This window comes from Elizabethkingia occulta, assembly GCF_002023715.1.
Taxonomy (GTDB): domain Bacteria; phylum Bacteroidota; class Bacteroidia; order Flavobacteriales; family Weeksellaceae; genus Elizabethkingia; species Elizabethkingia occulta.
Window position 1 is genome coordinate 1 of record NZ_MAHX01000021.1, and the last position, 57,671, is coordinate 57,671.

General features: G+C 35.5%; 51 protein-coding genes and 4 tRNA genes (1 of these 55 running past the window's edge). 43 read left to right on the top strand and 12 right to left on the bottom strand.

Features of this window, described 5'->3' with window-relative positions; all coding sequences use genetic code 11:
• Window positions 1-252: 252 nt before the first annotated feature.
• Together tnpA and BAZ10_RS17060 are read left to right on the top strand one after the other, a co-directional pair.
• Window positions 253-717, top strand: coding sequence for an IS200/IS605 family transposase (gene tnpA / locus BAZ10_RS17055; RefSeq protein WP_078773060.1), 465 nt, complete (start codon window positions 253-255; stop codon window positions 715-717).
• 92 nt (window positions 718-809) lie between these two features.
• Entirely contained in the window at window positions 810-1,685 is an 876-nt protein-coding gene (locus BAZ10_RS17060; RefSeq protein WP_078773061.1) for a glycosyltransferase, read from the top strand.
• Window positions 1,686-1,690: 5 nt separating this feature from the next.
• Here the strand turns inward: BAZ10_RS17060 and BAZ10_RS17065 are convergent, their stop codons facing one another.
• Window positions 1,691-3,868 (bottom strand): alpha-galactosidase, encoded by a 2,178-nt coding sequence (locus tag BAZ10_RS17065; RefSeq protein ID WP_245803853.1) that lies wholly within the window; start codon window positions 3,866-3,868, stop codon window positions 1,691-1,693.
• Between the two features lie 179 nt (window positions 3,869-4,047).
• Here BAZ10_RS17065 and BAZ10_RS17070 point away from each other — a divergent pair, with 179 nt between their 5' ends.
• From BAZ10_RS17070 to BAZ10_RS17090, 5 genes are all read left to right on the top strand, one after another.
• Window positions 4,048-5,088, top strand: coding sequence for a hypothetical protein (locus tag BAZ10_RS17070; protein ID WP_078773063.1), 1,041 nt, complete (start codon window positions 4,048-4,050; stop codon window positions 5,086-5,088).
• Between the two features lie 73 nt (window positions 5,089-5,161).
• The gene (locus BAZ10_RS17075; RefSeq protein WP_165689693.1) at window positions 5,162-5,953 is read left to right on the top strand and encodes an FkbM family methyltransferase; all 792 of its coding nucleotides are present in this window, start codon (window positions 5,162-5,164) and stop codon (window positions 5,951-5,953) included.
• Window positions 5,953-7,443: a lipopolysaccharide biosynthesis protein gene (locus BAZ10_RS17080; protein WP_078773065.1), complete on the top strand. Its 1,491-nt coding sequence runs from the start codon at window positions 5,953-5,955 to the stop codon at window positions 7,441-7,443. The genes BAZ10_RS17075 and BAZ10_RS17080 overlap by 1 nt, the downstream gene beginning before the upstream one ends.
• A 31-nt stretch (window positions 7,444-7,474) precedes the next feature.
• Entirely contained in the window at window positions 7,475-8,665 is a 1,191-nt protein-coding gene (locus tag BAZ10_RS17085) for a glycoside hydrolase family 88 protein (RefSeq protein WP_078404753.1), read from the top strand.
• An 18-nt stretch (window positions 8,666-8,683) separates the two neighbouring features.
• Entirely contained in the window at window positions 8,684-9,781 is a 1,098-nt protein-coding gene (locus tag BAZ10_RS17090; RefSeq protein ID WP_078773066.1) for a DUF4861 family protein, read from the top strand.
• A 118-nt stretch (window positions 9,782-9,899) separates the two neighbouring features.
• On the opposite strand, the gene metQ is transcribed toward BAZ10_RS17090, so the two are convergent.
• From metQ to BAZ10_RS17105, 3 genes are read right to left on the bottom strand one after another with little or no spacing between them, the layout of a single operon-like run.
• Window positions 9,900-10,709, bottom strand: a complete 810-nt coding sequence (gene metQ, locus BAZ10_RS17095; RefSeq protein WP_078773067.1) for a methionine ABC transporter substrate-binding lipoprotein MetQ — start codon at window positions 10,707-10,709, stop codon at window positions 9,900-9,902.
• Window positions 10,710-10,719: 10 nt separating this feature from the next.
• Window positions 10,720-11,376 carry a methionine ABC transporter permease MetI gene (metI, locus tag BAZ10_RS17100; RefSeq protein WP_078773068.1) on the bottom strand — a complete coding sequence of 219 codons (657 nt, stop codon included), beginning with the start codon at window positions 11,374-11,376 and terminating at the stop codon, window positions 10,720-10,722.
• Window positions 11,369-12,397: a methionine ABC transporter ATP-binding protein gene (locus BAZ10_RS17105; RefSeq protein ID WP_078773069.1), complete on the bottom strand. Its 1,029-nt coding sequence runs from the start codon at window positions 12,395-12,397 to the stop codon at window positions 11,369-11,371. The genes metI and BAZ10_RS17105 overlap by 8 nt, the downstream gene beginning before the upstream one ends.
• A 495-nt stretch (window positions 12,398-12,892) precedes the next feature.
• On the opposite strand from BAZ10_RS17105, the gene BAZ10_RS17110 reads away from it, so the two are divergent.
• From BAZ10_RS17110 to BAZ10_RS17130, 5 genes are all read left to right on the top strand, one after another.
• Window positions 12,893-13,285, top strand: a complete 393-nt coding sequence (locus BAZ10_RS17110; RefSeq protein ID WP_078773070.1) for a hypothetical protein — start codon at window positions 12,893-12,895, stop codon at window positions 13,283-13,285.
• A gap of 146 nt (window positions 13,286-13,431) precedes the next feature.
• Window positions 13,432-14,514, top strand: a complete 1,083-nt coding sequence (locus BAZ10_RS17115) for an efflux RND transporter periplasmic adaptor subunit (RefSeq protein WP_078773356.1) — start codon at window positions 13,432-13,434, stop codon at window positions 14,512-14,514.
• A gap of 20 nt (window positions 14,515-14,534) precedes the next feature.
• The gene (locus BAZ10_RS17120) at window positions 14,535-17,726 is read left to right on the top strand and encodes an efflux RND transporter permease subunit (RefSeq protein ID WP_078773071.1); all 3,192 of its coding nucleotides are present in this window, start codon (window positions 14,535-14,537) and stop codon (window positions 17,724-17,726) included.
• Window positions 17,707-19,155 (top strand): TolC family protein, encoded by a 1,449-nt coding sequence (locus tag BAZ10_RS17125; protein WP_165690104.1) that lies wholly within the window; start codon window positions 17,707-17,709, stop codon window positions 19,153-19,155. Before BAZ10_RS17120 ends, BAZ10_RS17125 begins: the two co-directional genes overlap by 20 nt.
• 279 nt (window positions 19,156-19,434) lie before the next feature.
• The gene (locus tag BAZ10_RS17130) at window positions 19,435-21,066 is read left to right on the top strand and encodes an FISUMP domain-containing protein (protein WP_078773073.1); all 1,632 of its coding nucleotides are present in this window, start codon (window positions 19,435-19,437) and stop codon (window positions 21,064-21,066) included.
• A 64-nt stretch (window positions 21,067-21,130) separates the two neighbouring features.
• Here BAZ10_RS17130 and BAZ10_RS17135 read toward each other — a convergent pair whose 3' ends face one another.
• On the bottom strand, window positions 21,131-22,078 hold the full coding sequence (locus BAZ10_RS17135) for a glycerophosphodiester phosphodiesterase family protein (protein WP_078773074.1): 948 nt from the start codon (window positions 22,076-22,078) through the stop codon (window positions 21,131-21,133).
• Between the two features lie 152 nt (window positions 22,079-22,230).
• Between BAZ10_RS17135 and hpt the strand changes: the two genes are divergently transcribed.
• The 4 genes from hpt to BAZ10_RS17155 all read left to right on the top strand — a co-directional run bounded on the left by hpt (window position 22,231) and on the right by BAZ10_RS17155 (window position 25,765).
• Complete coding sequence (hpt, locus tag BAZ10_RS17140) at window positions 22,231-22,788, top strand: hypoxanthine phosphoribosyltransferase (RefSeq protein WP_078773075.1); 558 nt, start codon at window positions 22,231-22,233, stop codon at window positions 22,786-22,788.
• A gap of 25 nt (window positions 22,789-22,813) precedes the next feature.
• Window positions 22,814-23,392, top strand: a complete 579-nt coding sequence (locus tag BAZ10_RS17145; RefSeq protein ID WP_009085069.1) for an adenylate kinase — start codon at window positions 22,814-22,816, stop codon at window positions 23,390-23,392.
• A gap of 70 nt (window positions 23,393-23,462) precedes the next feature.
• Window positions 23,463-24,446, top strand: coding sequence for a GTPase ObgE (obgE, locus tag BAZ10_RS17150; RefSeq protein WP_045180224.1), 984 nt, complete (start codon window positions 23,463-23,465; stop codon window positions 24,444-24,446).
• A 44-nt stretch (window positions 24,447-24,490) separates the two neighbouring features.
• On the top strand, window positions 24,491-25,765 hold the full coding sequence (locus BAZ10_RS17155; RefSeq protein ID WP_078773076.1) for a DEAD/DEAH box helicase: 1,275 nt from the start codon (window positions 24,491-24,493) through the stop codon (window positions 25,763-25,765).
• 77 nt (window positions 25,766-25,842) lie between these two features.
• On the opposite strand, the gene BAZ10_RS17160 is transcribed toward BAZ10_RS17155, so the two are convergent.
• The 7 genes from BAZ10_RS17160 to BAZ10_RS17190 form a co-directional block, all read right to left on the bottom strand.
• Complete coding sequence (locus tag BAZ10_RS17160) at window positions 25,843-26,610, bottom strand: TatD family hydrolase (protein WP_078773077.1); 768 nt, start codon at window positions 26,608-26,610, stop codon at window positions 25,843-25,845.
• Between the two features lie 64 nt (window positions 26,611-26,674).
• Window positions 26,675-27,640 carry a GSCFA domain-containing protein gene (locus BAZ10_RS17165; protein WP_078773078.1) on the bottom strand — a complete coding sequence of 322 codons (966 nt, stop codon included), beginning with the start codon at window positions 27,638-27,640 and terminating at the stop codon, window positions 26,675-26,677.
• Between the two features lie 5 nt (window positions 27,641-27,645).
• Entirely contained in the window at window positions 27,646-28,617 is a 972-nt protein-coding gene (locus BAZ10_RS17170; RefSeq protein WP_078773079.1) for a polyprenyl synthetase family protein, read from the bottom strand.
• A 93-nt stretch (window positions 28,618-28,710) separates the two neighbouring features.
• Window positions 28,711-29,847 carry an inorganic phosphate transporter gene (locus BAZ10_RS17175; RefSeq protein WP_059155430.1) on the bottom strand — a complete coding sequence of 379 codons (1,137 nt, stop codon included), beginning with the start codon at window positions 29,845-29,847 and terminating at the stop codon, window positions 28,711-28,713.
• A 20-nt stretch (window positions 29,848-29,867) separates the two neighbouring features.
• Window positions 29,868-30,506 carry a DUF47 domain-containing protein gene (locus BAZ10_RS17180; protein WP_009085057.1) on the bottom strand — a complete coding sequence of 213 codons (639 nt, stop codon included), beginning with the start codon at window positions 30,504-30,506 and terminating at the stop codon, window positions 29,868-29,870.
• Between the two features lie 138 nt (window positions 30,507-30,644).
• Window positions 30,645-32,321, bottom strand: coding sequence for a DEAD/DEAH box helicase (locus BAZ10_RS17185; RefSeq protein ID WP_078773080.1), 1,677 nt, complete (start codon window positions 32,319-32,321; stop codon window positions 30,645-30,647).
• Window positions 32,322-32,435: 114 nt separating this feature from the next.
• Window positions 32,436-32,954, bottom strand: a complete 519-nt coding sequence (locus tag BAZ10_RS17190; RefSeq protein ID WP_078773081.1) for a TlpA family protein disulfide reductase — start codon at window positions 32,952-32,954, stop codon at window positions 32,436-32,438.
• A 223-nt stretch (window positions 32,955-33,177) separates the two neighbouring features.
• Between BAZ10_RS17190 and BAZ10_RS17195 the strand changes: the two genes are divergently transcribed.
• From BAZ10_RS17195 to tssR, 27 genes are all read left to right on the top strand, one after another.
• Window positions 33,178-34,464, top strand: a complete 1,287-nt coding sequence (locus BAZ10_RS17195; protein WP_059324519.1) for an adenylosuccinate synthase — start codon at window positions 33,178-33,180, stop codon at window positions 34,462-34,464.
• A 254-nt stretch (window positions 34,465-34,718) separates the two neighbouring features.
• Complete coding sequence (locus BAZ10_RS17200; protein WP_078773082.1) at window positions 34,719-35,543, top strand: energy transducer TonB; 825 nt, start codon at window positions 34,719-34,721, stop codon at window positions 35,541-35,543.
• Between the two features lie 163 nt (window positions 35,544-35,706).
• Window positions 35,707-36,501: a ParA family protein gene (locus BAZ10_RS17205; RefSeq protein ID WP_034869047.1), complete on the top strand. Its 795-nt coding sequence runs from the start codon at window positions 35,707-35,709 to the stop codon at window positions 36,499-36,501.
• Window positions 36,491-37,381: a ParB/RepB/Spo0J family partition protein gene (locus tag BAZ10_RS17210; RefSeq protein ID WP_078404769.1), complete on the top strand. Its 891-nt coding sequence runs from the start codon at window positions 36,491-36,493 to the stop codon at window positions 37,379-37,381. Before BAZ10_RS17205 ends, BAZ10_RS17210 begins: the two co-directional genes overlap by 11 nt.
• Window positions 37,382-37,435: 54 nt before the next feature.
• Complete coding sequence (locus BAZ10_RS17215; protein WP_078773083.1) at window positions 37,436-38,059, top strand: DUF5683 domain-containing protein; 624 nt, start codon at window positions 37,436-37,438, stop codon at window positions 38,057-38,059.
• Window positions 38,060-38,158: 99 nt separating this feature from the next.
• Window positions 38,159-38,857 carry a 4-hydroxy-tetrahydrodipicolinate reductase gene (gene dapB, locus BAZ10_RS17220; RefSeq protein ID WP_078773084.1) on the top strand — a complete coding sequence of 233 codons (699 nt, stop codon included), beginning with the start codon at window positions 38,159-38,161 and terminating at the stop codon, window positions 38,855-38,857.
• 62 nt (window positions 38,858-38,919) lie between these two features.
• On the top strand, window positions 38,920-40,524 hold the full coding sequence (gene lepB / locus BAZ10_RS17225; RefSeq protein WP_078773085.1) for a signal peptidase I: 1,605 nt from the start codon (window positions 38,920-38,922) through the stop codon (window positions 40,522-40,524).
• Window positions 40,517-41,125, top strand: a complete 609-nt coding sequence (locus BAZ10_RS17230) for a WbqC family protein (RefSeq protein WP_078773086.1) — start codon at window positions 40,517-40,519, stop codon at window positions 41,123-41,125. The genes lepB and BAZ10_RS17230 overlap by 8 nt, the downstream gene beginning before the upstream one ends.
• A gap of 6 nt (window positions 41,126-41,131) precedes the next feature.
• Window positions 41,132-42,814 carry a S8 family serine peptidase gene (locus BAZ10_RS17235; protein WP_078773087.1) on the top strand — a complete coding sequence of 561 codons (1,683 nt, stop codon included), beginning with the start codon at window positions 41,132-41,134 and terminating at the stop codon, window positions 42,812-42,814.
• A 93-nt stretch (window positions 42,815-42,907) separates the two neighbouring features.
• The gene (locus BAZ10_RS17240; protein WP_024564999.1) at window positions 42,908-43,378 is read left to right on the top strand and encodes a lipocalin family protein; all 471 of its coding nucleotides are present in this window, start codon (window positions 42,908-42,910) and stop codon (window positions 43,376-43,378) included.
• Between the two features lie 21 nt (window positions 43,379-43,399).
• Complete coding sequence (locus BAZ10_RS17245) at window positions 43,400-44,092, top strand: OmpA family protein (protein WP_078773088.1); 693 nt, start codon at window positions 43,400-43,402, stop codon at window positions 44,090-44,092.
• Between the two features lie 95 nt (window positions 44,093-44,187).
• The gene (locus tag BAZ10_RS17250; RefSeq protein ID WP_078773089.1) at window positions 44,188-45,072 is read left to right on the top strand and encodes a decaprenyl-phosphate phosphoribosyltransferase; all 885 of its coding nucleotides are present in this window, start codon (window positions 44,188-44,190) and stop codon (window positions 45,070-45,072) included.
• 25 nt (window positions 45,073-45,097) lie between these two features.
• Entirely contained in the window at window positions 45,098-45,682 is a 585-nt protein-coding gene (locus BAZ10_RS17255; RefSeq protein ID WP_078773090.1) for an HAD-IB family hydrolase, read from the top strand.
• Between the two features lie 116 nt (window positions 45,683-45,798).
• Window positions 45,799-46,962 (top strand): cysteine desulfurase family protein, encoded by a 1,164-nt coding sequence (locus BAZ10_RS17260; RefSeq protein ID WP_078773091.1) that lies wholly within the window; start codon window positions 45,799-45,801, stop codon window positions 46,960-46,962.
• Window positions 46,963-47,030: 68 nt separating this feature from the next.
• Window positions 47,031-47,345 carry a thioredoxin gene (gene trxA / locus BAZ10_RS17265; protein WP_009085023.1) on the top strand — a complete coding sequence of 105 codons (315 nt, stop codon included), beginning with the start codon at window positions 47,031-47,033 and terminating at the stop codon, window positions 47,343-47,345.
• Between the two features lie 137 nt (window positions 47,346-47,482).
• Window positions 47,483-47,556, top strand: a tRNA-Asp gene (locus BAZ10_RS17270).
• Window positions 47,557-47,587: 31 nt separating this feature from the next.
• Window positions 47,588-47,661 (top strand) — tRNA-Asp (locus BAZ10_RS17275).
• A 32-nt stretch (window positions 47,662-47,693) separates the two neighbouring features.
• Window positions 47,694-47,767: transfer RNA gene (locus tag BAZ10_RS17280), tRNA-Asp, on the top strand.
• A gap of 31 nt (window positions 47,768-47,798) precedes the next feature.
• Window positions 47,799-47,872, top strand: a tRNA-Asp gene (locus BAZ10_RS17285).
• Between the two features lie 652 nt (window positions 47,873-48,524).
• Window positions 48,525-49,328, top strand: coding sequence for a helix-turn-helix domain-containing protein (locus tag BAZ10_RS17290; RefSeq protein WP_245803854.1), 804 nt, complete (start codon window positions 48,525-48,527; stop codon window positions 49,326-49,328).
• Between the two features lie 98 nt (window positions 49,329-49,426).
• Complete coding sequence (locus BAZ10_RS17295) at window positions 49,427-50,959, top strand: serine hydrolase (RefSeq protein ID WP_108721278.1); 1,533 nt, start codon at window positions 49,427-49,429, stop codon at window positions 50,957-50,959.
• A gap of 15 nt (window positions 50,960-50,974) precedes the next feature.
• On the top strand, window positions 50,975-52,402 hold the full coding sequence (locus BAZ10_RS17300) for a serine hydrolase domain-containing protein (protein WP_078773094.1): 1,428 nt from the start codon (window positions 50,975-50,977) through the stop codon (window positions 52,400-52,402).
• Between the two features lie 906 nt (window positions 52,403-53,308).
• On the top strand, window positions 53,309-53,980 hold the full coding sequence (locus tag BAZ10_RS17305) for a response regulator transcription factor (RefSeq protein ID WP_065083400.1): 672 nt from the start codon (window positions 53,309-53,311) through the stop codon (window positions 53,978-53,980).
• A gap of 19 nt (window positions 53,981-53,999) precedes the next feature.
• Window positions 54,000-54,542: a type VI secretion system TssO gene (tssO, locus tag BAZ10_RS17310; RefSeq protein ID WP_078773095.1), complete on the top strand. Its 543-nt coding sequence runs from the start codon at window positions 54,000-54,002 to the stop codon at window positions 54,540-54,542.
• Between the two features lie 10 nt (window positions 54,543-54,552).
• Window positions 54,553-55,080, top strand: coding sequence for a type VI secretion system TssO (tssO, locus tag BAZ10_RS17315; RefSeq protein ID WP_024566860.1), 528 nt, complete (start codon window positions 54,553-54,555; stop codon window positions 55,078-55,080).
• Window positions 55,081-55,096: 16 nt separating this feature from the next.
• Entirely contained in the window at window positions 55,097-56,011 is a 915-nt protein-coding gene (locus BAZ10_RS17320; RefSeq protein WP_078773096.1) for a PKD domain-containing protein, read from the top strand.
• Window positions 56,012-56,036: 25 nt separating this feature from the next.
• Window positions 56,037-57,671: the 5' portion of a type VI secretion system protein TssR domain-containing protein gene (tssR, locus tag BAZ10_RS17325; RefSeq protein ID WP_078773097.1), read on the top strand. Its footprint extends 732 nt past the window's final position; 1,635 of the gene's 2,367 nt are visible here — the first part of the coding sequence; it begins with the start codon at window positions 56,037-56,039; the stop codon falls past the right edge of the window.

Genomic DNA, 57,671 nt, shown 5'->3' on the forward strand with positions numbered 1-57,671 from the left:
GCTCCGGAGGAACATTATCTGCGTAAATAAGATATGAAATATGATTGGGTATTCCGGAGGAATACTATCTAAAAATATAGAATGGTTAAATTAATATCAAGTATCTTTTTAGTACAGAGAGAGTCAGAGCGAGATTAAAATTTAAAAATAAGCAGAAAGATAAATAGTAAGTTCCGGAGGAGCATTATCTGCGTAAATAAGATATGAAATATAACTGGGTATTCCGAAGGAATACTATCTAAAAATATAGAAATGGCTAATACATATTCACAAATATATATTCAGTTGGTCTTTGCAACAAAATTCAGAGAAAATCTTCTTTCTGAATCAATCAAAGATGAAGTTGAGAAGTACATCTGTGGGATTTTTAATAACAAAGGTCAAAAGGTAATTTCCATTTATGCAAACCCGGATCATATTCATATTTTATTTTCTTATAAAGATTTAAAAATATCAATTCCTAATTTGGTAAAAACTGTCAAAGTAGAAACAACTAATTTTATTAATGAAAATAGGCTTTGTCAGGGTAAATTCTTGTGGCAAGAAGGGTATGGAGCTTTTTCATATTCAAAAAGTCAGATAAAGAATGTTTCCGATTATATTTTGAATCAGAAAATACATCATCAGAAAAAAAGCTTTAAAGAAGAGTATACTGAGCTTTTAACAAAATTTGAAATTGATTATAAGGATGAATATTTATTTGATTTTTTCGATTGACTTTCTTTTGTAAATAACGTTCTAAATTTTACTAATCACAATCTAAAAAAGGTTTCAACTAATACCTCACTAAATAATAAACTATTTTTTACATGAAATTTCTTATTGTAATCCCAACACATAATGAAGAAGAGAACATTTTACGGTGCTTGGATTCACTTCGAAAACAATCTTTTCAGGACTTTTCGTGCATTGTTGTTAATGATGGTTCTACAGATAATACCAGAGCCCTTGTTGAAGATTTCATAGAAAATATAAGGCTTAGCGGAGTAGAGTCTTCTAGATTTACGCTTCGTAATCTGCCTAAATCTGAGCATCAGCCCGGAGCGAAAGTAGTAAGAACCTTTAATAAAGGGTTGGAAGGTATCTCTCTGGACAATTATGACATTGTTTGCAAGTTCGATGCTGATATTATATTTCCGGACAATTATCTTGAGCATGTACAACAAGCATTTCAAGATAATTCAAAATATGGCTTAGTAGGAGGACTATTGTATATCGAGCGGGATGGAGAATGGGTATATGAAGGGAACTCTAATAAAAATCATGTAAGAGGTCCAATGAAGGCTTATAGAAAAGAATGTTTTCTTGAAACCGGAGGATTAAGGGAAACTTTGGGCTGGGATAATATTGATTCTGTTTTATTAGAAAGTCTAGGTTGGAAAGAAGTGGTTTTACCAGAATTGCATGTGAAATTACTCAAAGTAAAAGGAAAAGATTATTCTGTAAAGCAATCCGATTATTATGGCAGATACTTCTATTTTTTAGGATTGAAAAGGGTATTGGCTTACATCGCAGCTTCTAAGGAAGCCATGAAAAATAAATCAGTTTCATTTTTTTTCCAGATTATCAAGTCTTACGAAGATTGCCGACATAAAAAATATGAATTAAAGATCTCCAAAGCCGAGCAAGAAATAATTAATGCTCAGCGTTGGAAAGCTTTTAAGAAAAAATGGTTTAAGATATAATTTGATTAATTTGTTGCAGTTAGTTCTATAACGCTGCTTTTCAGACTACCATTCAAAAACCAAGGAAGTCCAATTTTCATTAAATAATCTCCTGAGAAAGACTTTCCATTTTGTGGGATCTGTGGCTTGCTTTCATTTTCAAGATTTAATTCTTTTAATACATAATTTTTATTAGAATCGAGTCCCTGGAATTGTATTGGAGCAAAATAATCGCCTAATTGAGTATGCAGGTTGTATGTATAGAGCACAGCTTTATTTTTGGTTTTATCAGTAAGCATCCATGCTGCATAATGATTGTTATAAGGGGCTATTAATCGGTACATCTCACCGGTATTAATTATGTCCTGTATACTTTTATAATTTTTCAGAGCATTCTGAGACAGTTTTAATTCCTCTGCTTTCATTTCTTCGATTCTTATATCAAATCCCAATTTGCCACTCATAGCAACATCCAGTTTGAATTTTAAAGGCTGTTTTCCCCAGCTGGTTACATGGGCGCACTGTATTCCCATTGGAAAGAAATAAGAATACCCATACTGAATAAAGATTCGTTGTAAAGGATCGGTATTATCACTTGGCCAGAATTCATTCGTATATTTTAATCCACCATATTCTGCACGGCCACCGCCACCACTACACCACATTAGTTCTGTATCCGGGTATTTCTGACGGATACGTTCCAAAACTTTATAAAGCCCCAAGGTATAATCGATATATAGGTTATTTTGTTTATCCTTCAGATAATCTGAAAATGCATTGGTCATATAGCGGTTACAATCCCATTTGATGTAAGCGATATCAGGATTCTCCTGGAGAATATTATCTACTACTTTAAAGACATGTTCCTGTACCTTAGGATTGGATAAATCCAGTACTAGCTGTGTTCTTCTTAGATTTTCGTCTCTGTTTGGAAGTTTCAGAATCCAGTCGGGATGTTTTTCATAGAGCTCACTTTTGGGATTTACCATTTCCGGTTCTACCCATATCCCAAATTTCACATTGTGCTTTTTAGCCTCTTTCACAAGGAATGGAAGGCCATTCGGGAGCTTTTTCTTATTTACTTCCCAATCACCAAGTCCGGCGTCATCATTGTTTCTCGGGTATTTATTTCCAAACCAGCCATCATCCAGAAGAAATACATCTACTCCCAGATTTTGAGCATCTCCCAGAAGGTTGGTTAGTTTTTGTTCGTCGAATTTAAAATAAGTAGCTTCCCAGTTGTTCAGTAAGGTCGATTTATTCTCTTTACCTTTATAAATTCCGTAATTGGTTGCCCATTGGTGAAGGTTTCTGGAAGCCTGCCCTTTTCCGGAATAGGAATAAGTATAGATAAAAGATGGTGTTGTAAAAGTGGTATTTGGTATCAGGGTATAATCTGAAGCATAATTATTAATGCCGGGTAGAACCTGCAGCAGATTGCCAAAATCTTCGCTATACTTAATGTTTTCAAAACCTAGGCTGAAATTACCACTCCATGCAAGAGTCCCAGCCAGTACTTTTCCGTTCTCTTCACCAGCTGGCTGGTCTACAGAAAGCATAAAAGAAGGTAAATCGAAATTGGTTGCCCGTGTTCCCAGCTTAGATTCTATATGATGAATTCCTTCAGGTAAAAGATTCTCTTCCATGCGCATTTCATTGGCCCAGTCACCGAAGAAATGTGTCAGGTAATAATTTTTTGAAGAGAGTTGAAGAAAAGCTGAAGTAAAATGCTTTAGCGTAATGGCTTTTTTCTCCTGATGTTTAATTTCTGTCCATTGTTCAATAACATTTTCATTTTTATAAGCTTTAAAATATAGCGTAACATAAAACGGATACTGAGGATCTTTAAGCTGAATTTGAGTCGTCTGAATATTGCCTTCGGTTTTGGTATTGTGATTAATGTACTGAAGTTCCAGCGACGGATTATTATCTGAATGAACAACACCAAGTGAAGGTTCACGAACCGGCCCTGAACCCTGAGTAATAATAGCCGGTAGATTGTTTGGCTTTTTTAGAGTGTAATCGGAAGTATTGGTTAGTGACTGGCCGAAATATAACTGCGTAAGTTGCTTTTTTGCATTTGTTGTATAGACTAATGCTGTATTTTGTGTAGAGATTACGATTGTAGGGATTTTGTCCTGAGCCTGAAGCCATCCGAAGCAGAGGAACATGCAGCTAATAATGAATGAACAGAGTGTTCTCATGTGATTTTATATTTATGAAGTCTATGGTTATTTCGAATAAAGATAAATAAAAATATATCTACAGGCATTTAGATTTAAAAAAATAGATAAATATATCTCAGAAAATGATAAATATCCTAAAAAAAATAATACCATTAAATAAAGCAATTTCTTAATTTTGTCTATTAAACTAATACGTATTGAAGAACATTGCTTATATTGAATTGGATACTCACGCCGAACTCGCTACTAATTTTATAGAGCTTACAAGAGATTCCCAATATTTACATGTAGAATATTTCTTTTCCCAAAAAATATTGGACAGAATAAATGAAAAGGGAAGCCATGTGATCCATGCAGAAGCATCAACACTACTGAAAGAATTAGACGGGCGGAAATTTGATGCAGTAATTATAGGGACGGCACATCGTTATTTCAATGTTTTTGAAGAGGTTGCAAGAAATTATCCAACTTTTATTATAGCACATAACCTCAATTTTATCAAAGCTCCCAAATCCGATATTTTCAGAAGTATCTTCAAACAGGACCGCTCGTTCAGGATAAAGCTATGGCTGAAAGAGGGTTTGATGAAAAAGGATAAACTTTACAGCGAAGCGAAATCATTATTTATTCTGGATGAAAATATTGACGAGTTACAATACCCGTATGAATTAAAATGGTTGCCATTATTATATACAAAGCAGCTAGACCAGAAGAATGTGCTATCTAACAGGGTTGTTATTCCTGGAAATGTAGACCAACGGAGACGTAATTACAAAAGAATTTTTAATAAAATAAAATACTTCCGCGGAGAATTTACCTTTAGCTTCTTAGGGAAGGCAGAAGGAAAAGAACTGGATAAACTAAAAAGACTATCACAAAGTCTGCCCGGCCATGTTAATATTGAATATCACGATTCCAGAGTTTCTAATGAAGAATTCGAGCAGAAGATGCAGGCTGCAGAAGTATTGTGGTGCCCAATACAAAAAGAAACTAAATTCTTTAGCATTCCGGAAATCTATGGAAAGACAAAGATGTCCGGAAATATAGGTGATGCAATTAAGTATGCAAAACCTGCGATTTTCCCTAAAAGTTACTCTGCCAGCTATTCCTTTATTTTTAAAGAAAAAAGAGATATCGAAAAGCAAATCTCCGAAATTAAAAACAAACATTACGACTTCGATAGTTTTGAAATAAATCTTGTCCGCAGAAAGCTGGAATATTTGCTGAGCAATCTTTGATTTTTTCCAAAACTTTTATTAAGAATTTGAAAATAAAAACGAATTCTTTTATATTTGTTAAATATTTCTTAAAATGAGTTTGTACAGCCGACTAGCAGAAAATTTGATGTATCTCTCGCCTTCGTATTACAAACAAAGGTTTTTTAAGAAACTGAATAATATCAATTTCCAGAATGTTTTGGAAAGAGGTGTAGAGCCGGAGCTGATATGGATAAAAGAATTTCTTCCGAAAGATGCCGTTTTCTTTGATGTAGGAGCCAATGTAGGTACTTATATTTATACTCTGGAAGGACATTTAAAATCTGAGAATATTTTTGCTTTCGAACCCAATCCCTTACTTTTTAAACGTCTGAAAAGACTTTTTCCTAAAGTGAATATTTCATCACATGCGCTTTCTAATAAAAATACAAAAGCACAGTTCAAAATACCTGTAATAAAAGGGCACAGTAATGCTGCGCGTGGAACATTACAAACTGAATTGAAAGAAAATGGTGAGGAAAAAACGATTACCAGAACGGTTACGGTAAAAAGGCTGGATGACTGGGCTGAAAAAAATGTAATTGACCGTATAGATTTTATAAAAATAGATGTTGAAGGAAACGAAACCTATACTGTTGCCGGAATGATAGATACGATACTTCGTTTCAAACCGGTTTTGATGATAGAAATCGAACAAAGACATCATAAAAGACCAATCTGGGATTATATCCGTTATTTTGAACGTTATGGATACAATGCCCACTATCTTGATCGTACCAGTTTTGGACTGGTACCTTTAACCGAGAATGTATGTATGCAGCAAAGTGAATATAATGAAAAGGACAAGCAGCGATATATTAACAATATAATTTTCCTGCCTAAATAATGAGTGTTGTAGCAAGACAGAGTTTTAAGTACTCTATAGTTGGATATTTAGGTTTTCTGCTGGGAACCCTTTCTGCTGTATTCGTTTTTCCACTTGACATGGATTATTACGGAAAGCTTCGTTATATTTTATCGGCAGCAGAAATAGTACTTCCATTCATTGTATTCGGTTTGTCTTATGCCAATGTAAAATTCTTTTTGCATACCAAGAGGGAAGGAAAACAGCAAAACTTGCTGAGTCTGTCTCTTTTGATGGTACTTTTGAACTTTGTATTGTTTACTTTGTTTTTATTTCTCGTCAATTTAATCAGGCCGGACTTGAAAAACTGGGAACTGTTTGAAAACTTCTGGAGATATAAGGCTATAATTATTCCGATGATTCTGATTCTGGCGGTTAGTCAGATATATAATAAATATATATCGAATTATAAAAGAATTGTTGTACCCAATATTTTCGAGAATATTTTTCCTAAAATAGCCAACCTTGGGGCTTTTGTTTTGTTTTTCTTCATGGGAGTACCAGAGAAACCTTCAATGCTTTTCTTTTTAGGTATGTTTGTTTTAGCACTTTTTGGCTATCATATATACCTGAATAAACTGGAGAAATTCAAGCCGGACTTTTCTGTAGATTATATTAAAAAAGATAATTTCTGGAAGGAAGTACTCAACTATGGATTTTACGGATTCCTTGGTAATATAGGAAATTATCTTTCCCTCCGTATTTCCAGTGTTATGATATCCAGTTATATGGATTTTAAAGATAACGGAGTCTATGGGATCATTATAGCCGTTACTTCTGTTCTTACTATTCCTCAGATGGGGCTGTATAATATTTCAGCACCTATGATCAATAAACATTTGGAGAATAATGAAATGGAAGAGCTGAATATATTCCATCAGAAAACATCCCTGTCTTTATTGTTTTTGGGATTAGTATTATTTTCCTGTGTTTTGGTAGGCTATCCCTATCTGACGCATTTAATTAAAAATGGTTTTGAACTTCGGGCTGCAGAGCCTGTTTTATGGATTACCGGAATAGGATTGATGTTTGATCTTGCAACAGGTTTTAACGGACAGATTATATCTATGTCCAAATACTACCGTTACAATATTGTAGTAACATTATTTTTGGCGGTAATCAATATAGGTCTTAATTTTTATTTTCTTAAATACACCAATATGGGGCTTTCAGGAGTAGCATTGGCAACAACCATTTCTCTTGCCTTATATAATGTTGCTAAAATCGTTTTCAATTTCTGGAAGTTCAAAGTACATCCGTTTTCGATAGAAATGTTGTACGCTGTGGTGTTATGTTTCATGGTAGTTTCTATGGTTATCTTATTGCCTAATACAGGATCCAATCTGCTGAATCTTTTCTATAAACCTGCAGTAGTGCTTATATTAATCGCTATTGCCAACCACTATATGAAGATAGTTTCATTGGATAAATATTTAAACCGAGATTTCTTTAAGAGTATTTCAAAATTTTAAGTAAATTGCGTTAAACTAAAAACGATAACGCATGATTCTTAAAAAAACAACAATTATGGCTTTTGCCATAATGGCATTTGGCCTTGGCGCACAGTCACGAAAGGCCCAGATGGGTAAGTTGGTAACTGAAAATTTTAAATTTGCAGACCAACAGTTCAAATACCTTATGAAAGGTCTTCCCGACGACAAAGTTCCACAAACTTACGATGCTAAAAGTGGCAAAGTGGTGAATTATGAAAGAACCTGGTGGTGTACCGGGTTTTATCCGGGATCTTTACTTTATGTATACGAGGAGACTAAGGATCCTGTAATGCTGAAGGAAGCGGAAAGAGTTCTGAAAATTATTGAACCCAATCAGACTTTTACAGGAAATCACGATTTGGGCTTTATGATGTATTGCAGCTTTGGTAATGCATACAGAATTACTAAAAATCCTGAATACAAAAAAGTAATCTTTAATTCTGCAGAGGCACTATCTACCCGTTACAGACCTTCTATCCATGCAATCCAGTCCTGGAATAAAAATGCAAGATTCGACTGTCCTGTTATTATCGATAACATGATGAATCTTGAAATGCTGAACTGGGTAAGCCAAAACGGAGGTGATAAAAAATACCAAGAGATAGCTGTTACCCACTCCAATACGACAATGAAGAATCACTATCGTCCGGATTACAGCTCTTATCATGTACTGGATTATGATCTGAATACAGGTGAGGTTATAAAGAAAAAAACGTGGCAGGGATATTCTGATGAGTCAGCTTGGTCTCGTGGACAATCTTGGGGATTATATGGTTATACGATGATGTATCGTTTTACTAAAGATCCAAAATATCTGGATTTTGCCAACAAAATTGCTAATTTCATTCTGACAAATCCGAATTTACCAAAAGATAAAATTCCATATTGGGATTTTAATGCGCCGGATATCCCGAATGCACCACGCGATGCTTCTGCTGCTGCACTTATGGCATCTGCTTTTCTGGAATTAGGGCAGTATACAAAAGGAAAAGAGCGTCAAAAATATCTTGATAATGCTGAGCAGATATTAATTAACCTTTCCAGCCCGGCTTACAGAGCTAAACTTGGCGAAAACGGAGGTTTCCTGCTTATGCATAGCACTGGAGCATTACCATTGAAATCGGAGATAGATGTTCCTTTGGTATATGCAGATTATTATTTCCTTGAAGCCTTGAAGCGTTATAAAGACTGGTATTTGTAGAACTTTTCAGAATATAAAATGAAATCATTTACATTATTGACAATAGGTTTCGCAGGGGTAATGACTTTTGCACAGACCAAGCCACTGCTAAAGTTACAATTAGCCAACGGGCTTGCCGTTGAGAGAAAGCAGCAGTCGGTTGAAGTTTCTGCAGCTACAGTAGCGGGAATAAAAAATAAAATATTTGTTGTTAAAAACAATCAGACAGAGATTCCATATCAGTGGCTGTCAGACGGGAGGCTTTTATTACAGGCAGACTTTAAGCCTAATGAAAAAAAACAGATAACCTTCACAGAAGGAACTCCGTCTCAGAATGAAGCTAAAGTTTACGGGCGCTTTGTTCCGGAGAGATATGACGATTTTGCATGGGAAAACGATAAAATTGCTTTCCGTATGTATGGTAAATCTTTGGAAAAAGTCCCTAATCAGAATGCATGGGGGATGGATGCCTGGTCTAAACGTACCAATCGACTAATATTAGATGAATGGTATAAACTAAACAATTATCATAAAGATAATGGTGACGGGTTAGACTTTTTCCATGTTGGAAGTTCACTCGGAGCAGGAGATATATTACCATTTATCGGGGGTAAATTTACCTATTTAGGAAATTATCAGAGTTATAAGATAACGGAGAAAGGACCGCTTAGGTTTACTTTTCAGTTAGAATATCCGGAAGTAAATGTAGATGGATATAAAATTGCAGCAGTAAAAAAAGTAAGTCTTGATGCCGGATCTCAACTCAATAAAGTTGAGGTTACATACACATTTAATGGACAGTCCACACTTCCTGTGTTTGCAGGTCTTGTACACTGGGACGGGAAAGGTGAAAAGACGGTGGACGACACCAAACACATTGCAGCTTACTGGCCGGAAGATTCCAAAGATGGTATTGTAGGCACAGCAGTAATCTTCCCGGGATCTAAAGTGAAGATTCAGAATACCCTGAAGCATTTAGGAGAAAAGGCTATCCTAAAGAATAATCAGAAGTTCACATTTTATAGTGGCGCTGTATGGAGTAAGGCAGGGCTGATTACCAATAATGAAAGTTGGGTGAAATACTTAGAGCAGTTTGCTAATAAATCTATAAATCCTGTAAAGGTTACTAAAATGTAAAAATCGAAAGGTCAGAAGAATTCTTCTGACCTTTCTTTCACCAAATAAATAAAACATTATATTATAAACTAACTGATTTTGGTTTAACAAAAAAGCAGCTTATAGATATAGTATATTGTTACCAGCCTTTTATAGCACCGCCTTTAAATGCTTTTTCAGCGGCTTGTTCTACGGCTTTAGACTGATATGCTTTTACAAAGTTTTTTACTTTTTCAGAGTCTTTATTATCCTCTCTTGCAACGATTACGTTCATATAGGCAGATTCTTTATCTTCCTTTAGCAATCCGTTTTTATCCGGATCCAATCCTGCCTGCGCTGCAAAATTGTTATTGATTACAGCTATTGTGACATCCTTATCATCCAATACTCTTGGAAGCTGTGGTGCTTCTATCTCTACAATTTTCAACTGCTTCGGATTTTCAGTAATATCAGTTACTTTTGGTAATAATCCAACGTTATCCTTCAGTTTTAACAATCCATTTTTTTGCAGTAGTAACAACGAGCGTCCTCCGTTGGTTGGGTCATTTGGGATAACAACAGTACTGCCATTTTGCAGCTCAGCGATGTTTTTTATTTTCTTAGAATATGCTACAATAGGAAATACAAAGGTTTTCCCTACAACAGCCAGTTTATAACCTCGTTGTTTAGACTGCTCGGTTAGATATGGGACGTGCTGAAACGCATTTGCATCAAGATCACCATTGTTTAATGCTTCGTTCGGTAAGACATATTCCGTAAAAGCAACCAGTTCTACATCCAGATTGTATTTCTCTTTTGCTTCTTTCTTTGCAGCCTCACCCAGATCTCTTTCCGGACCGGAAGCAATCCCCACCTTAATATAATTAGGATTGTCTTTTTTAGCATTTGTGCAGGAATATAAAAATAATAAAGCTATAGTAATTAAACTTAGAAGTGTAAATCTTTTCATTCTCTTGATTTTATCTATGATTGAATTTTTTAGAAAGTCTGTCGCCTGTAAACTGGATAACGAATACCAGAGCGATGAGTAGTAATAATACAGTATTCATGATAACAGCGTTATAGCCTATGTAACCATATTGGTAACCAACCTGTCCAAGTCCCCCGGCACCTACGGCACCTCCCATTGCAGAGTAGCCTACTAATGTTATCAGCGTAATTGTAGCATTATTAATTAACGAAGGCAATGCCTCTGGAAGTAAAACTTTGCTGATAATTTGCTGAGGGCTTGCCCCAAGAGCTCTTGCCGTTTCTATCAATCCATTTGGAACCTCCAAAAGGCTGTTTTCTACCAGTCGTGCAATAAACGGAGCACAACCAATACTTAGAGGAACCAGAGCTGCCCAGATTCCAATGGAAGTCCCCACCAGTACTCTTGTAAAAGGAATCATCCAGACAATAAGTATAATAAAAGGAATAGACCGGAATACATTAACAAAAACAGAGAGAAAACGATTATAAAAATTATTTTCAAGTAATTGTCCTTTTCGGGTAAGGAATAATACTATGCCTAATGGTAGACCCAGCAGAAAACCGAAGAATCCTGAAACTATTGTCATGAAAATGGTTTCCCAAAGCCCTTTTAGGAGTAATGAGAGAGTAATCTGATCAAGCATATCCCTTTATAGTATTTTGAATATTATTCTGATTGAAATATTGGATAGCTTTTGTATTTTCCTCATTATTGCCCTGAAGGTGTAATAACATTTTTCCGAAATTTGCTTTGCCCATATATTCAACATCTGCGGTGATGAGTTTATACGGAATCTTGTAGTCGCTGTAAACGACTGACAATAATTCTTCGAACGGTATATTACCGTTCAGCTCAATTTCTATTAACGGGAACAATCCCGCTGCAGCTTCTTCCTGTAATCTTTTACTTATCGATTGCGGTATATTCATTGTTTTAAATGTTATAAATTGTTTTATGATAGGGTGTTCTTTATCTGATATTATTTCATCCAGAGTACCTTTGGTAACTAATTTTCCTTTGTCTATTACGGCAACATGATTGCATATTGATTTTATAACCTCCATTTCATGTGTAATCAGTAAAATAGTAATCCCCAGACGTTTATTGATATCCTGTAATAGTTGCAGAATAGACTGTGTAGTTGCAGGGTCAAGGGAACTTGTCGCTTCATCACATAACAGTAGAAAAGGATCATTTGCCAGTGCTCTTGCAATGGCTACACGCTGCTTTTGCCCGCCAGAAAGGCTTTTTGGATAATCATTTGCTTTGTCCTCTAGTCCTACTATTTTCAAGAGTTCATTCACTTTTCTGCTGATTTCTGCTTTGCTTGCATGATCCAGTCCAAGTGGTAGTGCAACGTTATCAAAAACTGTTCTGGAGGAGAGAAGATTGAAATGCTGAAAAATCATTCCTATCTTTTTTCTCTTTTCTGCCAGTTGTTTAGAGCTTAGCTTTAATAAATTGATTCCGTTTACAATAACTTCTCCTTCATCTGGCTTTTCCAGGAGATTTATACAGCGTATAAGTGTACTTTTTCCTGCTCCAGAAAAGCCTATAATTCCTGTTATATCTCCTTGTCCAACTTCCAGACTTATATTATCCAGGGCTTTAAACTGCTTTTTTTTCTGTACAAATGTTTTGGATATATTTTTAATTATGATCACTGATTTCAGTTTTAATTGCTTCTATTTAATAAAAAAATCCGCCGAAAGCATCGGTGGATTTCTTATATATCTGTTTTTCTGACATCTTTAATCACCCGATACGATAGAGAATGGCATAGCCATTTGGTAACACATTATTATGGTTACTTTTTTACTTTTACAATTGCTCTTTCTGATGATATTTCTGCCCATTTTTATATGCTTTGAATTTGTTGTCACAATTATTTCTGATGCAAATATAAATATTCTTTTTATATATCCTAGTAACTTGATAGAATTTATTATTTTAATTTTTATTCATGTTTCAGAAACTTACAGAACAAAATTATTTAATGATAGGGGTTAACAATATTTAGTTGCCGACTTAAATAATTAAGAAATGTTCTTTTGCTGTAAAAGAATTGATTAGAATTTGCATTTTTTTATCTTAAGAGTTAAACTTTGTTAATCTGTGTTGGTTATTTATAAATCTAGGTGTACATTTGCGGCTTTAAAATGAGAAACTTTTTAGTGTTTTTACTGACAGGGCTATTTTTACTCTTTGTAGTGGAGAGCAGGCTTCACGTAAGAACATTTCAAAATTGCAAACTTGCGCATTCTCATCACCATCTTCCTAAAAAGGCAAATCACCTGAATCAGACCTACGAAAAGTTTTCAATTCAGCAGTCTTCTGATGACACAGGAAATAACAGCCCTTTTGAACTTAGCGAAAACGATTTTCAGTTCTCAGCAGACTTCCAGACTATTATAGTACTGGCCAGTGTATTTAATTTTGTATACTTATTAGGGCTACTGCGTTATGAACGTCGAAATCTCACCGCGTACAACTTTGTTGTAAACTTTTCTACAATTAAAAAATTCATTCTGATTCGTTCTATCAGAATTTAAACATTCTTTTTCCGGTTTATTTCTGTTTTTTATTAAAATCAGGAAGCATTTTTGATGTGTTTTTGGTAATGAACACTTTATAACATTCGCTATTACCATTTTATTTCCGTTTAAAACATTAACGATTTATAAGCTCTGAAACTATGATGAAAAGAGTTACCTCAGGCATTGCACTAAGCATACTCCTGTTGGCCATTGGCTGTAATAAGAAAAAAGAAGAAAAAGAAGAAACTGTTATTTACCCTGTAACCTCTCCCATAGTGAAGGATACGGTAATTAACAAAGAATATGTTGCACAGATTCAGTCAGTGAAAAATATTGAAGTCCGGGCTCAGGAAAAAGGATTTCTTGAGAAGATTTATGTAGATGAAGGACAATATGTGCATGCAGGACAAACCTTGTTCAGAATTATGCCTCAGGTTTATCATGCCGAATTATTAAAAGCAAAAGCTGAAGCACAACAGGCAACGATTGAACTGCAAAATGCAAGTACGCTGGCTAATAATAATATTGTTTCCAAAAATGAAAGAGCAATGGCAAAAGCCAAGCTGGATGCGGCCAATGCTGAAGTGAAGCTTGCCCAGATCCACTTATCATTTACAGATATTAAAGCACCATTTTCTGGTATAATAAACAGACTTCCTCTGAAATTAGGAAGTCTTATCAATGAAGGAGATCTTTTGACTTCTTTATCCGACAATACCAGTATCTATACTTACTTTAATGTATCAGAACCCGAATATCTGAGCTATCAGACACATGCCAGTGACAGGGGAAGCCAGCTGGTAAATCTGATTATGGCAAATGGTGAGGTTTTCCCTGAAAAAGGTGAAATCCAGACCATAGAAGGGGAATTTAATAATGAAACCGGAAATATTGCTTTCCGTGCAAAATTCCTTAATCCAAATAAACTTCTGAGAAATGGTGAAACAGGAAAAGTCCAGATGACCATGCCCGTTCATAATGCTTTAATTATCCCTCAGAAATCTACTTATGAAATTCAGGATCAGAAATATGTTTTTGTGATTGATAAAAATGGTGTAGCCAAATCAAGAAATATTAAAGTATTGTATGAACTTCCTGACCTGTACATTGTGGGTTCCGGAATTTCTTCGGGAGATAAAATCTTGCTAGAAGGTGTTCAGAAAGTAAAAGACGATCAGAAACTGAAAGTGAAATTTCAGGATCCGGTGAAAGTAATCAAATCATTGAAATTAAAAGCAGAGTAGGAGCTCTAAAATGAAGAAGTATGTTTAAGAAATTCATTCGCAGACCCGTTCTGTCTATTGTAATCTCATTGATTATTGTATTTTTAGGAATACTGTCACTTGTGAAACTTCCGGTGACACAGTTCCCATCTATTTCTCCGCCCAAAGTAAATATTACTGCGGAATATCCGGGAGCAAACAACGAACTATTAATTAAATCTGTAATTATTCCGTTAGAAAGAGGTCTAAACGGAGTTCCGGGGATGAAGTATATGTCATCCAATGCCGGTAACGATGGTGAAGCTGCTATTCAGATCGTATTTGATTTGGGTACAGATCCCAATGTTGCGGCTGTAAATGTACAGAACCGTGTATCTTCCGTGGTGAACAAACTTCCGCCATTAGTAGTGCGTGAAGGGGTAAAGATTACCCGCGAGGAGCCTAACATGTTGATGTATATTAACCTGTACAGCGATGACCCGAAAGCAGATCAGAAATTCCTTTTCAACTACGCAGATATCAATGTAATGTCTGAACTAAGAAGGATTGGCGGAGTAGGATTTGCAGATATCTTGGGAACCCGTGAATACGCCATGCGTATTTGGTTAAAGCCAGATAGACTAACAGCTTACAATATTTCTGCCGACGAAGTAATGGAATCGTTAAATGAGCAGAGTTTGGAAGCTTCCCCAGGTAAAACAGGGGAGAGTTCCGGAAAACGCGCACAGTCATTTGAGTATGTACTGAAGTATCCGGGACGTTTTAACAACGAAAAAGATTATGGGAATATCATATTAAAAGCGAAACCAAACGGAGAATCTGTAAGATTAAAAGATGTTGCAGATATCGAGTTCGGAAGCTCCATGTATGATATTTATTCCACACTAAACGGGAAACCATCTGCCGCAATTACTGTTAAGCAGTCTTACGGTTCCAATGCAAGTGATGTTATTAAGAATGTAAAAGCCTTAATGGCAGATCTTGAGAAAAATACCTTCCCTAAGGGAATGCATTATGAGATCAGTTACGATGTTTCCAGATTTCTGGATGCTTCTATGGAAAAAGTTATACATACTTTATTTGAAGCATTTATACTGGTGGCTATTGTTGTATTCCTTTTCCTTGGAGACTGGCGTTCAACACTGATTCCGGCACTGGCCGTTCCGGTTTCGCTTATCGGAACATTTGCCGTAATGTCGGCCTTTGGTATTACACTAAATATGATTTCGCTTTTTGCTCTTGTAATGGCAATCGGGGTAGTAGTCGATGATGCTATTGTAGTTATAGAAGCCGTTCATGCCAAGATGGAAGAGAAGAACCTCTCCCCATTAAAAGCAACTGAAGAAGCGATGCACGAAATAAGTGGAGCTATTATAGCTATTACACTTGTTATGGCCTCGGTGTTTATTCCGATTGCATTTATGTCTGGACCTGTAGGTGTATTCTACCGTCAGTTCTCTATTACTATGGCATCTTCTATCATCCTTTCAGGGATTGTTGCTTTAACGCTTACTCCGGCATTATGTGCACTTATTCTGAAAAATAACCACGGAAAAGTAAAGAAGAAAACTCCTGTTACAATCTTTCTGGAAAAATTCAACAATATATTTACAAGGGGAGCAGGTAAATATGAAAAGACGCTTAATAAGACGGTTACTAAAAAAATGATTACCCTGCCGCTTTTATTGGCTTTCTGTGCATGTACTTATTTCTTAAGTAACTCACTTCCGTCTGGTTTCATTCCGAGCGAAGACCAGGGGATGATTTATGCTATTATACAAACACCACCGGGATCTACATTGGAGAGAACCAATCAGGTGGCAAGACAGCTTCTGAAAGAGTCGGAAGATATTGATGGTGTACAGTCTGTTTCTTCGCTTGCAGGTTATGAGATTTTGACAGAAGGAACGGGATCCAATTCAGGAACCTGTCTTATCAACCTGAAAAGTTGGGATGAACGTACAGAATCTGCCGCTGAGATTATTGAAAAGCTTGAAGAAAAGGCTAAAAATATTCCGGGTGCCAATATTGAGTTCTTCCAGCCACCTTCGGTGCCGGGATATGGTGCTGCCGGAGGTTTCGAACTTCGTTTACTGGATAAAGCAGGAAGTGGTGACTATCATAAAATGGAGCAGATAAGTAATGACTTTGTAAAGGAGTTGAAAAAACGTCCGGAACTGGGCTCCGCATTTACATTTTATTCAGCAAGTTTCCCGCAGTATATGTTAAGGGTAGATAATGATCTCGCTGAACAAAAAGGGGTAACCATTGAAAAAGCGATGGATAATCTGTCTACCTTAATTGGTTCTAATTACGAAACCAGCTTTATACGTTTCGACAGGCCTTATAAAGTAATTGTTCAGGCTGGACCGCAATATCGTGCATTGCCAAGTGATCTTTTAAAGTTATATGTGAAAAACGATAAAGATCAGATGGTTCCTTATTCAGATTTTATGAAACTGGAAAAGGTGTATGGGCTTTCTGAGATGACAAGACATAATATGTACAACTCAGCACAGGTCAGCGGAACACCGGCACCTGGATACAGTAGCGGACAGGCTATTAAAGCCATACAGGAAGTTGCTGATAAAACATTGCCAAGAGGTTTTGGTATCGACTGGGCAGGTATTTCCAAGGATGAGGTAAGCAGAGGAAATGAAGCTGTATTTGTATTCCTGGTATGTCTGGGCTTTGTATATCTTATCCTTTCTGCACAATATGAAAGCTTTATTCTTCCTTTACCGGTTATTCTTTCACTGCCTGTAGGTATTTTCGGAGCTTTTCTGTGTCTGAAACTTATGGGACTAGAGAACAATATATATGCGCAGGTAGCCATGGTAATGCTTATTGGTCTTTTAGGGAAGAATGCCGTACTGATTGTAGAATTTGCTGTACAAAAAAGAGCAGAGGAAGGGATTCCTGTGGCACAGGCGGCAATTCAGGGAGCAGCTATCCGTTTCCGTCCGATTCTGATGACTTCATTTGCATTTATTGCCGGATTAATTCCGTTGGTAATAGCAACAGGCCCAGGAGCGGTAGGAAACCGTACTATTGGTACAGCAGCAGCCGGAGGGATGTTAATAGGAACAATCTTCGGATTGATGATTATTCCTGGGTTGTACTATATCTTCGCTACGATTGCAGATAAATCGAAACTGGCAAAATATGAAGAAGAAAATCCATTAACCGAACAAACAGAACCTTATCAACACGATGGAAAATTTGAAGACTAAAAGTATTATTAGTGCCATTGCTGTATCGTTGGTTTTAGCAAGCTGTAAAGCACCAATGGTAACAGTAGTAAAAGATGAGGTAAAAAATAACCTACCTCAGAATTTCAATCAACAAGAAACAGAAGACTCTGGTAACAATAGCGGTACGACTCCATGGAGACAGTTTTTTACTGATCCTAATCTGGTGAACCTTATTGAGACCGCGTTAAAGAATAATCAGGATTTATTAATTACATTTCAGCAGATAGAAATTGCTAAAAGTGGTGTATTGGCTAAGAAAGGAATGCTAAACCCGACAGTTTCTGCGGGTGTAAATGCAGGACTGAAAAAAGCAGGACGTTATACGAGTGAAGGTGCAGGTGATGCTACAACAGAGATAGAACCGGGAAGAAAAATGCCGGATCCACTGGGGAGTTTTGCAGGTGGCATTACGGCAAGTTGGGAGGTTGATATCTGGAAGAAGCTGAGAACAGAAAAGGAATCTGCAATTGCACATTATCTTTCTACAGTGGAAGGGAAGAACTTTGTTCTTTCCAGCCTTATAGAAGAAGTAGCAGACAGCTATTACGAATTACTGGCGCTGGACAATCAATTAGATATTACCAGAGAATATATTAAGCTTCAGGAGCGGGCTCTGGAGATTTCAAAAATTCAGAAACAGGCATCCGCAACAACCGAACTGGCTGTAAAGAAGTTTGAAGCTGAGCTAGCAAAATCCAGAGCTTCGGAGTATACGATCCGTCAGGATATAACAGAGAAAGAAAATGAGATAAATGCACTTTTAGGAAGGTATCCGCAAACTATTGTGAGAACGAAAGAGAGCTTTATGTCAACTATTCCTCAGACTGTATATACCGGAATTCCTTCACAACTACTGGCAAACCGTCCGGACATTAAGCAGGCTGAATTAGAATTAAAGGCTGCAAAGCTAGATGTGCAGGCTGCCAGAAAAGAGTTTTATCCTTCACTGAATATTTCTGCAGCATTAGGTTTGGAAGCTTTTAAACCATCTTATTTAGTGAAAATGCCAGAGTCTATTGCCTATAATTTGGTAGGAGAACTGGTAGGACCGCTTATCAATAAAAGTGCTATTAAGGCAAATTTCCAGGCAGCAGACGCAAGACAAATTCAGGCATTGTACGAATATGATAAAACTATTCTAAATGCTTATTTGGACGTTGCTAATCTAATGTCTAAGGTTAAGAATATTGATGAGTTTTATAAGCTTAAATCTCAGGAAAATCATGCATTAGAAGAAGCTACGGGGATTGCAAATCAGTTATTTAAAAACTCACATGCAGATTATCTGGAGGTTTTACTCAACCAGAGAGATGCATTGGATGCCAAGCTGGAACTAATCGATGCAAAACAACAGCAATTAAGTACAGTTGTAGATATCTACAAAAGCTTGGGAGGAGGTTGGAAATAAATTAAAAAAAGAATCATAATTATTTATTTAGCCCTTATAGGTTTTAAAACCTATAAGGGCTATTATTTTATAGCTTATTTCTTTTTGAAATGAACTACCTGCATACTACAAACATGCTTTATCAAAATGTTATTGTAGGACATATATTTTCTCTCCTGCCTTTAATAGGTGAATTATCTGTATGTATTACTTATGTAGCCTGTGGTTAGCTAAGGATGATGGGTGTTTTTATTTAGTTTTGGACTAAGAATTTGACAAAAATTTATAAAACACAAATTGATGAATTTACAAAAGCAAACTATAGGGCTATTTTTGTTAGTAGCATCTTTGATAATTGTATCTTGTCGTAGCAATGATACAGGATCTGATCTTAATAAAGAGACAGTTAGTGTAAAAGTGAATATATCCGGTTCACAATATACAGATACAAGTATTAGGGAAGCTGAAGCCAGTACAGCAAATAATAGCATTCCCCGAAATACAATGCAGGTTCAGAGGAAAGAAATTGCTATTAATGATGATTTAACAATGGTTGCAGAGTTACAACCAATAGCAACTACATTAAACAAAGCTTTTCAGGCTGGTTTTATAAAAGATATAACTGCAGGTGCTTCTGACAGGAAGAATCTAGGTACAGGAATACGTTATAAATTAGTAGTATATAATGCTAATGGTAGTTATGTGGATGAAAGAAACTATATTCGAGGACAAGAAACTTCTACTCAGGATCTTAAGCTGAATGGTGGAAATAATTATACTTTTGTTGCTTATTCTGTTAATAGTAAAACTGAATTGCCTGAAGTTACTTATTCTGATATAGCAAACAGGACGTTAGCAACTGCTGCTTTGGTTGGTATAAAAGGTAATCTGGATTTGATGTATACAAGGAAGGATACTTTGATTTCAGGAAACGGAACTACTTACTTGGGGTTGGTTCTAAAGCATAAATTCAGTCAGATTATTCCTCAAATTGATGCTACAACAGCGGGGTACAATATAAAGGAGATTTCAGCTAATATTGACTCTCATTATCCTGCTGCAGATATGGAACTATCCGGGGGAGCAATTACAAAACGTTCAGGTACAACAGGAAATGTTAATATCAATTTTACAGGGACGGGTACAATGGTAGTAAACGGAGATCCTGTACTTATTAATGGAAATACTAAAAAAGCCTCCCTGAATATTTCCAGAATCACAATTAACAATGTTACCAAAACTAATTTTACTCCATTTAATGATTTGAATATTATTCCCGGTATCCAATATCGCCTGAATATAAAAATTAATCCGAAAGATGTCTATCTTACTTATATGGAGCAGCCGGCAGCAAGAATCAACGGTAAGATATGGATGCGACATAATTCAGGAGAGGATATAAAAGGAACAAATCCAGATCAAAATCCTTCTGTTCGTGAATTACATGGCTTTTATTACCAATGGGGACGTGCTTATTTGGTAGCAACCCAATATATGTATGATGGTCCTCTTGCAAACTGGAATAGCAGTAAGGCACCGAGTGGATCATGGGTTGATGGTACTAAAAAGAATGATCCGTGTCCAAATGGTTACAGAGTACCTACCCGCACAGAATTTGATGATCTGCTTGGTAATACGGATCAAAGCAATATAGGGACATGGAAGGATGATGTTAATAATTTCTCAGCGGCTAAGGTATTTAGAAGTAAAAGAAATGCTAACGTTCAGTTAACTTTTCCAATTGCCGGATATCGAAAAAATGATACACAGGGAGCAACTGTCTCCCGTGGTTGGGAAGGTGTTTATCAGACAACATCCGAATTAGGAGAATTCGTATATGATTTTAGAATTTATAATGATGGTTCCTCCAGAATATTTGGAGCTAATAATAGCTGGTCCGATGGTAAATCAATAAGGTGTATAGCGCAGTAGAATTATAAACAAAACTGGACGCCTTTATATAAAGGCGTCCAGTTTTGTTTACCATAGGATGATATTATTCAAAAATCCTTTGGTCATCACTAATAAGGCCGTCTATACCCATTTTTTGCAGTTCCTGTAATCTTTCTTTTGAATTTACAGTCCAGGGAATTACTTTCATTCCTAAAGCATGACATTCCTTTACAAGCTCTGGAGTTACAAGACTCTGATCCGGGCTATAAATAGTAGGAGTAAAACTTAGAAACTTCATATCTCCTTTTACACCATTCAGGTGGTTGGGATATTGCTTGAACTTTTCTACAGGAATATTCTGAAAGTTAGTTCTCTGCTGAGCAATTTTTTTATCATCTACTTTCTCTACAAGCAGAGCTGTCATTATTTTGGGATATTTCTTATGAATAATCTCTAAAGTTCTGGGATCGAAAGACTGAATGATAACCCTGTCCTGAATACCTTTTTCCAGAATAATTTTCATCATAAGATCTGTAAATTCTTTTGGCTCGGGATGAAATATATTATCGGAGAACGGGCGTGTTTTGGTTTCTATATTATAAAAGGGAAGTGGCCTTTTTAATTCACGGGCATAGCTTTCGCAAGAATCTATTACTGCCGAAAATAAAGGTTTCTGTACTTTCATTTTCTTCTGATCCGGATAGCGTTCCAGTTTTTTCATTCCTACATCATAAGTCTGTATCTTTGTATAAGGCATATCATATATTTTATAATAAAAACCGGAGTCTCTTGGGATATATCGGCCGTCAGGTTTTGTAACCAGTTCCGGAGATAGGAAAGAGTCATGAGAGAGGATAACCTTTCTGTCTTTAGTAATCGCTAAATCCATTTCCAGCGTTGTTATCCCCATTTTTAGGGCATTTTTCATGGCAGGTATCGTATTTTCAGGATATAACGATTTTCCGCCTCTGTGAGCCTGTTTATCAAAAGATTGCGCATAATTTAGCTGTGCAGCCATGCATAGGATTCCCGCAAAAAAAAAGCTTTTCATAAATTAAAATTAAATTTTTCGAAATTATGAAATCATTGACTATTACCTGATTACGGGTGTGTTAAGTTTTCAATATATTTATATGAAATGCTTTTCATGGTAAAAAAGGGAAGAAAAAAAATGAAAAAACGTATCTTTGCGTTTTGAAACTTATGGAAAAAATAAAGGTTCACGACAAAACATTCGTACCCTATCTGAAGGACGAAGAATTACAAGAAATTGTTAAAGATGTAGCTCTTAAAATTTACGAAGATTATAAAGACGAAATACCAGTCTTTGTTGGAGTACTTAATGGAGTATTCATGTTTTTCTCTGATTTAATGAAACATTATCCGGGAAATTGTGAGATTGCATTTCTTCAGGTAAGCTCTTATGCCGGGACACAGTCTACAGGTATTGTATATAAGAAAATGGATCTGACAAAAGATATTAAGGATCGTCATATTATTCTTGTTGAAGATATTGTAGATACAGGAAATACTATTGAAGCCCTGTTCGAGTACTTTAAAAATACACAAAGACCAAAATCTGTAAAACTGGCAAGCCTTCTTTTAAAGCCAGAAGTTTATACCAAACAATTTAAAATTGATTACATCGGGAAAGAGATTCCAAACAAGTTTGTATTAGGTTACGGACTGGATTACGATGAACTTGGAAGAAACCTGAAGGATCTTTACCATTTGGAGGATGGGAAAATTAATGATAAGTAATAAAGAATCTAAATAAAAAAGTAAAATGATTAATCTTGTATTATTTGGCCCTCCAGGGAGTGGAAAAGGTACACAAGCTCAGAACTTAATAAAAAAATACAACCTGAAACAGGTTTCCACAGGAGATTTATTCCGTTTCAATATGAAAAACGACACGGAACTTGGAAAACTGGCAAAGTCATATATTGACAAAGGCGAATTAGTGCCGGATCAGGTGACCATTGATATGCTTATAGACGAGCTAAAGAAGCCTACAGATGCTGCAGGATTTATCTTCGATGGTTTTCCAAGAACTGCTGCACAGACTGAGGCTCTGGAACAAATTGTAGAAGAAGAATTAAATCACCCTATCGACATTTGTCTTTCTTTAATAGTAGATGATGAGATTCTGGTAGAAAGATTACTAAAGAGAGGTGAAACAAGCGGAAGAACGGATGATAGCAATGAGGATATTATTCGCAACCGTATCAAAGAATATTATACCAAAACTGCTGAAGTTGCAGAATTGTATAAAAAGCAAGGTAAATATATCGAGGTAAATGGTGTAGGAGAAATTGAAGAAATTTCGAATAAGCTTTTTGCTGAGGTAGATAAAATAAAATAGCTATCAGTTGCAGGTTTACGGTTGATTTTATCAACTGTAAACTAATAACTGTAAACCAAGAACTAAATATATGTCCAATTTTGTAGATTACGTAAAAATTCATTGTCAATCAGGTCACGGAGGTGCAGGTTCTGCCCATCTTCGTAGAGAAAAATATATCCCGAAAGGAGGTCCTGATGGGGGAGACGGAGGACGTGGAGGACACGTAATTATGAAAGGAAATGCCAATGAATGGACATTATTACCCCTCCGTTATACACGACATGTAAAAGCACAGCGTGGTGAAAACGGTGGGAAAAGTCAGCTTACAGGTGCCGATGGAGAGGATATTTATATTGAAGTTCCTATTGGTACAATTGCAAAGAATGAAGAAGGCGAGGTGATTGGCGAAATCCTTGAAGACGGACAGGAAATTGTTCTGATGAAGGGTGGAAAAGGTGGATTAGGAAACGAGCATTTCAAATCTGCAACCAACCAAACACCAAGATATGCACAACCAGGACTTCCGGGAGAGGAAGGCTTTATCGTATTTGAACTAAAAGTATTGGCAGACGTAGGATTAGTAGGCTTTCCAAATGCCGGGAAATCTACTCTTTTATCTTCTGTATCTGCGGCAAAACCAAAGATTGCAAACTACGCCTTTACTACATTGACGCCCAATTTGGGGATTGTTAATTACCGAAATTATAAATCTTTTGTAATGGCAGATATCCCCGGTATTATAGAGGGAGCTGCAGAAGGAAAAGGTTTAGGACATCGTTTTTTAAGACACATAGAGAGAAACTCTATTCTTTTATTCCTTATCCCTGCTGATTCAGAAGATCATTTTCAGGAATTTAAGATCCTTGAAAATGAATTGAAAGAATACAATCCGGAGCTTTTGGATAAAGATTTCTTAATCTCTATTTCCAAATCAGACTTATTGGATGAAGAACTAAAAACAGAAATTGCAGCCGAATTTCCAGAAAATCGTCAACCATTATTCTTTTCAGGAGTTACCGGAGAAGGATTAATGGAACTGAAGGATGCCATTTGGAAAATGCTGCACGGATAATCGTTGTCTATTTCCGTTTACATTAAAGATTTAAAATTATATATTTGACTTTCGACGATTTAAAATTAATAGAACCTATTTCCAAAGCATTGCAGGAAGAAGGTTACAAGACTCCGACCTCTATTCAGGAGCAGGCAATACCGAAAATTCTTGCCGGGAAAGATCTATTAGGATGTGCACAAACAGGTACCGGAAAAACGGCCGCTTTTGCTATTCCTATCTTACAGCTTCTTACAGAAAGAAGCGACAATAAACACCGTAAAGGTGTTATAAAAGCATTGATATTAACGCCTACAAGAGAGTTGGCAATACAGATAGAAGAAAACTTCGAAGCCTACGGAAGACACTTGCCATTGAAAACAATGGTAATCTTCGGTGGAGTAAAACAAGGCGCTCAGGAAGAAAAGCTAAAAAGAGGAGTAGATATACTTGTAGCAACTCCGGGGCGTTTGTTAGACTTTATAAGCCAGGGAATTATTACGCTGAAGAATCTGGATATTTTTGTTCTGGATGAAGCGGACAGAATGCTCGATATGGGATTTGTTCACGATGTAAAACGTATCTTAAAGCATTTGCCGGAGAAAAGACAAAATCTTTTCCTTTCAGCAACAATGCCTAAAGAAATACAAAAACTAGCTTCCGATATACTGGTGAATCCTGCAAAAGTAGAAGTAGCACCTGTTTCTTCTACAGCAGATACTATTGACCAATCCGTTTTTTTTGTAGATAAAGACGATAAGATTAATCTTCTTATTCATCTTCTGCAGGATCAAAGTTTATCGCCTGTTATTGTCTTCTCCCGTACAAAGCACGGAGCCGATAAAATCGCGAAGAAACTTAATCAATCTAAAATTTCTGCTGAAGCCATCCACGGTAACAAATCTCAGAATGCAAGACAAAATGCACTGAATAATTTCAAGAGCGGAAAAACCAGAATTCTGGTAGCTACTGATATTGCAGCAAGAGGAATTGATATTGATAACCTGAAATATGTTGTAAACTTCGAACTTTCGGATGTAGCGGAAACTTATGTTCACCGTATCGGCAGAACAGGTAGAGCAGGAGCTTCCGGAACATCATTCTCATTTGTTGACGGATTAGATTTAGTGAATCTGAGAAATACAGAAAAGCTGATCGGAAAGAAAATTTTTGTAAACAAAGAACATCCTTTCCATACCGATAATCTGGTAGAACAAAAAAGAGACTCCAATAATAAGCCGGTTTCTGCAAGACCTTCAAATGCTGGAAATAACAATAACAGCAGTAAAAGAAATGTAAAGACTTCTAAGAAGCCTTTCTTTAGAGGGAAAAAGAAATAGTTTTGCATAGTAAAACTTTAGTGAAATAAAAATGGCCGGAAATCTTTTCCGGCCATTTTATTATTTCATATCAAAACTTATTTCATCCCGAAAATGGCCAATGCATTCTGATTGGTTATAGCCTCAATCTCCTTATAATCCTTCTTATAAAGATCTACAAGTTTTCCAAGAACCAAAGCTGTATATGCACTTTCATTTCTCTTGCCACGATGGGGAACAGGTGCCAGATATGGAGAGTCGGTTTCCAGAACAATTTTGTCCAGTGGAATTTCATTTAAGAACTGATCTATTTTTCCGTTTTTAAAAGTAACAACACCACCTATTCCTAATACAAATCCTAAGTCTATAGCATGTTGCGCCTGATCCAGATTTCCGGAAAAACAATGGAATATACCTCTTAATTTCGGATGCTTCTTTCTTTCTAAAACTTCAAAAGTTTCGTTGAAGCTTTCTCTTGTATGGATTACGATTGGTAAATCCATTTCAATAGCCCAATCAATTTGCTGCTCAAATGCTTTTACCTGAATATCCAATGTAGATTTGTCCCAATAAAGATCTATTCCAATTTCTCCTATAGCGCAGAAAGGTCTTTTATCCAGATATTCTTTTACCAGATCAAGCTCTTTCTCCCAGGTTTCAGGTTGTACACTGCAAGGATGTAGCCCCATCATTGCAAAAATTTCATCTGGATATTGGGCTTCCAGTTCCAGCATTTTTTCATGAGTTTCTGAATCTATTGCAGGAAGATAAAACTTTTCAACACCAGCTTCTTTAGCCCGTTTAATAGCCTCATCTCTGTCTTCATCAAATTGTTCGGAGTATAGGTGGGTGTGAGTATCAATCATTTTATTGTTATAAATTGTTTGTTGTAAAAGGTTTTTTTTGTGTCTGAATATTCAGTGTAGAATCTTAAATTCTTACATCACGGAAAATATTGTGATGTACTTTCTGCTGTTGCTGGGCAATCCGTTCCTTCAGTTTTTCCTTAAAAATAATATATTCTTCAGAATTATGCTGAATAGGGCGGTGTAGAAGCGCCTGATTTATTTTCAGATTCTCTTTCATAAAGTCAAGAGTTTCCGGTGTAATATAGGCTTTCGAAAACTTTTCCCAGATATATTGTATAGCCTGATTATTTGGGTGAATCAAGTCTTCCTTATAAAATCTGTAATCTCTGAGGTCATCCATCAGAATTTCATAAATTGGCAAATATTCGCAATATTCAGTTACTTCTACCAATTCATGAACGGCATTAATCAGTAAAGATTTGCTTCGCTGATTTTCTACAATACCATCTTTAATATGTCTTACAGGGCTAATGGTAAATAGTACCTGTAATTTTTCAGAAGAAATATCCTTCAGCATATTTACCGTTTCCGCAATAGCATCAGTAATTTCCAAATGAGACAAAAGTCTTTTTGTAAAATGTTTCTGAGATATTTTATGGCAATTGGCTACAATTCTGTTTTGCTCTGTGAATTCATATACCCAGGATGTTCCATAGGTAATGATAATCCATTTGGCTTCTCTTAAGAATTCAACCGATTCATTTAATGATTGGTTAATTCTGTCAAGACTTTTATGAAGATACTGATCATCAAAACTTGTATGATGATCCAGACTGATGTATTTTCCCTGATGATAGATGAAATCCTCTTCGGTATATTCCCGGCCTTCATATATCCTTTTTAAAGCATTATTTACGGCTACGGGATGAAATATTGTTCCGAAAGGATTATTGACGGTTTGTAACTGTCCGGAAGCAAAAATGGAAGCCATTTCTGTAGCGAAACAACTTCCAATGCTGAAAATACGATCTTCAGCCTGAATTTTCTGCTTGCTTTCGGCAAGTTGTATTTCAGTTCTGAAAAGCATTTATATTATGAATCTCTTTTTAACAGATAATTTGCAAGTTCTATAAATGGTTGCTTCTTATCGTTTGGAAGATTAATTTTATTTAAATAATGCTGACCTTTTTCGTTATGTCTTTGGATCAGACGCTGTACTTTCTCATCAACTTTAGTTCTGCGGAATATTTTTTCTACACCGTAAACTTTGTCAATATTATCAGTTTTTTTAGAATACCAGAAGTTTAGCTCTCTACGTTCCTCCTCATTCGCAAATTTTAGGGCGATAAGGTACAGGATCGTTTTTTTATTTTCGAAAATATCTCCGGCATGTTTTTTACCAAACTGTTCCTGCTTTCCGAATACATCCAGATAATCATCCATAATCTGGAATGCAATACCAATATGCAACCCAAAGTTGTAAAGGTATTCGGCTTGCTCATCGCTCGCCCCACCAATAAGCGCTCCTATTTTCAGAGATGCAGCACTTAGTACCCCTGTTTTATTGGAGATCATCAGCATATAGTCACGGTAGGTAACATTCGGCATATTCTCAAAGTTAATGTCTAACTGCTGACCTTCGCATAGTACAGCTCCAGTTTCAGAGAATATTTTCACACATTTTTTGAATAATTCCGGCTCAAGATCTTCGAAGAACTGATAGGCTTTAATCATTAAAGCATCACCTGACAGAATTCCGGTATTAATACCATGCAATGTATGGATTGTAGGCTTATTACGACGTAATGGAGCTTCATCCATAATATCATCATGAATCAGTGTGAAATTATGGAAGAATTCAATTGCCAGTGCCGGCTTTATTGCTGTCTCCATATCACCGCCAAACAGATCACATGCCATCATTACCATCATCGGACGCAATCTCTTCCCCCCGTGTGAGATAATATAGTTAATAGGATCATATAGCTCAGACGGCTTCTGCGTAAATTTGTATTTCTCTATTCCTTCGGAAACAAGGTCCTGATATTGATCAAAAAACTTCATACTACAAAAATAATATTTTTACTTTCATTTCAGACTTTATAGGCATAAAAAAACTACCCGGAGAGGGTAGTTTTATTTCTTTATTGTTTTGTTCTAGAATAATATTACAATAAGATAAGCAATAGCTGCTACAATAGCACTAATTGGAATTGTAAGTATCCATGCCCAAAGCAGGCTTACTGTAATCCCCCAGCGGACTGCAGAAACACGCTTTGTAAGTCCTACACCAATGATAGAACCAGTAATCGTGTGTGTTGTAGAAACCGGAATAGCTAAATATTCAGTGATGAATAATGTTAAAGCTCCTGCTGTTTCAGCACTTACACCTTCTAATGGAGTTACTTTTGTAATTTTAGTTCCCATGGTCTTGATAATCTTCCATCCGCCACTCATTGTTCCCAATGCAATAGCAAGGAAAGATACTAATGGTACCCAAAGGTAATGCTGTGCAAAGTAGTTGAATCTATCAGCTGAAGGCATTGCAGCATATCCGTCCTGTAAAATGTTTACATGATAAAAGATTACTGCAGCTCCGATAATACCCATTACTTTTTGTGCATCATTCAGACCGTGTGTCAAACTAAACAGAGCTGAAGAAGCTAACTGTAGTTTTTTGAACGCCTGATCTGCCTTATGAGGATTACTTCTTTTATAAAGATGTACAATAATCAGGGTAATGATAATTGAGATAACCATCCCGATAAAAGGTGCCAGGAAAATAAATAAGAAAATAGGGATTACTACATTGAATTTAACAACCCCCTGAGTCGTCAGTTGCTTGAATGCTAAAGAGAACGTATCAAAAAAGCCAAGCCCAGGTTGTGCTGCAGCTATTTGATTGTAATCTGTAACGAAAGCGTGCATAAGAGCAGCGCCTAAGAAACCTCCGATAAGAGTATGTGATGAAGAGGAAGGAATTCCAAACCACCATGTAAGCAGGTTCCATGCTATAGCAGCAATAAGTCCTGAGAAAATTACTTCAAGAGTAATGAAATTTTCGTTAACCGTTTTAGCAATGGTGTTTCCGATTTTAAATTCTCCTATTACATATGCTGCAAGGAAGAAAGCGGCAAAATTCCATAATGCTGCCCACAGTACAGCCTGAAAGGGTGTAAGTACTTTTGTCGATACGATTGTGGCAATAGAATTGGCTGCATCATGGAAACCATTGATATAATCAAAGATTAGTGCTAAAGCAATAATAACTATTAGTAAAATAGGAAAATCCATTCTGTGTGTTATATATTAGTTTAGGCGTATTTAATCATGATGTTTTCAATAGTATTGGCTACATCTTCAGCCTTATCTGTAACGATTTCAAGATAATTTAATACAGATGAAACTTTAATAACGTTTATAGCATCATTGGTTTCAAACAATTCTACCATTGAGTTGGATAATAAATCATCCGCAATGTTTTCAATAGAGTTTACTTTAATACATGCTTCTTTTACCTGCTCCATGTTTTTGAAACCTTTCAGGTTCTTCATAGCATTCTGTATTTCAATACAAGCCTTATGGATTAATAAAGAGAAGTCTGTGTATGATTTTTGTTGTGGAGATTTGTATAAATAGATATACTTTGCTGAAGCATAAATATAATCGGCAATATCATCAAGACCTGTAGCCAGTTCATGGATGTCTTCACGGTCAAAAGGTGTGATAAAGTTTTTTCCTAGTTCCACAAAAATCTCGTGAGTAAGATCATCATTTTTGTGTTCATAGTCGCTCATTTTTTTAAGCATTGAATCGTCGTTCAGATCAAAATCCTTTAAACCGTTGTTAAACTCATTTGACATCTCGACAAGATTGTCTGTTACTTTCTCAAAAAGGACAAAGAAAATCTTATCCTTTGGTTGAAATGCGTGGAAAATATTACCAATTCCCATTATGATATAATCTTTAAAAGTTTGTGCAAATATCGGGAAAACGAATTTGTGTTTTCAGGGGTAAATATTAATTTTTGTTAACATAAAAAACACTGCCGGTTGGCAGTGTTTTAAATATTTAGAATAAAGTAAGTTAGCTTAGTTAGCAACCTCCAAACGCATCTCTCTGCCTTTGAATTTTTTGTTGTTAATGTTACCCATTACTTCATTTTTGAAGCTTTTTTCTACTTCGAAGAAAGTGAATTTCTCTAAGATCTCAATATCTCCGATGTCAGCCTTTTTACCTGATTTTTTAGTAGACTGGTTAATGATATCCAATACATCTACTTTTTTCAGTTCATCTCTCTTTCCTAGGTTAAAGAAGAAACGCACCATGTTTTCGCTTTTCTTTCTGGATTTACGATCTCCACGGTCTCTGCTGTTTCTGTCTCCTCTGTCCCTGTCTCGGCTACGCTCACGTCTGCTTCCTCTTTCAGAATCATCTCTACCGTTAAACTTCTGCTCAGCAATATCATTACGGTTTTCGTAGTATAATGCCATGTCACGAAGTTGGAACTGTAATAGCTGACCAACAAGTTCTTCTTTAGTGAAGTTAGAAAGATCAGGAATTAAAGAAGCATCAAATTCAAAATAATTTTCGTGTTCAGAGAATAATTTTTCAAAAACACCTTCTACCTGAGCTTTGATAATTTCTTGTCCTGTAGGAATTATTTTCTCAGTAATTTCAATTTTACTCTGGCTCTTAATCTGCTTCAGCTTGCGGCTTTCTTCAGGTTTGATTAGGGCAATTGAAATACCATCTTTTCCAGCTCTACCAGTTCTACCACTTCTGTGTACGAATACTTCAGGGTCATCTGGTAAAGAGAAATGGATAACGTGAGTTAAAGAATCTACATCTAGTCCTCTTGCAGCAACATCGGTAGCAACTAAGATGTCAATATTCTTTAAACGGAACTTCTTCATTACAGTATCACGCTGTGCCTGAGAAAGATCTCCGTGAAGTGCATCTGCTGCATAACCATTTTGCATTAGGAAATCAGCAACTTCCTGAGTTTCCATACGGGTACGGCAGAAGATAATAGAATATTGATTCGGGTTATTGTCAATAAGCCTTTTCAAAGCTTCTTTTTTCTGACGATATCCTACTACGTAATATTCATGCTTAATGTTCTTCTTAACCTCGTTAATAGAACCTACAGAAATTCTGTGCGGTTTAGTCAAATAATTCTTAGAAATACGTTCTACTTCCTTGCTCATTGTAGCTGAGAAAAGGAAAGTCTGTTTGGTTTCCGGCGTTTCGCTGATGATTGTTTCCAAATCATCTTTGAAGCCCATTGAAAGCATTTCATCTGCTTCATCTAATACCAACCAGTGAATATTGGAAAAATCCAAAGATTTACGATTTATCAAATCGATAACACGTCCCGGTGTACCTACAATAATTTGTGGTTTCTCACGAAGAGATCTGATTTGATCATTAATGCTGCTACCACCATATACAGCAACAGTCTTAATGTTAGGAAGGTATTTTGAGTAGTTTTTTATGTCTTTTGTAATCTGAAGACATAATTCGCGCGTTGGACACAACACCAAAAATTGGATTTTGCGGCTTGTGTCATCTACCATATCCAAAATTGGAAGGGAAAAAGCTGCAGTTTTTCCGGTACCCGTCTGCGCCAGAGCGATAAGGTCTCTGATGTCCGATGATATAAAGGGTATTGTTTGTTTCTGGATTTCAGTAGGGCTCTCGTAGCCTAGTTCACCAATAGCCTTCAGAATTTCAGGACTTAAATTGGTTTCAGTAAATAAATTCATTAATATCTTAAATATTTTGCAAAGATACGATTTTTAACTTAAACATTTTTTTATAAATACAAAAAGCACATCATTTAACTAAGATGTGCTGAGCGAATTACCCTATTTCTAAGATTATTTTTTTAGGAGTTTATTGATGGTTGTTTGTATTTCCGGATCATCCGGAGTGATAGCATAATATTTAGCAATCTTAGTTTTCTGATCGATAACCAGATAACGCGGAATCCAATTAAGATCAATATAATTATTAAAATTGTTTTTCCATCCCTCAGAAAACCAATAATTTTCTTTTCCTTTCATGTTGAACTTTTCAAGGCTTTTGTCAAATCCTTCTCTGTTGCGATCCAATGAAAAGAATACAAAATGAACCTCAGGATTATTTTTTTCCAGTTCCTCTGCCTTTGGCAATGCAAGGACACAATCACGGCACCATCCGGCCCAAAGATCGAGTACAATAACTTTTCCTTTATGTTTGCTGAACACATCTTTAATAGACATGACATCTCCGTTTTCAGCAGTAATTTTTTGTGCTAATGCTTCTTTTGTGAATAAAGTCTTTAATACTTTAGGGGTTTGCTGAGCAAAGGTTAAACCGGATAGAATTATTCCAAAAAATAGGAGGGCTCTTTTCATGTCTCTTTAAATTGTTATAACAAAGCTATATAAAATATAGGAATTACAGAACAACTATTTTTATTATATAATAAGGTTGTGGTTTTAGAGAATCTGATATTTAGTTACTTCCAATAGCTTTTTCTGCAGGGTTTGTAAAGATTTCTTCTTAAAAATCAGATTTTAATTTGTCTTAAAAATGAATTAGAGCTAACTTTGCATGAATCTAAATTTATAGTAAAATATGTCAACTTACGTTGTAGTAGGCCTTCAGTATGGAGATGAAGGTAAAGGTAAAATTACGGATGTTCTTTCCGCTAAATCAGATTACGTAGTACGTTTTCAAGGTGGAGATAATGCAGGACATACTGTATATGTAGGAGATAACAAATTTGTCCTGCAACTTTTACCATCAGGTGTTTTACAATGCCGTGGAAAATGTTTCCTTGCTAATGGGGTAGTAGTAAATCCTAAATCTTTCCTGAAAGAAATTCAGCAGATTGAAGATAAAGGAATGAAAACAGATCACGTGTTTATTAGCCGCAGAGCACATGTGATTATGCCTTATCATATTCTCTTGGATACTTATAGAGAAGAAGAGCAGGGAGGTACACAGATCGGAACAACCAAAAAAGGTATCGGTCCATGTTACGAAGACAAAATTTCCAGAGTAGGTATCCGTATGGTAGACTTACTAAATCCTGAAATACTAAGAGAAAAGATTGAAAAAAATCTAAAGCTTAAAAATGCTTTGTTCTCCAAATATTTTGATAAGCCGGAAATGGATGTTGAGGAGATTTACAATGAATTTTTAGAATTAGGAGAAAAACTAAAAGACAGAATTGTAGATACTGAGCTTGAAATAAACGAGGCGATTAAAGAAGGTAAAAATATCCTTTTTGAAGGAGCTCAGGCTTTAATGCTTGATATCGACTTCGGAACTTATCCATACGTTACATCATCTTCTCCTTCTACAGGTGGGGTTTGTACAGGCGCTGGTGTTCCGCCAACATCTCTTCAGAACCTTATTGGTGTAGCAAAAGCTTACTGTACAAGAGTAGGAAACGGACCTTTCCCTACAGAGTTAGATGATGAACTGGGAGAAAATATCCGTAAGATCGGAGGTGAATTTGGTGCTGTAACCGGAAGACCAAGAAGAACAGGTTGGTTAGATCTTGTTTCTTTAAAGCATGCTTGTATGATTAACGGTATCAATAACCTTGTAATTACTAAATTAGACGTAATGACAGGTCTTGGTAAATTGAAGATCGCTACGCACTATAAAACTGAAGATGGTAAAATCATTGATTACTTCACTTCTTCTACAACCAAGTTATATAACTATGAGCCTATCTATGAAGAATTAGAAGGTTGGGATGAAGATATTACTACGGTAAGAAGCTATGATGAGCTTCCTGCAACAGCTAAGAAATATATTGAGTTTATCGAAAAATACTTAGGTATTAATGTATACTTAGTTTCTGTAGGACCAGAGCGTTCTCAGAATATTATCAGAAAAGAGCTTTTCTAAGAAAAAAGAAATAGCAGAATTATATAAAAGTTCCGGAAAATATTTTCCGGAACTTTTTTTGTTAAAAAATAATATATATAAGTGTTTGGGAGGTTAATATTATTCTGAATTCAGGGTTGATGAATATGTGTTTTGAGAAAAAAGTTATTATTTGATAAATACTTATCTGATTTTAACAATTTTTTGGAATAAATTTTGATTTGAATGATGTATATGTGTTAATTTTTTTATTTAATCATCAAAACCACAAATCTATGAAGCCATTCCAACATCTGAACCACGAGTTCGCTTTGAATGAAATTGTTTTTGAAAACAGAAACAAATCTTACGGTGCCTACGACCTGAGAAATCGGGCAGGGCAGTATATGAATAGAGCCCTTTTTTCAGGGATTCTTTTCTTTGGTGTAATTACCGGAGGATCTATTCTCTATATGAATTTGAATAATAAAAATGTTATTACTGATATTGGGAAACCTGTTTACATGAAACCTATTGAGGTAGATTTAGATCCTGTAAAGCCAAAAGTTCCTGAACCAGTTCAGCCGCAACAGCATCAAGTAGTGAAGACGATCGATAATCAACTGCCGGAACCTGTGAATAATCCACCGATTGAGAAAATCACAACAAAAACACCTGATGATGCTGTACTTGGGACACATGATATAGAAGGGCCAGTTGCAGTAAATCCAAATATTCCGGCTCCGATTATTAAAACTCCTGGAGAGGGAATTGTACCTGCGCCACCACAACCAAAGATTTTATCAAATGATCCTGCTACTGTTGTTGATGTTGAAGCTGCTTATGTTGGTGGTTTAGATTCTTTCCGTAATAAGATTAAAGAGAACTTTGACGGAACAGTGATGGATGGAACAGAAGGTGTTATCAAGACTATGATAACCTTTATTGTAGAAAGAGATGGTACAATTACCAATATAAAAGCAGATGGTCCTAACAGAGATTTTAATGCAGAGGCTATCCGTACGATAAAATCAGTAAAAGGTAAATGGAACCCTGCTAAATTGGAAGGTCAGAATGTAAGATCTTACTTCAGAATTCCGGTGTCTATGAAATTTGAATAAATTTTACCAGATAAAATTACTATAATTATCCACAAAGAGTTTTTTTTGTGGATAATTTTTTTAAGGTATAAAGCCTTGTTTAACAAATATTTAACAAGATCACGTCTTTTGTGATAGGCGTTAGCATTAAAAAAATTGTATTTTTGAATCTTAAATCTTGAAAATGGGTAAAATAATAGGAGTGGCAAACCAAAAAGGAGGCGTAGGAAAGACAACTACATCCGTTAATTTAGCTTCTGCATTGGGTGTTTTAGAGAAAAAAGTTTTACTAATAGATGCTGATCCACAGGCTAATGCAACTTCGGGCTTAGGAGTTGAAGAAGTATATAATTCTACATATAATGTTTTAGAAAACAGTAAGAATGTACGCGAATGTATACAGAGGACCACTTCTCCTAATCTGGATATTATGCCGTCGCATATTGATTTAGTTGCGGCTGAAATTGAGCTGGTAGATAAAGAAAGACGTGAGTATATGCTGAAAGAAGCATTGAAGGAGATTAAAAATGATTATGATTACATTATTATCGACTGTGCTCCGAGTCTTGGACTTATTACGATCAACGCATTAACTGCTGCGGATTCAGTAATTATTCCTATCCAGTGCGAATATTTTGCTTTGGAAGGTTTAGGTAAATTACTTAATACCATTAAAAATGTTCAGAGAATCCACAATCCGGATCTGGATATTGAAGGTTTATTGCTTACAATGTATGATAGCCGTTTAAGATTGTCTAATCAGGTTGTTGAAGAAGTAAATTCCCATTTCCCGGACATGGTATTCAGTAGTATTATCAACCGGAATGTAAGATTAAGTGAAGCACCAAGTTTTGGTGAGTCTATCATCATGTACGATGCCGAGAGTAAAGGAGCTATACAATATATACAGCTTGCAGAAGAAGTTTTGTTGAAGAACGAGTCAAAAACCAAAAAGAAGAGAGAAACCATTGAAAGATAAGAAAAGAGCCATGGGGCGTGGTTTAGGTGCTATTCTCAGCGCTGAAACCAAAGGCACAGTAAACTCAGCAACGGATGCCGGTGCGGAGCAGTTAGTGGGCAATATAGTAGAGGTGTCTATCGATGATATATATCCCAATTCTAGTCAGCCACGTACTTATTTTGATGAGAAGGCACTTAATGACCTTGCTCAGTCTATTCTGGCTTTAGGTATAATTCAGCCAGTAACACTACGTAAGGACGGAGATAAATTTGAAATTATCTCTGGAGAGCGCCGTTTCCGTGCCAGTAAGATTGCCGGCCTGAAAACAATTCCGGCTTATATAAGATTGGTAAACGATCAGGAGTTATTAGAAATGGCTCTTGTAGAAAATATACAGCGTGAGGATTTAGATGCTATCGAAATTGCACTTACCTATCAAAGGTTAATCGATGAAATAGGTCTTACTCAGGAAAATCTTAGTTCCCGTGTCGGAAAAGAGAGAAGTACCATTACCAACTCATTACGTTTGCTAAAGCTTAGTCCTGAAATTCAGGGAGCTATAAGAAGTAATGAAATCTCAGCTGGTCATGGCCGTGCTTTACTAAGTCTTCAGGACGAAGCACAGCAGGAATTGCTTTATCAGAAAATTGTTAAGGAAAACCTGAATGTTCGCCAGGCAGAAGAGCTTGTAAACAAATTAAAGAACAGTAAACAAAAAACTGTTAAAGCCATAAAAGAATTACCTAACCACTTGAAGAAAGCACAAAAAAGTATTTCCGATGCATTAGACTTGAATGTGGAAATTAAATCTGTTGGAAAAGGTAAAAAAGGTAAAATTATTTTAGATTTTGCTTCAGAAGAAGATCTGGAGAGAATCCTGAAGCTTATAGGGGAATGAGACTTTCGTTCCGTAAATACCAGCCACTAAAAGTGGTTAACGAAAAATAGACGAATGAAAAAATTAATTGTTTTTTTTAGTACGCTTATCGTTGTATTTTGTTTTTCTCAGAAGAAAGTCAGTGATACAATAAAGAGCCCTTCGGTTACAGATACGCTTAGTGCTAAGGAAACACCTGATGATGTTCTGAAAGACATCAATATGGTAAATGCAGCTCCAAAAAAAATAATTGAAATAAGCCCGACAAAAGCAGGATTATATGCTGCAATATTACCGGGATTGGGGCAGGCTTATAATAAAAAATACTGGAAAATTCCTATTGTTTTAGGAGCTATTGGTACCGGAGTAGGAATTGCAATGTGGAATGATAAGCAGTACAGGCGTTATCGGGAAGCCTTTATTGCAGAACTGAACGGTCAGAAGCATGAATTTTCCGGAATTGCAGGAGTGACCAAAGATGTATTGGGGCGTACACAGGATAGAGCCAAGCGGCAGAGAGATTATGCAATTGCTATCACAGCCGGAGTTTATTTGTTGAGTATTATAGATGCGGTGGTAGATGCCCATTTGGCACCAATTAAAAATGATCCTGATTTGGCATTTGCGCCAGTAGTTATTATGGATCCTACAGGTTTTGAACCTTCTAAGCCTGGTATAGGAATACGATACAGATTTTAAAATATTCGAATAAATTATAATGAAACCTTACAGGTAATTTTATCTTAGGATAATTGCCCGTAAGGTTTCATCAGATCAATAAAAAATAAAAGTTATCTAATGAAAATAGCATTAGTAGGTTACGGTAAAATGGGTAAAATCATCGATGAAATAGCCCAGAAAAGAGGTCATGAAGTCGTAACCAGATTAAAAGAAACACCAACAGCTGATAATCTGAATAATCCGGATGTTGTTATTGAATTTTCTAATCCGGAAGCAGCTTATGAAAATATAAAAAACTGTTTGGAACTTGGAATTCCTGTAATATGTGGAACAACAGGTTGGCTTGAAAAAAAGCCTGAAATAGAAAGATTAGCAGTTGAAAAGAATACTGCATTTTTATACGGATCCAACTTTAGTTTAGGGGTGAACCTGTTTTTTGCACTTAATGAAAGGCTGGCAAAAATGATGAGTCCTTTTCCTGAATATGATGTTCAGTTGGAAGAGATTCACCATATTCATAAATTAGATGCTCCAAGTGGTACAGCAATTACACTGGCAGAAGGAGTTATTGGAAATTCAGGTTTTGAATCCTGGAAATTAGAAGAAACGAAAGGTAAAGAATTAGGTATATTTGCTATTCGTGAAAATGAAGTTCCGGGTACACATAGTGTATATTACCGTTCGGAAGTGGATGAAATTGAGATCAAGCATACAGCTTTCAACAGAAATGGCTTTGCTTTAGGTGCAGTAGTTGCTTCAGAATGGATCAAGGATAAAAAAGGTGTTTTCACCATGAATGATGTGTTGGGTTTGTAACATTTACCCCGAAATTATAACTAATCATTTGATAAAATAAAGATTAATCAAATCAGAAACTGATGAATTACGTTCTTACATATTGCTTTTATGTATTAATCCTAAGTGTATTGATGGGGATTTCTACATGGAAGTTGTTTAAAAAAATGGGATATAATCCTGTTTTTGCATTTATACCTTTTTACAACTATTCAATAATACTGAAGGAAACCGAGCATCCTAAATGGTGGGCGGTATTGTCGTATTTACCGATTGTAGGACCTATTATGATGTCCGTTTTTCATTTGTTTTTAATGAAAAAGTTTGGTAAGGTTTCTTTTGTACAAAGAGTTCTTACAGTTGCACTACCTTTTATCTATATGGCGGTAGTTAACTATTCAAAAGATACAGAAATCTATAAAGAATTTTTACTGCAGGGTGAAGAGGAAGCCAAAAAGAAAGATGGTTTCTGGGGATCTGTTGTGTATGCTGTTGTTTTTGCAACTGTTATTCACACGTTTATAACCCAGCCGTTTGGTGTACCTACCGGCTCTATGGAAAGAACAATTCTGGTTGGAGATTTCCTGTTTGTAAATAAACTGAACTATGGTTACCGTTTTCCGATGAGACCTGTAGCAATTCCTTTCTTACAGGGAACTATAGGAGGAAGTGATAATCCTAAAAAAGCAACAAAATCTTATGTAGATGGTGTAAAGCTTCCTTATTTCAGACTTCCGGGTTGGGAAAAGGTAGAAAGAAATGATATCGTTGTATTCAACTATCCTGGGGACTCCGCACACGTCGCAATAGACCGTAAAGACCCTTATGTAAAAAGGGTAGTAGGCGTTCCTGGAGATGTTATCGAGATGAGAAACGGAAGATTATTTGTGAACAATCAGCCTGAAAAAATAATGGGTGATGCTGAAGTACAGCATTCTTATTTAGTATATACATCTTCTGCATTGGATGTAAACCGTCTTTGGAAAGTATATGGCTATTTACCTTTACAGGAAGGAGAGATGCCGACAGGAGGATATGTTTATCAGTTCCAGGGGTTAACAGATAAAACTGCTGCTGAAATAAAGAGTCTTCCGGAAGTAACAAAGATGGAGGAGGTTATCAATCCGAAAGGAGAAGCTGCCATTAGCTATTACAATCAGCAAACCAAAGCTAAAATCGATACAGCTCAGTCTATATTCCCTATTAATAAGCCATGGAATGCAGACCAGTATGGCCCGCTTAAAATTCCTAAAAAAGGTGATGTTGTTGCTGTAAACAAAGATAATTTACCAGAATACCAGTGGATTATCCATAAGTATGAAGGTCATAAACTGGAAAATAAAAATGGTAAAATCTTTATCGATGGTAAAGAATCTAACCAGTATACTATAGAACAAGACTATTACTTTATGATGGGGGACAACAGAGATGCTTCTCTTGATGCCCGTTTCTTTGGATTCGTTCCGGAGCAATACATCGTAGGTAAGCCTATGTTTACATGGTTAAGTGTACAGGGTATTTTTGATGAAGGACCAAAGAAAGTTCGCTGGGATCGTATGTTCAAAGCATCTAATACAGGTGAAATGAACAAAACATCTTACTGGTGGATTGCTGTACTTATATTGGTATTGTTCTTTGGATGGGATTATTTTACTAAAATGTTTAAGAAAAAGAAAGAAGATGAATAATATACTTCTTCCTATATTCTACTTACCACCAGTACAGTGGTTCGCAGAGTATCTGGATGAGAATAATGATGTTGTATTCGAAGAGTGGGAAAACTTTCCTAAACAAACCTACCGGAACCGTACAGAAATTTATGGTGCCAATGGTAAGCTTGCGTTGATTATTCCGACCAGACATACCGGAAACAGATTGTATAAAGAAACGGAGATTTCTTATGCCGAGAGTTGGCAAAAGCTACACTGGAAGTCAATTAAAACGGCTTATCAGAGTTCTCCCTATTTCGAATTTTACGAGCATCAGCTGGAAGATATTTACTCCGTTCAGCCAGAAAGTTTAATGGAATTTAACCTTCGGGCTTTGAATATTATTTTAAAAATACTGAAGACTGATAAAAAGTCTGCATCTACTTCCACGTATGAAAGAGAACCTGAGGCAACTGACTTTAGAGATTCATTTTCAGCAAAGAAGAATACAGACTCAGCTTCGAAAGAATATTATCAGGTATTTTCGGATAAGTTAGGTTATATTCCAAATTTGTCTATTGTGGACTTATTATGCAATCTTGGCCCGGAATCTGCAACATACCTTAAAAATTTTAAATAAAAAGTTATGAGAAAATTCTTTATAAGTGCTGCTTTTCTTACAGCATTTACTTTTGGTTTTTCACAGGAAACCTCCGATAAGCAAAATAAGGATCTGGAAACCTGGTATCATAAAGATTTTGCAACAACCAAAGTTTACGGAGTTAATACTGAAAAAGCTTATAAGTTCTTAGAATCAAAAGGACTAAAACCACAAACTGTAATCGTTGGTGTTTTGGATAGCGGAGTAGAGGTAGACCATCCGGGACTTATAAAGAATATGTGGGTTAATACCAAAGAAATACCGGGTAACGGAATAGATGATGATGGTAACGGTTATGTAGATGATATCCACGGTTGGAACTTCCAGGGAGGTAAAAATGGTGATGTGGATGTGGACACTCAGGAAGTGACCAGAGTAATTCAGAAATACAAGCCTCTTTTTGAAGGAGCTAATTCGACTGCAAATAAAGCCAATCAGGCAAAAATGCCTGCAGAGTTTGATCTGTATATGAAATCGAAAGATATTTATACCGCAAAAAATGGTGAAGCACAGCAATATTATGTGTTTTATACAGAGCTTAAAAACAGAATTCCCGCAATTGTTGGATTATTGGGAGGCAAAGCTTTAACACCAGAAAATGTGAAAGCTATTGTGCCTAAAGATGGTCTTGAAGCTAATTATGTGGGTATTCTGGATAATATGACAAAAGATGGAGATCTGGCTGGTAAAAGTGGTAATGATCTTCAGAAAGTTTTTGCAGAGCAAATAGATGAAGGTATAAAGCATTATAAAACACAGGCAACTAAACAGTTTAATCTGGACTATGACCCGCGTTCTATTGTAGGAGATAACTATAATGATATCAATGAAACAAAATATGGTAATAACCATTACGAAGGACCAGATGCAGAACACGGTACTCACGTTTCAGGGATTATTGCAGGTTTACCAAACGGTAAAGAAGTTCAGTATGGGGTAGCTTCCAGAGTGGCTAAGATTATGACGGTAAGAGCTGTTCCGGATGGTGATGAGCGTGATAAAGATGTGGCAAATGCTATCCGTTATGCTGTAGATAATGGAGCAAAAGTACTAAATATGAGCTTTGGAAAGCCTGTTTCTCCGGGCAAAGACAAAGTTTGGGAAGCATTTAAATATGCACAGGATAAAGGTGTACTTTTAGTAAAAGCAGCGGGTAATGAAAATGAAGACATTAGTGAACATGTAGCTTTTCCTACCAATTTTAAAGATCCGGCAGATGAAAAGCCATTTGTTAATAATGTAATTGTTGTGGGAGCAAGTACAAACGATAGTAGTAAATTGAGAGCATCATTCTCCAATTACAATCAGAAAATGGTAGATATTTTTGCTCCGGGAGAGAAGATATATTCTACAGTACCGGACGGGAAGTATAAATACCTTCAGGGCACCTCTATGGCTTCACCAGTTGTTGCCGGAGCTGCTGCTGTATTATTAGCTTATATGCCAACGCTTACACCTGCCCAGATTATTGAGGCAATTGTAAAAACAGCGAATAAATCTACAGTAGATGCTGGTATTGAAGGTAGTAAGGTAAATAATACCTTCAATTACATGTCCCGATCCGGAGGTGTAATGGATCTTTATAAGGCAGCAGAATATGCCTATAATAACTTTTACACTTCAGGGAAAAAGCTTCCTGTAAAATCCAAAACAAAGGTTAAAAAATAACATGGAAAAAAACATCTTCACACGAAGATGTTTTTTTTTGATTTCGGAATTTTTGGCACAATTTTTTATTACCTTTATATAAATAAACAATTTATGAAAAATCTATTACTTACGGGATTGTTTGGTTCTATGGTAGCCGTTTCCTGTTCAACAGCAAATCAGGCACAGAGTGCACGTAATGACAATTATAGTTTAAAAGGTACCTGGCAGATTACTAATGTAGATTATGATAAAAATTATAAGATCAAACCTTTCGATGAGGGAGTTGATATTAATTGTTTCGTTGGTAGCCAGTGGAAATTGGTTCCGAACAATAATACAGGATCTTATTCTATTTCGGAAGCAGCTTGTCCAGGTGTAAATACTCAGTTTAAGTTTAATGTAACTACTGACAGACAGTTCTCTTTCAAGAAAATTCCAAACGGAACTAAAGCAAAAACTGTAACAGCTGGTTATTTCCTTCAGTTACAAAATCAGTCACCTAACTCATTTGAACTGGTACAGACTGTTGGAGATTCTTCCGCACCGGTAAACGTTGTATACCATTTCCAGAAAATTAACTAATCTACTTTAAAATTAAAAAAAATGAAATATTTAAATAAATCAAGCGTAGCAGCTTTATTCCTGTCAGGAAGTTTATTACTAACTAGCTGTGAGGCTGTACAAAATGCTAATAATACACAGAAAGGTGCAGCTATAGGTACTGCTGGTGGTGCTGTACTAGGAGGTATCTTAGGAAACAACATCGGTCGTGGTGGTAATGGTGCTATAGGTGCTGTGTTAGGTGGTATTCTTGGTGGTGTTGCTGGTGGTGTTATCGGTAACAAAATGGACAAGCAGGCTAGAGAAATCAACCAGGCTTTACCAGGTGCTGAAGTAGAGAGAGTAGGAGAAGGTATTAAAGTTATCCTTAACGAAAATACAATTAACTTCAACTTCGACTCTGCAACACTTACGCCAACAGCTAAAGCGAATTTAGATAAGTTAATTCCTGTCTTCAAAAACAACCCTGATACCAATATCAATGTTTACGGACATACAGATGCTAAAGGTACAGATTCTTATAACATCGGTTTATCTGAAAGAAGAGCAAACTCTGTAATAAGCTATTTCGTTGCAAATGGCCTTTCAAGAGGTCGTTTTGTAGCAAAAGGTATGGGTAAAGCAGAACCTATCGCTACTAATGATACCGATGCAGGAAGAGCTCAGAACAGAAGAGTAGAGTTTGCAATTACTGCAAATGAGAAAATGATTCAAGACGCTAAACAAGGTAGATAATTAATCTTTTTTAGCTTTGAGATAAAAAAACCACTGCCCAGGCAGTGGTTTTTCTTTATCATTATAATCGTTACTTTTGCATCAGTATAATATAAATGAAGAAGTATTTAAAACTTTTACGAGTTGAGCAGTGGGTGAAGAATTTATTTGTGTTCTTGCCTGTTTTTTTTTCCGGAAAAATAATGGACACGGATCTTTTTTTTAAGAGCTGTATTGCCTTTACTGTATTCTCTCTTACAGCAAGCTGTATCTATATTCTAAATGATTATATGGATATAGAACTCGATAAACAACATCCTGAAAAACGAAACAGACCATTGGCCAGCGGTGCTATAGGAAAGAAAACAGCTATTGGTATATTTGTTTTATTGATCGTACTGGCAATAGGTTTTACTTTCTGTTTGCAAAATCAGGGACTGGAAATACAGGACTTTGCTACAGTTATTATTTCTTATTTTGTTATTAATATTCTCTATACCTTTAAATTAAAGCATGTTGCTATTGTAGATATTTGTATTATTGCTACAGGTTTTGTACTCAGAGTTTTAGCAGGTGGTTATATTACCGGGATTGTGGTTTCACAGTGGGCAATACTACTTACTTTTATTCTGGCATTAGTATTGGCGATAGGAAAAAGAAGAGGCGAGCTTATCAATGCTCAGATTAATGGTAAAACCAGAAAAGCTCTGGATGGTTATAATGTTCAGTTTGCCGATATTGCTTTATCTATTAGTTGTGCATTGGCGATTGTATGTTATCTGATGTTTACACTCTCACCGGAGGTACAGCAGAAATTTCACCCAAGGGTTTTTTATACTGTAATTTTTGTAGTTTTTGCTTTTTTACGCTATTTGCAACAGACTTTGGTGTATAATAAAACAGAATCTCCAACAAAGATTATTTATAAAGACCATTATATACAGGCTACAATGATATTATGGCTTATAGCATTTTTATTACAGATTTATTTCAAAAAATAAAATACATCATTAAAACACCTCGCAAATGAAAAAATTGTACTGTTTTGATTTTGACGGAACGATAACGACTAAAGATACAATGTTTTTATTCCTTAGGTTTTATAACCCGGGACGTTATTATTTTCAGTTTATGAGACATGTTCCGTTGTTTGTAATGATGAAGCTGAAACTGGCGAATACAGAGAGGGTGAAAAAAAGCTTCATTACTTCTATATTAAAAGATGAGAAGCAAAAAAAGCTGGAGGAATTAGCTCAGAATTTTTTTAAAGAATATAAAAACAGCATTATGAGAGAAAATGCTTTAGACTTCTTTAAGAACATAGATAAGAATGCAACGGCCTATCTGGTAACGGCCTCTCTGGATATTTGGGTGAAACCATTTGCCGAACATTTTAATTTTGGATATATTTCTACAGAAGCTAAATTTGTAAATGGTAAATTTGCAAGAGAGTTTGCAACCAGAAATTGCAACGGACCGGAAAAAGTAATCCGGATTAAAAGAACAATAGATTTAACAAGGTTCGACAAGACCATTGCCTTCGGAGATACCTCCGGAGACAAGCCAATGCTGGAGTGGGCAGATGAAGGGTATTTCAAATTTTTTCACTAATTTTAATATTTGAATACAAGGCACTCGAAGGGGAATATTAATGAATGTTTTTATGTTTCTCCTTGCTATAGTATATAATGATAATGTAAAAACATAATAACAACGAGAGATCTAAAATGGATAGAGTTTATCTTGATAATGCAGCGACAACACCCCTTTTGGAAGAGGTAATTGATGCAATGGTGGATGTGATGAAAACACAGTATGGGAATCCATCTTCCACATATAGTATAGGGCAGGAAGCAAAAGCTTTAATTGAGGAGAACAGACGTAAAGTTGCGGCTTACCTTAATGTAACACCTGCTGAGATTATTTTTACTTCTTGTGGTACTGAGTCTAATAATATGATTATAAGATCAAGTGTGGATAATCTGGGAGTACAGCGCATTATTACTTCTCCTATGGAGCATAAATGTGTTGCGGAAGCATGCCTTGAAATGAAGAAAATGAGAGGGGTAGAGGTAGTTTATCTCCGCCCGGACAGTAAAGGTGACTTTGACCTTGCGAAGCTCGAAAGCCTTCTTCAGAATTCTGAAAAGAAAACATTGGTATCTCTGATGCATGCTAATAACGAAATCGGAAACTTGCTGGATATAGAGAAAGTTGCTGCACTATGCAAGCAATATGATGCTTTATACCATTCAGATACGGTACAGACTGTTGCACATATGCCTTTAGATTTCTCTAAAATTATGGTTGACTTTGCCTCATGCAGTGCTCATAAATTTCATGGTCCTAAAGGAGCCGGATTTGCTTTTGTAAGAAAATCATCCGGACTTAAAGGTATTATTGTAGGCGGATCTCAGGAAAGAAGTCTTCGTGCCGGTACAGAAAACGTAACGGGTATTGTAGGGCTTGGTAAAGCTTTGGATATTGCGGTAGAGCATATGGATGAATATGCTAGCCATATGGAGGATATTAAGGCTTATACAATAGAAAAATTAACAGAAAAAATACCAGGAGTATTATTCAACGGACATAGTGCAGAAAGAGGCACGAGTCTTTACACTCTATTAAGCGTGCTTTTACCATTTAAGAACCCGCTTATAGGCTTACAGTTGGATATGAAAGGAATTGCAGTATCTCAGGGTAGTGCATGCAGTTCCGGGGCAGCTAAGCCTTCTATGGTAATGATGTCGATACTTACAGACGAGCAGATGGATAACTGTACTCCGCTTCGTCTTTCCTTTAGTCATATGACCTCAAAAGCAGATATAGATGCTTTAGCTAAAGCGCTGGAAGAGATTAAGGAGGGTACTATCGAAAAAATGAATGTTTGATATAGACATTCAGGTATAATAAATTGTGTAAATTTGTAGACTTAAATTAAACTGAAATAATAAGAATTATGGCATTAGAAATCACTGATTCAACATTTAGCGAAATTATCAATTCGGATAAGCCAGTATTAGTTGACTTTTGGGCAACTTGGTGTGGTCCGTGCAGAATGTTGGGTCCAATTATTGAGGAAATTGCTACCGATTTTGAAGGAAAAGCGGTTGTAGGAAAGGTAGATGTAGATAACAATCAACAAATCTCTATGGAGTTTGGAATTAGAAATATTCCTACAGTTTTAATCTTCAAGAACGGAGAAGTAGTGGACAAATTGGTTGGTGTATCTCCAAAAGAGGTTATTGCGCAGAAGCTTTCTGCTCATTTATAGAAAAAAGTATAACTGATAATGAACGCTTTCCCTACTGGGAGAGCGTTTTTTTTGAAAAATATTTGTTAGTATCGATTATTGTTGTATTTTTGCAACCACAATAATCGAAGAGCATACGTTTTTAAATATTGTCGATTGATCCGGTAGTTCAGCTGGTTAGAATGCCGCCCTGTCACGGCGGAGGTCGCGGGTTCGAGTCCCGTCCGGATCGCAGAGGTTTTATCAATTTCCTTTAAAAAATTGATCCGGTAGTTCAGCTGGTTAGAATGCCGCCCTGTCACGGCGGAGGTCGCGGGTTCGAGTCCCGTCCGGATCGCAGAGGTTTTTATCAATTTCCTTTAAAAAATTGATCCGGTAGTTCAGCTGGTTAGAATGCCGCCCTGTCACGGCGGAGGTCGCGGGTTCGAGTCCCGTCCGGATCGCAAAGGTTTTATCAATTTCCTTTAAAAAATTGATCCGGTAGTTCAGCTGGTTAGAATGCCGCCCTGTCACGGCGGAGGTCGCGGGTTCGAGTCCCGTCCGGATCGCAAAAGGTTTACAGATATTCTGTAAACCTTTTTCTGTTATTTACAGTTTCAAAAGTAGCTAAATGTGGAATTTTAAAGTGAAAGCATACTGAAAAGTAATAGAAACCTATTTACAGGCTTGTTCAGAAATTGAATATCTTGTGGAATGATTTTATGTTTGTTGTTACATCAAAATAAGAATATTGTCCTCTTGATTTTATTTCTAATAATCAATACTGAATTCTACAAATATTTTTGCCTTAAATAAATATTCCATTTTGAATTTTTCATGAAAAATATCTTTGAAAAATAAGTACATTTGGCCTTGCTTTAATACGATATGGACAGGTACAATTTTTTGCAGCTCGTTTCCTCTATTGGGATTTTCATGGTGTTTTTACTCGCTCTATTTTTGATTACTGTAAAGACGAAGTACAAACTGTCAAACTGTTTGCTGGCGTTCTTTCTTTTTACAAACGCAGTGGATGCTATCAAGTTTTTGCAACACGGATTTCCGGTTAATTATATTAATCTCGAGGCTTTTCGTTGGAGTACTAATTATGTGGTTTCAGCATCATTTTACCTTTATGTATTGTCTGTTTGTTATACCAATTTTCGGTTAAAACCGAAACATTTAATACATGTAATCCCATTTTTGGCGTTCAATGCTTTTATGATGTGGGGAATTTATTTTAGTGATAGACCTTCTAAAATAAAATTCATCAACAGCATGAACGACATGCCACTCTTACAATTTTTCCTCTTTCTTTTCGAAGCGCTGTTTCAGGTTTATTTTATTGCCTCGTTTATGGCAATTAGAAAGGCTAAAAAAGTATATCTAGAGAATTACACAAACCCGAATATTTCGGCACTCAATGCCCTTTACAAAATAACAATTCTCTATTACGTTCTGCATTTTATTGTCCTGATAAGATGGTTGGTTACGTATATTTTTGGTGTCGGCGAGATTCGGGCGTGGATTGTAACTATTGATGGATTTGCATTTTTGTTTTGTACGTGTTGGTATCTTTTTGTTGCATTAAATAATCCAGAATTTTTTAGAGGTGTCAATTCTGATTTAAAACCTATAGAAGAAGTTGTTCCGAAACAAAAGGTTACACCTTTTCTCGTTGACAAAAAGAATAAGGAAGTAGAATTTTTAAAAAATTTCATGAAGGAAAAAGAGCCTTATTTAGATTCTTCATTAACGATTCAGGAGTTGGCGGAGCAAGTTGAAATTCCTGTGAAGGATTTATCGACTTTGATTAATTTGTATATGGATAAGCATTTTTTCGATTTCGTGAATGAATACAGAATTGAAAAAGCCATGCAAATCCTTAAAGATCCAACTAAAAAAGAACTGACTGTTTTGGAAATTTTGTATCATGTTGGTTTTAATTCCAAATCTTCGTTTAATACTTCCTTCAAAAAATATACAGGAAAAACACCAACCGATTTTCGAAAAGAACACTTGTAAAATAGTATTACCTTTCGAAAAATGAGTTCGATTTTTTTTAATCGGTCGCGTCTGGAGCCTTTTTGAGGCATATTTGCAATAAAATAATTAAATCTAAAATGAATTGCAATCCAACAGTTTCCAAAATCAAAAAGACAAGCCTTGTTTTTTTTCTGATTTTATCATTCAACGCTTTTTCACAAAATGTAAACGAAAAAATCAAATCACTCGAAAATAATCTAAATTCCTGGGACAAGACTAAAAATAAAAAATCAACTTTAAAAGAACGAATGGATTTTTACGAAGTAAATGCGGTAAGCATTGCTGTCGTTAAAGATTACAAAATAGAATGGGCAAAAGCATATGGTTTTGCCGATGTGTCAGAGAAGAGATTAGCAACTACAGAAACTCTTTTTCAAGCAGCTTCTGTTAGCAAATCTTTTAACAGTTTAGGAGTCTTGAAGTTGACAGAAGAGCAAAAATTAAATATAGATAATGATATTAACAATTATTTGAAAAAGTGGAAATTTCCTTATGATTCGATTTCAAAAGGAAAAAAAATAAGTACTGCACAATTGTTAAATCATACTGCTGGGCTTTCTGTCGGAGGTTTCGGAGGTTATGAGAAAGGACAAGATTTGCCCAGTATACCTCAAGTTCTTGATGGATTGAAGCCTGCTAATTCTAATGCGGTTCGTTCTGTTTTTGAACCAGGTTTAAAATTCCAGTACTCGGGTGGAGGAACAACAGTTTCTCAGTTGATTCTTGAAGATACAACAGGTGAAAAGTATGAGGATTATCTGCTAAAAAACGTACTAACTCCATTAGGAATGACTTATAGCTCTTTTAATCAACCTCCTTTTATGGTAAAGAAAAATTTATTAGCAACTGGCTATCATGGAAAGGTCGAGGTTGTAGGTAAATATCATATTTATCCAGAAAAAGCTGCTGCGGGTCTATGGACAAATCCGACAGATTTGGCAAAATATATCATCGAAACTCAATTGTCATTACAAGGGAAATCAAACAAAGTTCTTTCTAAAGAAATGTCAATAAGAAGACTTGAAAATAACCTTGGGGTATTTGTTCAGAACTATAAAGGGACAAAATATTTTGGACATAGTGGCGGAAATTATGGATTTGTCTGCCACTACATGGGAAGTATGGAAGATGGTAACGGTGTTGTTGTAATGACAAATGGTGTTAATATGCAACTAATAAATGAAATCATTTCGAAAATTGCAAGTTTAAATCATTGGGAAAATTTTCCATTAGAACCAATAAAAGAACCAATTTCTTTAACCATTAAAAAAATAGCTAATAAAGATATTGATAAGGGAATTGAACTTTATGAAAAATTAAAGACAACAAAACCAAACGATTATAATTTTTCGAATAAAAGCGAATTGAACTCTTTGGGCTATGAATTTTTAAGGAATAATAAAATTGATGACGCCATCAAAATTTTCACACTTAATATTAAGGAATTTCCAAATTTACCAAATGCTTATGACAGCCGTGGTGAAGCCTATTTTAATAAAAAGGATTATGTATCATCTAAAGCTGATTATCAAAAAGTATTAGAGTTAGAACCAAGTAATCAGAATGCAAAAGAAATGCTGCATAAAATTGAAAATATTTTAAAAAAATAAAGAAATTAAACATTTATGAAAATACTTAATATAGCAAGAGATATCAGCTGCTTTTTAGCTGTCTTAATCATATTTAGTTGCAGTGCAAGGAATGTTAAAACAGAAAAAGATGTTGCTTATGCCCAGAAAATTGATTCTCTAATGACCAAATCCTACGAAAGAGGTTTGTTTAACGGAAATGTTTTGGTCGCTAAAAAAGGAAAAGTCATCTATCAAAAATCATTTGGTTTTACCGATGAAACGAGAAAAACACCTTTAACGAAAAATGCCATTTTTAATTTTGGCTCTATTGTAAAACAGTTTAATGCAGTTGCTGTTATGATGTTGATGGAGCGTGGCCAGCTAAATCTTGATGATCCCATTTCGAAATATAATTTGGACTTGCCAAAATGGTCAGAAAAAGTGACGACCAGACATTTAATCAATTATGCCAGTGGAATTCCTCGAATTGAAAATAAAATGATCGTTCCAAAAAACGATGAAGAAGCCTGGAAGATTTTGAGGAAAACAGACACCCTGTTATTTGAGCCGGGAAAAGGCTATAGATACGATAATGGGAATGTGTTTTTGCAAAGAAGAATTATTGAAAAGGTAACAGGAATGACTTTCCAAGATTTTGTTACTAAGAATATTATCAAACCTTTGAAAATGACCAATTCCGTTTTCGATGCAAAACCAGGATACAAAAACCGAACATCTTGTTATGATATGGACAATGTGAGATGCCCGGAAATGGAATTTATCAGCGGTTGGCTTTGGCTGGACATTAATGATATGTACAAATGGATTGAGGCGATGAACCATAACCGTTTAATCTCCAGAAAATCCTTTGAAACATTATTGAATAATCCCTATGCAAAAGAAGAAGGCGGATCGCTTGGCAGATTTTATGAAGAAGATGAATTACAACGACACAACGGTATTTCGCATAAATTTGAATCCATTTTATTAAACGATATGAAAAATGATGTCATTGTAATTTTGACATCTAACAATCTCAATAAAGTTTGGGACTTAGGACATATTATTCATAATTTGATGTTAGGAAAAGCTTACGAAATTCCTAAAAGATCTATTTACCGAGCAATAAGAAAAGAATCTTTCACCGACATCAATAAAGCGAAAGAAACCTACTATTTACTCAAAAAAACTTCTGAAAAAGAATACAGCTTTGAGAACCCAAGCGAGCTGAATACTTTGGGCTATGAACTATTGAGAGCGGGTAAAATAAACGAGTCTATAGAAATATTCAAACTGGCAATAAGTGAGTTTCCCAAAAATGCAAATCTATTCGATAGTTTAGGAGAGGCCTATTTTACAAATAAGCAATACGATTTGGCATTAGATAGTTATAAAAAAGCAATAAGTCTTGGTGGAAGCAACGGTAATGCAGAAAAAATGATTGATAAAATAAGATCTTCTTTAAATTTCAATTCAAAATAATGTTAGACTGGGACAAGCTTAGTCTGATACTTCTAAAAAGAAAATATTTTTGATAAACATTGTCACTCTGAGCTAAGTCTGTAATGAGACTGACGAAATATCGAAGAGTATTTACTATAGAATAAAAGCTCTGTAGGATAGGTTTTTATTGAAAAAATAAAAAGTTCCATAAAGGTTGCAAAAGACTTACAGGTAACTGTAAGTCTTTTGTGTTTGTAATCAGGTACATATATTGTATTGATAAAAGTTGGAAACCCACTATTCGATATTAAAATCTTTTAGAAAATTTTGATGCTTTATAAAGCAATTTATAGTTAGTATAAACTAAAACCGCAAGCTTACTCATTTATATAACCAATGCTTATATTTTAAATAATTTAGATGTATTATATAAAATATACTTTAATATTTGTTGTGTATATGGTTGTATTTTTTATTTTATTTGGTTTATATATTTAAAAATATTCTTTTTTGATAATAATAAGTGGTTTTTACTATCAATTTCATTATTTTTTTTTCTTTTATGGTCAAAAATATGAGCTAAGTCACAAAAATGGGGAAAATAACTCCTTTTGAACAAAGTTTGGCGTTTTATTGCCATTTTTCTTAATTCTGCCTAATCATGGGAATTTACAGCTTATATCTTCTTTCAAATCCCAAATTGGAATTTTCAAACAATTTTAAATTGTTATTCGCCGAATAGTATTTTGAAGAAAAATAAATTAAAACTTTACATAACGTATATTTTATTGTAAATCAAGAATTAGTGAGTTTTAATATTAAAGGCTCACATTTAAAAACTTATGTTGGTTATTGGTTTAAACTATTGTTAACATAGGATTTTTAATTTTTATTTCCTGATTTATAAAAGTTTTTATACTTTAGTCGCTACACCAAACACGATACATGGAAAATAACTCTAACAGCGTTATTCGATTTTCTATTGCTGATAGTGACTTTTACTTCAAGCAGTTTTTATTAAAAATGCTCTTGGAGAACCCTTTTTATAGAGTGGTTAATGACTGTAATAACGGTCACGAACTTATCTCTAGACTCTATCGCAAGCAAGAAGATGTTTTTTTAATTAATTTATACATGCCCATTCTAAGTGGGCTGGAAGCTATAAAGTTTATTCGGCAAACGAATAAAACGACTCCTATTATTACCTACTCGGCAACTTATCAGAATGATATGGATGCTATAGTATCCGAAATACCCAATACCTATTACTGTCAGAAAAACAGCATAGTGATAAGAGATATCCTCAGGAATAGTATTTTATCTAAAAAAGTAGATTTTGAAGATTATCGCCAGGAATGGTCACAACAAATGCTGGAGGTACAGGATTATATGGAACGCCAAAAGAAAAGTCAGCAGGATTTGTCTCTGTCCGAAATACAGATGATTAAACTTTGTTATGAAGGCTATAGTAACAAGGATATTGGTGAGAGAATGAATCTTAGTACAAGAACAGTTGATACTTATATCAAACGATTGACTGAAAAGCTTGGGCTAAAAAGCAAGTTGGATCTTGTGCGTTTCTGTGTAGAGAGTGGCTATTATAACACCAGCATTTAATTAATTAAAAAATAAACAAATGATTTCTTCAGGCCAGGAAAAGCTAAACAGAAAGGATGTAAACAAGGGAATATGGAAGTTCATTTTCTCTTTTCTGTTCCTTTCGGGATTCTCATTCCTCTCTGTTTTTTTATTTTTTAAAAGCAGTGAGTACCAAAAAGAAAATATTCAGAAAGAAGTAGAGAACTACAAAAATATACTGAACAAAAACGAATTACTACAATCTAAAATGGAAGGCATTTATTCCAAAATGTCGATGATAGCTAATGACAAAGTTCAAAATGACGAATTCTTAAGAGACAACATTGTAGAGGATATCCATGACTGTAAAAATATCATGGGAAAAGACAGTGTAAAAGAGTTTAAGCAATATGCTTCTTTACTGAAAAACATCAATGAGATGGTCTCACTTAAAGACAAGCTTATTTCTGCTTCATTAGAAGAAAGAGCGGCGCTTAATAATCTGCAGGAATGTCAGGGACGATTAAATATTGTTACCAGTAAGATATTAAACGATGTGCCAAAAGTAGGGCCTAGAAGAAAACCAAGATCAATAAGATAAGATAGAAAAAATGCAGTTTCAGGTTACTTTATCCAAAAAAGAAAAGAGGTATTATTTCGTTTATCTCTTTGGTATGCTTTTATTAGCAGTTGTTTTTTTAGGTATTATTTTCTTAAATAAACTGGAATCCCCTTTCACTCATTCCGATGCTTTAGCTATAAAGACATTGCAGGAGAAATCTATTTTCAATAACCGCCAGCAGGCAATACAGCCTACAATAGACAGTACATTTATTAAGCTGAAAAAATTGTCAAGCGAAAATCAGCAGCCTGTTGAGGAAAATGAGCTGAAATATGATATTAATGATATCAAAAACGCATTTTCGGATATTACCTCTGTCGATGCCAGAAAAGATAACTATGCTCAGATTGCAAAATTTTATAAGATGTATTACGATGATAAAAAGATCATTGTAAAAAAGAATGAGAATGTGAAAACATTCACCAAGCAGTATGAAGAATGCACAATAGGGATGAAGGATATGCAGCAACAAATAAAGCAGAGAAAAAATGCCCAAATCATAAGTAACAGAAACTAGAAACAAATATTGAAAAATGAACTACTTTCAAAAAAATAAAAAGAATATAATTATTGCTGTTATTTCTACCTTACTGGTTGCTTCATTAATTGCAATCTGGTTACAAAGAAAATCGGTGAATAGTTCGGAAAATATTGTAGCTGCTGTATTTCCCGCAAATTTAAGTTTAGGTGACTCTCTTAGATTTGAAGATAAAACGCTGAATGCTAAAACCAAGCAATGGGATTTTGGTGATGGTAAAGTTTCCGAGAAAAACAAGGGAATTCATATGTATACCAAGCCTGGTTTTTATGAGGTAAAGCTTACAATAGATAACAAATATACAAAGACATTCCCAATCCTGGTTTCATCTGTTGTCCGTCCGGTTTTGGCTCCGGAGGAAAGTAGAATTGATGCACAAACTCAGGCTTTACAGTTAGAAAATGTAGTCTTTAGAGCAGTGGCACCAAATGCCAAAACATTTTCATGGAGATTTGGGGAATCAGGGAATATAGATTCCAAAGATAAAATGGCAATTTACTCTTATAAAAAGCCAGGTAACTATACAGTTACATTACTTACGGATGACAATCCACAGCCTATTGTTCATCAGATCAGAATATTACCTGCTTATAATCCCAATGAGCAGCTGGAACAGGATCTATCTTCAATCGATGATACATACAGCGACATTGATGATGATATCAAGAGAACACTACAACAAATAGCTGATGGCAATAATTTCAATAGCAATTATAATTATCTGCTAAAGACCTATTTCTGTAACAACGACAATACTGTAATGATTGTAAATAATGGAAAGCCTAAGAACTATTATTATTATACAACAGGGTTGCAGTTTGACAAAAATAATATTATCCAGGAGGTGAAATCAACGTTTGATAATAATCAGAAATGTATTATTAAACTGGAAGTGACACAGAGTAAATAGTTTGTGAAAAATTAAAAGACGAGTAATGAAAAACACCAAATCTACACTATACATTTTAGGATCTGCTTTACTGGTTACAGGATGTCAGGTCAGAGTACCTTCAGTAAAAACACCTGCACCGGATTATTATGGAGGTATTGAGCAGAATATGGTCATTAACGGATATCCTAAAGAACCTCTGCCATGGATAACTTTCTCCGACAGATCAAAGAATACTGCTTTTTTAAAGAAAGAAAAGAATGAATCTCCTAAGGAAATTAAATTTCTGGAGCCTCTTATGGTAGTAGACTACAATAAGTCTAGTAAACTAGTTAAAGTAGCAGAATATAATGCTGATGCTCTGATGAAGAAGCTTCCTGCAAAATCTGTAAAATCTTACGGATGGATATCAGAGGATAATCTATTATTGTGGAATAGCGCTTTAAGAGACCGTACATCCGGATTTATTATGAAAGCGGCTATTGTACCGGGGAATGCAGATGTGGTTAAAAATACAGGGACTTATATTAAAAATGACTCTGCTGTAGTTTATTCTTCTCCTAATCTTTCGGATCCTGTAAAGAAAAAGATTCCTATTGGAGAGCTTGTTTATGTATATAAAAAAGCAGCTGATAATAAAGGATATCTGGTAGGGAAATCTCCGAAAATTAACATGGATAGTATTGATAAAGATATCTATGGTTGGGTAAGTGCCAATATGATCTCTACATGGGGGGAGCGCTCGGCAATAAGACTGGACAGAAAAGCTGATTATAGCAAATTTCCGCTTTTTGGTATCTATAGTGCACTTCCGGAGTATACGGACGAGAAGCCTATAGTCCCTATTGCAGATGCTGCTAACAGAAGTGAAATAGAAAATATATTCCCAACTTCTACCACATTAAATAAAAATACAACCAAGTATTTTACCAATGCATTTGACTACAGTCAGAATTATATTTTCAATGTACTAGGTGAGAAACTCCCATTCAAAAGGTATAAAGAAATTACCAAAAGAAATAAAAATCTGAATATTGTATTTGCTATAGATATCAGTGCTGAGAACAGAGCTTATGCTCCAATTGCTAAGTCCGTGATTCAGGATATCCAACTTAAAATGCAGAAGCTGTCTTACTACAAAGATGTAAAATACAGTGCTGTTCTATATAAAAATAATACCTGCGGACCTAATGTTATTGCATCTGTACTTTCCAGTGATTACAACGGTATTTTTAAATACATAGATGATAAAACAATGGAAATGCGTTGTGAAGGAATAGGAGGACAGCCTGTAAACGAGGCGCTTAGTACAGCCGGACAATTGCTTAGTACAGTTCCGGACGAAACCAATTTAATAGTTTTAATAGGTTCTACAGCTTCTTCCGGGATGAATACATCGAGTGCTATTAGATTTATTTCTAAGGCGAGGGCTAAGTTACTTGCATACCAAACGCAGTCCAGGTCTTCTGATGCCTACAATGATTTTGTATTATTGGCACAGAATATTGTAACAACAACTGCACAGAATATTACAGAACTCAATAAAGAGAAAGTAGCTGATCAGAGTCTTATTCTCAACAAAAATAACTTTAACTTCATCGAAGGCGATTTGGGGATTTATTCCTTAGACTATCCTAAGAATAGTATGACGCAGGGATTTGTGATCTATCCAAAGAAAAGA

What these genes read in the sequence shown, in the direction of transcription:
- BAZ10_RS17065 (WP_245803853.1), bottom strand. Translation starts at nt 3,868, where the DNA reads ATGAGAACACTCTGTTCATTCATTATTAGCTGCATGTTCCTCTGCTTC.
- BAZ10_RS17200 (WP_078773082.1), top strand. Translation starts at nt 34,719, where the DNA reads ATGAAGCCATTCCAACATCTGAACCACGAGTTCGCTTTGAATGAAATT.
- BAZ10_RS17160 (WP_078773077.1), bottom strand. Translation starts at nt 26,610, where the DNA reads ATGATTGATACTCACACCCACCTATACTCCGAACAATTTGATGAAGAC.
- BAZ10_RS17215 (WP_078773083.1), top strand. Translation starts at nt 37,436, where the DNA reads ATGAAAAAATTAATTGTTTTTTTTAGTACGCTTATCGTTGTATTTTGT.
- hpt (WP_078773075.1), top strand. Translation starts at nt 22,231, where the DNA reads ATGGAAAAAATAAAGGTTCACGACAAAACATTCGTACCCTATCTGAAG.
- BAZ10_RS17125 (WP_165690104.1), top strand. Translation starts at nt 17,707, where the DNA reads ATGGAAAATTTGAAGACTAAAAGTATTATTAGTGCCATTGCTGTATCG.
- BAZ10_RS17235 (WP_078773087.1), top strand. Translation starts at nt 41,132, where the DNA reads ATGAGAAAATTCTTTATAAGTGCTGCTTTTCTTACAGCATTTACTTTT.
- BAZ10_RS17245 (WP_078773088.1), top strand. Translation starts at nt 43,400, where the DNA reads ATGAAATATTTAAATAAATCAAGCGTAGCAGCTTTATTCCTGTCAGGA.
- tssO (WP_078773095.1), top strand. Translation starts at nt 54,000, where the DNA reads ATGATTTCTTCAGGCCAGGAAAAGCTAAACAGAAAGGATGTAAACAAG.
- BAZ10_RS17190 (WP_078773081.1), bottom strand. Translation starts at nt 32,954, where the DNA reads ATGAAAAGAGCCCTCCTATTTTTTGGAATAATTCTATCCGGTTTAACC.
- BAZ10_RS17145 (WP_009085069.1), top strand. Translation starts at nt 22,814, where the DNA reads ATGATTAATCTTGTATTATTTGGCCCTCCAGGGAGTGGAAAAGGTACA.
- metQ (WP_078773067.1), bottom strand. Translation starts at nt 10,709, where the DNA reads ATGAAAAGATTTACACTTCTAAGTTTAATTACTATAGCTTTATTATTT.
- BAZ10_RS17170 (WP_078773079.1), bottom strand. Translation starts at nt 28,617, where the DNA reads ATGAAGTTTTTTGATCAATATCAGGACCTTGTTTCCGAAGGAATAGAG.
- BAZ10_RS17060 (WP_078773061.1), top strand. Translation starts at nt 810, where the DNA reads ATGAAATTTCTTATTGTAATCCCAACACATAATGAAGAAGAGAACATT.
- BAZ10_RS17260 (WP_078773091.1), top strand. Translation starts at nt 45,799, where the DNA reads ATGGATAGAGTTTATCTTGATAATGCAGCGACAACACCCCTTTTGGAA.
- BAZ10_RS17180 (WP_009085057.1), bottom strand. Translation starts at nt 30,506, where the DNA reads ATGGGAATTGGTAATATTTTCCACGCATTTCAACCAAAGGATAAGATT.
- BAZ10_RS17185 (WP_078773080.1), bottom strand. Translation starts at nt 32,321, where the DNA reads ATGAATTTATTTACTGAAACCAATTTAAGTCCTGAAATTCTGAAGGCT.
- BAZ10_RS17175 (WP_059155430.1), bottom strand. Translation starts at nt 29,847, where the DNA reads ATGGATTTTCCTATTTTACTAATAGTTATTATTGCTTTAGCACTAATC.
- BAZ10_RS17250 (WP_078773089.1), top strand. Translation starts at nt 44,188, where the DNA reads ATGAAGAAGTATTTAAAACTTTTACGAGTTGAGCAGTGGGTGAAGAAT.
- BAZ10_RS17255 (WP_078773090.1), top strand. Translation starts at nt 45,098, where the DNA reads ATGAAAAAATTGTACTGTTTTGATTTTGACGGAACGATAACGACTAAA.
- BAZ10_RS17085 (WP_078404753.1), top strand. Translation starts at nt 7,475, where the DNA reads ATGATTCTTAAAAAAACAACAATTATGGCTTTTGCCATAATGGCATTT.
- BAZ10_RS17205 (WP_034869047.1), top strand. Translation starts at nt 35,707, where the DNA reads ATGGGTAAAATAATAGGAGTGGCAAACCAAAAAGGAGGCGTAGGAAAG.
- BAZ10_RS17320 (WP_078773096.1), top strand. Translation starts at nt 55,097, where the DNA reads ATGAACTACTTTCAAAAAAATAAAAAGAATATAATTATTGCTGTTATT.
- BAZ10_RS17165 (WP_078773078.1), bottom strand. Translation starts at nt 27,640, where the DNA reads ATGCTTTTCAGAACTGAAATACAACTTGCCGAAAGCAAGCAGAAAATT.
- BAZ10_RS17230 (WP_078773086.1), top strand. Translation starts at nt 40,517, where the DNA reads ATGAATAATATACTTCTTCCTATATTCTACTTACCACCAGTACAGTGG.
- trxA (WP_009085023.1), top strand. Translation starts at nt 47,031, where the DNA reads ATGGCATTAGAAATCACTGATTCAACATTTAGCGAAATTATCAATTCG.
- BAZ10_RS17080 (WP_078773065.1), top strand. Translation starts at nt 5,953, where the DNA reads ATGAGTGTTGTAGCAAGACAGAGTTTTAAGTACTCTATAGTTGGATAT.
- BAZ10_RS17110 (WP_078773070.1), top strand. Translation starts at nt 12,893, where the DNA reads ATGAGAAACTTTTTAGTGTTTTTACTGACAGGGCTATTTTTACTCTTT.
- tssO (WP_024566860.1), top strand. Translation starts at nt 54,553, where the DNA reads ATGCAGTTTCAGGTTACTTTATCCAAAAAAGAAAAGAGGTATTATTTC.
- lepB (WP_078773085.1), top strand. Translation starts at nt 38,920, where the DNA reads ATGAATTACGTTCTTACATATTGCTTTTATGTATTAATCCTAAGTGTA.
- dapB (WP_078773084.1), top strand. Translation starts at nt 38,159, where the DNA reads ATGAAAATAGCATTAGTAGGTTACGGTAAAATGGGTAAAATCATCGAT.
- BAZ10_RS17115 (WP_078773356.1), top strand. Translation starts at nt 13,432, where the DNA reads ATGAAAAGAGTTACCTCAGGCATTGCACTAAGCATACTCCTGTTGGCC.
- tnpA (WP_078773060.1), top strand. Translation starts at nt 253, where the DNA reads ATGGCTAATACATATTCACAAATATATATTCAGTTGGTCTTTGCAACA.
- BAZ10_RS17300 (WP_078773094.1), top strand. Translation starts at nt 50,975, where the DNA reads ATGAAAATACTTAATATAGCAAGAGATATCAGCTGCTTTTTAGCTGTC.
- BAZ10_RS17075 (WP_165689693.1), top strand. Translation starts at nt 5,162, where the DNA reads ATGAGTTTGTACAGCCGACTAGCAGAAAATTTGATGTATCTCTCGCCT.
- BAZ10_RS17130 (WP_078773073.1), top strand. Translation starts at nt 19,435, where the DNA reads ATGAATTTACAAAAGCAAACTATAGGGCTATTTTTGTTAGTAGCATCT.
- BAZ10_RS17120 (WP_078773071.1), top strand. Translation starts at nt 14,535, where the DNA reads ATGTTTAAGAAATTCATTCGCAGACCCGTTCTGTCTATTGTAATCTCA.
- BAZ10_RS17195 (WP_059324519.1), top strand. Translation starts at nt 33,178, where the DNA reads ATGTCAACTTACGTTGTAGTAGGCCTTCAGTATGGAGATGAAGGTAAA.
- BAZ10_RS17305 (WP_065083400.1), top strand. Translation starts at nt 53,309, where the DNA reads ATGGAAAATAACTCTAACAGCGTTATTCGATTTTCTATTGCTGATAGT.
- BAZ10_RS17290 (WP_245803854.1), top strand. Translation starts at nt 48,525, where the DNA reads ATGATGTGGGGAATTTATTTTAGTGATAGACCTTCTAAAATAAAATTC.
- BAZ10_RS17295 (WP_108721278.1), top strand. Translation starts at nt 49,427, where the DNA reads ATGAATTGCAATCCAACAGTTTCCAAAATCAAAAAGACAAGCCTTGTT.
- BAZ10_RS17240 (WP_024564999.1), top strand. Translation starts at nt 42,908, where the DNA reads ATGAAAAATCTATTACTTACGGGATTGTTTGGTTCTATGGTAGCCGTT.
- metI (WP_078773068.1), bottom strand. Translation starts at nt 11,376, where the DNA reads ATGCTTGATCAGATTACTCTCTCATTACTCCTAAAAGGGCTTTGGGAA.
- obgE (WP_045180224.1), top strand. Translation starts at nt 23,463, where the DNA reads ATGTCCAATTTTGTAGATTACGTAAAAATTCATTGTCAATCAGGTCAC.
- BAZ10_RS17090 (WP_078773066.1), top strand. Translation starts at nt 8,684, where the DNA reads ATGAAATCATTTACATTATTGACAATAGGTTTCGCAGGGGTAATGACT.
- BAZ10_RS17135 (WP_078773074.1), bottom strand. Translation starts at nt 22,078, where the DNA reads ATGAAAAGCTTTTTTTTTGCGGGAATCCTATGCATGGCTGCACAGCTA.